Here is a 57,243-nt window from a genome sequence, read left to right as displayed (position 1 = left end):
GGCGTCGCGCACGTCCAGCGCGACCGGCAACGCCTCCGACCCCGCTTCGGCCACCGCCTGAGCAGCTCGTTCGGTCCCGCTGCCGGAGATGTCGACGGCCACGACCCGGTAGCCCTCGGCGGCGAGCGCGATGGAGGTGGCGTATCCGATGCCGGATCCGGCGCCGGTGACGATGGCCGTGCGAACGTCGTGCAACGGACTGCCTCCTGGTAATCCACAGTGGACTTGAAGGGGGTTCGAGCTGATCGTCCGACCAGAGCACTCTAGGCGTGTGCAGGACGTCGCTGTCAAGGGAGATGACTGGGCGGAAGCGCCTGGTTGACGGCCGCCGTGCGGGGCGGTAAGCGGCGCCGGCCCGGTGGGTGCCGGACTCGCCGACGTGTCGCTCGTCCGGGTGGCTCACCGCGGTGCTCGCGACCAGCGGACCTAGTGTTCGAAACCGGGACTGATCAGCGCTAGGAGGACGTGGTGGCGGACAACGCGGCGCGGCAGATCGCTTCGGGCTACGCGACCGAAGGAGCTGCTGTCGATCTCGGAGCAGTGGTCGTGGACGGTGCCGTCGACGCCGAGGCGGCGGTGCGCATCCCGCTGGCCACGATGAACCGGCACGGCCTGGTCGCCGGCGCGACCGGCACCGGCAAGACCAAGACGCTGCAGCTGCTGGCCGAGCAGCTCTCCGACGCCGGGGTGCCAGTGCTGCTCGCCGACGTCAAGGGCGACCTGTCCGGACTGGCGCGACCAGGCGAGGGCGGCGGCAAGGTGGCCGCTCGCGCGGCCGAGGTCGGCGACGACTGGGCGGCCACCGGCTACCCGGTGCAGTTCTGGTCGCTGGGCACCAGCGGCCGCGGCCTGCCGATCCGCGCGACCGTGACCAGCTTCGGCCCGCTGCTGCTGGCCAAGGTGCTGGGGCTCAACGCGACGCAGGAATCGACGCTGGGGCTGATCTTCCACTGGGCCGACCAGCACGGCCTCGCGCTGCTGGACCTCAAGGACCTGCGCGCGGTGATCCAATACCTGACCAGCGACGAGGGCAAGGCGGAGCTGAAGGGTATCGGCGGGGTCTCGGCGGCCACCGCCGGAGTCATCCTGCGCGCGCTGTCCAACTTGGAGGCCCGCGGCGGCGAGGAGTTCTTCGGCGAACCGGAACTCGCGGTCGGCGACCTGATCCAGCAGGTCGACGGCAAGGGCGTGGTGAACCTGCTGGAACTGGACGACGTGCAGGCCGATCCGGTGCTGTTCTCCACGTTCCTGATGTGGCTGCTGGCCGAGCTCTTTGAGGAGCTCCCGGAAGCGGGCGACCTCGACCGGCCGAAGCTGGTGTTCTTCTTCGACGAAGCGCACCTGCTGTTCTCCGAGGCGTCCAAGGCGTTCCTGGAGCGCATCGAGCAGACCGTGAAGCTGATCCGTTCCAAGGCCGTGGGCGTCTTCTTCTGCACGCAGCTGCCCACGGACCTGCCCAACCCGGTGCTGTCCCAGCTCGGCGCGCGCGTGCAGCACGCGATCCGCGCGTTCACCCCGGAAGACCAGAAGGCCTTGAGCCGCACGGTCAAGACGTACCCGACCACCGAGCACTACGAGCTCGACGAGGCGCTGACCTCGTTGGGCATCGGCGAAGCGATCGTCACGGTGCTCTCGGAGGTCGGTGCGCCGACGCCGGTGGCGTGGACCCGGTTGCGGCCGCCCCGGTCGTTGATGGGAGCGATCGGCGAGGACGCCGTGCGGGAAAGCGCTGCGGGTTCGCCGCTGCACGGCAAGTACCAGGAGACCATCGATCGCGAGTCGGCCTACGAACTCCTCGCGCGCAAGGTCGCCGCCGCACCGGAGGAGCCGGAACCGGACGTGGACAAGCCCGCCGAGGACAAACCCGGCGCCTTGCAGCAGGCGATGGAGAACCCGGCGGTCAAGTCGTTCTTCCGCTCAGCGGCGAGCGCCCTCGGCCGCGAGATCACCAGAGGCCTCTTCGGCAACCGCCGCCGCTGACCGGAGCGGGCTCGGCAGGCGAGGTGATCGTGCCTGGAACTGGCCGCTTCCTCGCGATCGGGTGGGGAGCCAGTTCCAGGCACATCGGCGGAGTCCTTCGCGCGGTCAGTGGTCTCGGTGGGTCATCAGGTGGGCCAGGGCGCCGAGCTGTTCTGCTGCTCGGGGTCCCAGGTCCGCTCGGTTGAGGTCGGCGAGGGCTGAGTTGAGGAGTTCGTCGGACTGGTTCTGGCTCCAGCTGCGCCCGCCGGCCAGGGCGATCAGCTCGGCGGATTGGGCCAGGTCGCTGCCGGACAGCGGTTGGTCGCGGAGGTAGATCGCGGCCAACCGCTGCCCAGCCGGCGTGCCGGAGGTCAGCGCGGAGACCACCGGCAGGGTCTTCTTGCGGGTGCGCAGGTCGGAGAACACCGGTTTGCCGGTGATGGCCGGATCTCCCCAGATCCCCAGCAGATCGTCGACGTGCTGGAACGCCAGGCCGACCCGTTCGCCGAAGCTGCGCAGCCGGGCGATCTGGTCGGGCTTGCCGCCGCCGAACATCGCCCCGAGAGCGCACGCGCAGCCCAGCAGCGCGCCGGTCTTGTCGCGGGCCATCCGCTGGCATTCGCCCAGGTCCACGCTGCGGCGGTCCTCGAACGACAGGTCGGCGACCTGCCCGTTGATCAGGTTCAGTACGGCCGTGCTCAACGCCCGCACCGCATCGGCGGCTGCGGAGTGGTGGCACGCCCCGAGCACGTCGGCTGCCAGGGTCAGCAGCGCGTCCCCGGCCAGGATCGCCGGGCCGCTGCCGAACACCGTCCACGCGGTGGGGCGGTGCCGGCGGGTCACGTCGCCGTCCATCACGTCGTCGTGCAGCAGCGAGAAGTTGTGCACCAGCTCGACGGCGACGGCGGCGGGGACGGCCACCGCGGGGTCACCGCCGACAGCGCTGGCGGTGAGCAGCACCATGGCCGGGCGCAGTGCTTTGCCGCGATCGGCGCGCACCGGGTTGCCGTGCTCGTCCCACCACCCGAAGTGGTAGCCGGCGACTTGCTGCATCGTGGTGGGCAACCGGTCGACCGCGGCCCGCAGCGCGGGCTCGACCATGGTGCGGCTCCGGGTCAAAGCCTCGTAAGCCGCCCCTGCCCGGTGGGCGTCCTGGTGGATGGTGGTCATCCGATTTCCCTTTCGAAAAAAGAGGTTTTCCATCCTCGTTCTGCGTGGCGGTGCGGGTGGCGGAACCTCAGCGCCCGCCCGCGCGGTGCCCGTCGTGCTTCGCTGTCGCGGGCCGGACAAGATGGAAAAGGTGGGATTCCTGCGGCGGATCGGGTTGACCGCTCCGCCTCGACCAGCCGGTGGTCGGGTCGTGAGCGCGAACCCACGACCCGACGAGCCGTCAGCGGTTGGTCTCGACGTGCTCGAGCACGCCGAGCGCGTCGGGCACCAGCACGGCTGCTGAGAAGTAGGTGCTGACCAGGTACGAGATGAGGGCCTGGTCGTTGATCCCCATGAACCGCGCGGAGAGCCCGGGCTGGTACTCGTCGGGGATGCCGGTCTGGTGCAGGCCGACCACGCCGCTGTCCTCCTCCCCGATGCGCATGCAGAGGATCGAGCTGGTCCCGTTGTCGCTGATCGGGATCTTGTCGCTGGGCAGCAGCGGCACCCCGCGCCAGGCCTGCACCCGGCGGCCCGCCACCTCGGTGGTCTCCGGGTAGATCCCGCGCCGGTTGCACTCCCGCCCGAACGCGGCGATGGTGCGCGGATGCGCCAGGAAGAACCGCGACTTGCGGCGGCGGGCGAGCAGTTCGTCCAGATCGGCGGGGGTGGGTGGTCCGGTGCGGGTGTGGATGCGTTGGCGCAGGTCGGCGTTGTGCAGCAGACCGAAGTCGCGGTTGTTGAGCAGTTCGTGCTCTTGGCGTTCGCGCAGCGCTTCGATGGTGAGCCGGAGCTGCTGCTCGGTCTGGTTCATCGGCTGGTTGTAGAGGTCGGCGACGCGGCTGTGCACCCGCAGCACGGTCTGCGCGACGGTGAGCTCGTACTCGCGGGGTTCGAGCTCGTAGTCCACGTAGGTCGAGGGCAGTGACGGCTCGCCGGAGTGCCCGGCGGCGAGCGAGATCTCGGCCTCGCCGTGCTTGTTCTGGCTCGGGGCGGGCTGTCCCTGGCTGCCCGCGATGTGCGCCCGGAGCTGGTCGAACCGCAGGCTGACCGCTTGCAGGGCCCTGCTGGTCAGGATCAGCGCGGTGCACGGGGTGGTGGCCTTGTAGGTGTGCTGCCAGGAGCTCTCGCCGGCGAGCACGTGCGCGCCGAAGAATTCGCCGTCGGCGAGCACGGCCAGCGAGGCGTCGTCGCCGTACTTGCCGGTGCCGATCTTGTCGATCTTGCCGTGGGCGATGAGCACGACCTGCTCGGCGGGCTGACCGGCCCGCGCGATCACCTGGCCGGGCTCGAACTCCTGCTGGATGAACCGGTCGGCCAGCGCGCCGAGCGCGGTGTCGTCGTCGAATCCGCGCAGGAGCGGGAGTTCGCGCAGCTCCTGCGGGATCACCCGCACGTCGGAGCCGGTGTTGGTGAAGGTGATCCGGCCGTCGCCGACGGCGTAGGTCAGGCGCCGGTTGACCCGGTAGGTGCCTGCGCCGACGTCGATCCACGGCAGCATCCGCACCAACCACCGGGAGGTGGTGCCCTGCATCTGCGGGACGGACTTGGTCGTCGTCGACAGCTGGCGCGCTGCCGCGGTGCTCAGGCTCAGCGGCGCCGATTCCTCGGTGTTGGGTGCGGTCACGATGTCCACTGCTCCTCGTGGTGAGTTCAGGCCCGGCCGAGCTCGACGTGCTCGAGCACGCCGAGGGCGTCGGGCACCAGCACGGCCGCCGAGTAGTAGGCGCTGACGAGGTAGGAGATGAGGGCCTGGTCGTTGATCCCCATGAACCGCACGGACAGCCCGGGCTGGTACTCGTCGGGGATGCCGGTCTGGTGCAGGCCGACCACGCCCTGGTTCTCCTCGCCGGTGCGCACGAGCAGCACGTTGCTGGTGCGGCTGTCGCTGACGTGCAGCTTGTTGCACGGCAGGATCGGAACGCCCCGCCACGACGGCACCTGGTGGCCGCCGAGGTCGATGCTGTGCGGGTAGATGCCGCGCTTGCTGCACTCTTGCCCGAACGCGGCGATGGTGCGCGGGTGCGCCAGGAAGAACCCGGGGTCCTTCCACACCAGCGCCAGCAGTTCGTCGAAGTCGTCCGGGGTGGGCGGGCCGGTGCGGGTGTGGATGCGCTGGCGCAGGTCGGCGTTGTGCAGCAGACCGAAGTCGCGGCTGTTGATCAGCTCCTCCTCCTGCCGCTCGCGCAACGCCTCGATGGTCAGCCGGAGCTGCTGCTCGGTCTGGTTCATCGGCTGGTTGTAGAGGTCGGCGACGCGGCTGTGCACCCGCAGCACGGTCTGCGCGACGCTGAGCTCGTACTCGCGCGGCGTGAGCTCGTAGTCCACATAGGTCCCCGACAGCTGCGGCTCGCCCGCGTGACCGGAGGCGATCTCGATCTCGGCCTCGCCGTGCGGGTTGTGCTGGCGCTTCGGCTGGGACAGGGTGATCCGCACGTGTTCGCGCAGGGCTTCCGAGTGGCCGTTCATGTCCTGAAAGGCCTGGTGCCGCAAGGAGAGCACGGTGCACCGGGTGACGGCCTGGTAGGTGGAGTTCCAGGTGACCGGTTCGCCGCCGAGCACGTGCGCGCCGAAGAACTCGCCGTCGGCCAGCACGCCGAGCACGGTCTGGTCGCCGTACTCGCCGGTGCCGATCTTGTTGATCTTGCCGTGGGCGATGAGCACGACCTGGTCGGCCGGTTGGCCGGCGGTGGCGATGACCTGGCCCGGCTCGAACTCCTGCTGGACGAACCGGTCGGCGAGCGCGCCGAGCACGGCGTCGTCGTCGAACCCGCGCAGCAGCGGGATCTCGCGCAGCTCCTGCGGGACGACGCGCACGTCCGCGCCGGTGTTGGAGAAGGTCACGCGCCCGTCGCCGAGGGTGTAGCTCAGACGCCGGTTGACCCGGTACACGCCGCCGGAGGCCTGCACCCAGGGCAGCATCTTCAGCAGCCAGCGCGAGGTGATGCCCTGCATCTGCGGTACGGATTTGGTCGTGGTCGCCAGATTTCGGGCCGCTGCCGTGCTCAGGCTCAACTGCGGCGCAGGGGTCTCGCGGGTGTTGACCGGTTCGGTCGAAGTCACGCCAATACCACCAATCATCTCGCCCGCCGAGTTCGGGCAGCCGAATTGCTCCGAGGAATGGTTTCGCTGGAATTGAGAATGGCCGAAAAGAAATGTCCGAGCGGTTGCCGAGTGGCTGCCTCGCTCGCTGCCGACGGCGACGTTATCACTGCTGATCTCGGCCGTACAGTCACCCGAAAGTGCAGCTCGAATCGGTAAAGCGGGAGGTAGAACGCCCGATTTGGATCACCTGGATCGCGGCTTGCGGGAGACTCTGCGTGATCGGGTTCGGCAATTCGGTCCCGCAATTCGGCGGTGCCACACCTGCTCGCGCTAGGCCATTCCGGTGATCAGGTCATATTCCTCGGCCGCATTGCTCCACCCGGGTGATTCGCTTCGAATGGCCAGATTCCACGAATCGGACCATCCGCGCTCCGTCCAATTCGGAGTACTGTTCGGGCCGCGGACGAACCGCGTTCTTCGCGGTGTTTCCTTCAGTAATTCTGAAATCGTGTCGAGCGGGCTGCGTTGCCCGTTCTCGTGCAGCAGGAGGCGGGCGAGCGTGTGCGCAAGCGGCATCAGGTCTGCGGAGATCGAGTGGGAGGCGATGTCGTCGTGAAGTGGAACCTGCGGTTGGTCGCGGCCCAGCGGGGCATTTGGAAGGCCGCCGAGCTGCAACGGCTGCTCGCCGACCACGGCCTGGTGGTCTCGGCCGGGAAGATGTCCGGTCTGTGGTCGAAGACCCCGGCCAGCCTCAAGCTGTCCGATTTGGACATCATCTGCACCGCCCTGGGCTGCCAGGTCGGCGATCTGCTGGTGCCCGAACCGGTCGTGCCGCGCAGCGAAGGCCTGCGCAGCGTCGAGTGAGCATCTACCTGCAGGGCCTGGTCTGGGTGCTGGGCGCATCGGTGGCCGCCGCGCTGGTCGGCTACCTGGTGCGCCGCCTGGGCCAGGACGAAGGGCGGCCGAGCAACAACGACGCGGCGGGGCAGGTGTTCACCATCGTCAGCGGCCTGCAGGCGGTGGTGCTCGCCTTCGTGCTGGTAACCCTGTTCGACGCGGTGACCGACGCCAGGGACGGGTCGTACCGGGAGGCGCAGGGCCTGGCCGCGGTCGCGTGGGCGGTGGACTCGCTGCCCGAGCCGGCCGGTGACCAGGTGCGCGAGCTCGGCGCGGCCTACCTGCACACGGTCATCGACCAGGAGTGGCCGGTCATGCAGAGCGGCGGCGAGGTGACCGGGCCGGGCTGGGCGCAGCTGGACCGGATCCGCGAGGTGGTGCTGAACGCCGGGGCCGACGGCGAGTTCGAGGAGGACCGCAAGACCGAGGCCTCCACCCAGCTCGGCCAGGTCTACGAGGAACGGCACGAACGCTTGACCAGGGCGTTCGACCGCGGCGTGGTGGCCGTGGTGTGGTTCGTGCTGATCGCGGGCAGCGTGGTCTGCGTGCTGCTGCCGAACCTGTTCGGCGGCACCAGGCTGTTCCCGCACATCGTGCTGGTGTCCACTTTGGCCGGTGCGCTGGCGCTGCTGCTGTTCGCGATCTTCCAGCTGCAGAACCCGTTCAGCGGCGGATCCCGGATCGGTCCGGAGGCCTTCCGCTGGGCGCTCGAGCGGCTCGGGCGAAGTTGATGTGGTGGCGTGCGGCCGCGGCCTCGGCCGCGCTGGTGCTGCTGGCGTCGGTGACCTGGGTGCTGAGCGCGGCGGCGGTGCCGGAGTGCTCGGTGCTGCAGGTCCGCAACCGAGGTGGGCCTTCGGCCGCGTACCGGGTCGACTTTCCCGCCGCGACCAGCACCAGGCTGGACCCTCCGGGCTACCGCCTCAACGCGCTCGGGTACGCGGCCTCGCAGCACCTGGTCTACGCCGTGGGCGACGGCGGGCGTGCGGTGGCGTTGACCGCCGACGGCCAGGCCCGGGAACTGGGGCCGATCCGCGCCGGGAGGGAGGGGACCTGGTGGTATCCGCTGAGCACTCCGGACGCAGGTGCGATATCCGGAAACCGCTGGTACCTGGCGGAAAGCGGATATCTGTACACAGTGGACGTGCGTCCTGGGAGCCGGACCTTCCTGGAAGTGCTGTCGATGGTCGCCATCGAGGACCGGTCGTGGCGGTCGTTCGACGACTTCGACGTGGACCCCGTCGACGGCGAGCTCTACGGCATCGGCACCACGCGCACCGGGGCGTCGGCCCTGGTCCGGCTGGACCGCGGCAGCGGGCGGGTGGCGGAGGTCGTCGACGTGCCGCAGCTGCCGCCGCTGAGCTACGGATCAGTGGTGATCGGGTCCGATCGCGCGCTCTACGTCACGGCCAACGAGTCGGGCGGGATGTACCGGGTGGAACGGGGTGGCGCAGTGACCCGGCTGGCCACCGTCCTGCCGATGCTGAGCTCCGACGCGGCGGGTTGCCTGTCCGGGGAAGCGCCGCCCCCGGTTCCGCCGCCGACGTCCTCGACCACGACATCGCCGACGAGCACGACCTCCCCGACGACCACGCCGTCGCCGGTGCCAACGCCGACGACGACAACCCGACCGCCGAGCTCGCCGGCATCGGAGCCCGAGCCGACCCCGGAGCCGTCCAGCGAGCCACCGCTGCGGACCTCCGCGAAGCCCGGCAACTTCGCCCCGCCGACGCAGGAGCGCGATGCGGAGTCGTCCGGGCACAGCACGGGGGAGAAGCGGCGGTGGGCGCTGGCCGCGCTGGTGTTGCTGATCGGAGGCAGTGCTGCGGTGCGCCGCTTGGCGAGGTGATCGGGCCGGTGTTGTCAGCACAAGTTACTCATGAGTAGCATCGCTGCCATGACGAACGAGACCGCCGGCCTCGGTGCCGCCCTGTCCGAAGCCGTGCCGATGGTGCGCACGCTCAACCTGGAGTACCTCGAGGTCGCTCCGGAGCGGGCAGTGCTCCGCATGCCCGACCAGGCGGACTTCCACAACCACGTGGGCGGCCCGCACGCCGGTGCGATGTTCACCCTCGCCGAGTCCGCCAGCGGTGCCATCGTGATCGCGGCGTTCGGCGAGCAGCTCAACCGCGCGGTGCCGCTGGCGGTCCGCTCCGAGATCGACTTCAAGAAGCTCGCCATGGGCGAGGTCACGGCCACCGCGGAACTCGGCCGCCCGATCGCCGACGTGGTGGCCGAGCTGGACGCGGGGGAGCGCCCCGAGTTCCCCGTCAAGGTGAGCATCCAGCGCGCGGACGGCGCGGTCACCGGCGAGATGTCGATCACCTGGACGCTGCGCCCCAACTCGTGACGCCGAGCCCCGCGGTGGATCCACTGTGGATGTTCTGCCGCGGGGCGTCCTCACCTGCGACTTCCTCGCAGTTGCAGCGTTGTCGCGCACCTGGTCGGCGGCCTATGGTTCGGAGGTCTCCGAATCCGAGGAGTCCGGATGTGGCTCAAGCGCGAGAAGTCGGGACATCGCCACCACCGCTGGTCGCGGCTCAGGCACGCGGTCACGCCGCACAGCCACGACGCGGCTGAGTCCGTCGACCGCCCGCTGGAAGCCAGCCGGAAGGGCATGCGGGCGCTGTGGATCTCGTTCGGAGTCCTGGCCGTCACAGCGGCCGGGCAGGCCGTCCTGGTCGCGTTCACCGGGTCCGTCGCCCTGCTCGGCGACACGCTGCACAACTTCGCGGACGCGTTGACCGCGGTCCCGCTGGCGATCGCCTTCCTGCTGGCCAGGCGTGCGGCGACGCGCCGCTTCACCTACGGGCTCGGTCGCGTCGAGGACTTGGCCGGTCTGATCATCCTCGCCGTGATCGCCGCTTCCGCCGCGATGGCGGCGTGGGAGTCGGTGGCGCGGCTGGTCTCCCCGCAGCGCGTCGACCACATCGGATGGGTGGCGGCGGCCGGGCTGCTCGGCTTCGCGGGCAACGAGCTGGTCGCGCGCTACCGCATCCGGGTCGGCCGGGAGATCGGATCGGCCGCGCTGGTCGCCGACGGGATGCACGCGCGCGCCGACGGGTTCACGAGCCTCGCCGTGCTCGGCTCGGCCGCCGGAGCGGCGCTGGGCTGGTGGTGGGCGGACCCGGTCGTGGGGCTGCTGATCACCGCTGCCATCGCCGCGGTGCTGTGGAGTTCGGCCAAGGAGGTCCTCGCCCGGGTGCTCGACGCCGTCGATCCCGAGCTCGTCGGGCGCGCCGAACGCGCGTTGGCCGCCGCTCCCGGTGTGCGCGCGGTCGGGGACCTACGGCTGCGCTGGGTCGGGCACTGCCTCCGCGTCGAAGCGGAGCTGGAGGTCGACGCGCAGCTCAGCCTCGCCGAGGCGCACCGCATCGCGCACGAGGCCGAGCACCGCCTCTGGCACGAGCTGCCGAGGCTCGGCGGCGCGCTCATCCACGCGCATCCATCCGGCGCACAGGAAGCCCACGAGCTGCTCGCGCACCACCTCTGATCAGGGATTTTCGTCCCGATGTGACATGCAAGCAAATACTTGCCTATAGTGGGTGCCGTGAGTGACGTGTTCAAAGCGCTGGCGGACCCCACTCGGCGGGCGATCCTCGACGAACTGGCCGATCATGACGGCCAGACCCTGTTCGAGATCTGCACCCGGCTGACCGGGAAGCACGGTTTGGGATCGTCCCGCCAGGCCATCTCCCAGCACCTCGAGCTGCTGGAGGGGGCGGGCCTGGTCGAGGTCCGGCGGGACGGTCGCTACAAGTTCCACCACCTCAACACCGGACCGCTGGAGCACCTGCTGGACCGGTGGCTCGAACCAGAAGCGGAGGAGAGCCCGTGAAGATCTACGTGACCAGCATCTTCGTCGACGACCAGAGCAAGGCGCTCGAGTTCTACACCGAGGTGCTCGGTTTCCAGAAGAAGCGCGACATCCCGCTCGGCGAAGCCAGCTGGCTGACGGTGGTCTCGCCGGAAGCGCCGGACGGCGTCGAGCTGCTCCTCGAGCCCGACGGCCACCCGGCCGCCAAGTCCTACAAGGAAGCCCTGGTCAACGACGGAATCCCGGCCACCTCGTTCCAGGTCGACGACATCCGCGCGGAGTACGACCGCCTCACCGGCCGGGGCGTGCGCTTCACCCAGGAACCGCTCGAGATGGGGGACGTGACGACCGCGGTCTTCGACGACACCTGCGGCAACCTCATCCAGATCGTGCAGATGTAACTGGCGGGGTTCCTGCGAACGGGCGAGGGCTGGTGGTGCGAGTTATCTTCGAGCGCACCGCCTCGGCCACAGGGAGGCTGCGATGAGCCGCGCCATCCGACACCGCACATCCGCGCTGGGAAGCATCGGGTTGGTCTGCGGTGCGCTGGCACTGGTCGCAGCGTGCGTCGCCCCTGGTCAAGAACCTGCCGGTGCCGGGGTCGGAACTCCGCCGCCGCCCTCGCCCGCGCCGCCCGTCACCGGCGGGACGATCTCGGTCCAGGCCCGCCAGGTGCCCGATCTGGGGGCGGTGCTCACCGGCCCGGACGGGCGGACGGTGTACCTGTTCGACAAGGACGGGAAGTCCGAGCCCACCTGCCGCGAGCAGTGCGCGAGCGACTGGCCGCCGCTGACCACGACCGATCCGCCGGTCGCCGGTGCGGGGGTGAAGCCGGAACTGCTCTCCACCGCCCTGCGCCCGGACGGCAAGCAGCAGGTCGTCTACAACGGACACCCGCTGTACTACTACGTCGGCGACGAGATCCCGGGCCAGACCAACGGTCATGGCGTGTTCTCCGACGGGGGCTACTGGTACGCGCTGTCGCCCGACGGCAACCAGCTCTAGGCAGCCGTCGTCGGTTTCGTTCCGGTAGGACCATCTGCTCTGCCGGGGCGGGGTGGGTGTGGTCCACGCTGAGCAGGCCCGGGTGGCTGGTGTTCCGGCCTCCGGCACGCGGACCGACGCCGATCTCCTAGGAGCGAGCTCATGGCCACGCTCACCGCATGGAAGTTCCCCACCAGCGCTGGTGCCGAGGATGCCCTGCACACGCTGGAACAGCTTCAGAAGGAAGCGCTGATCAAGGTCCACGACGCGGCTGTCGTTTCCTGGCCGGAAGACCGCAAGCGGCCGAAGACGCGGCACGACAAGCGTTTCGGCGGAGCTCTCGGCGGTGCGTTCTGGGGGCTGCTGTTCGGGATGATCTTCTTCATCCCGCTGCTCGGAGCTGCCGCCGGCGCCGCCCTCGGTGCGGTCAGCATGCGCCACGTCGGCATCGACGACGACTTCGTCGACGCCGTGCGGGCCAAGATCACGCCGGGGACCTCGGGGCTGTTCGCCCTGACCTCGGACGCGGTTCCGGACAAGGTCGCGGACGCCTTCCGCGGCACCGAGGCCGAACTCGTCCACACCAACCTCTCCGGCGATCAGGAAGCTCAGCTGCGCGAGATCTTCGGCGGCGCTGACGAGGGCTGAAGCCGGGAGGGTCGTTGTTCCCTGGAACGAGGAACTCGGCACCTGCACGGTGGATCCATCGGAACGAACCGGTTGTCGAGCAGGGGGAGCGCAGTCATGACAACGCATGGAGCAGGGCGCGCGCGCACTGGCTGGGTGGGGTGGGCGTACTTCGCGGCCGCCGTCCTGCTGGTGGTCGGCATCATCCAGATCGTCAACGGTGTGATCGCCTTCGCCCACTCGGGAACCGTGCTCACACCTACCGGGACCGTGGTCCACGTCAGCTACGGGACGATCGGGTGGAGCTACCTGATCATGGGGGCGGTCCTCGTCGCCACCGGGGCTGGGCTGTTCAGCGGGCGCACGTGGGCACGCGTCGTGGCGGTCGTGCTCGCGGCGATCAGCCTGCTGGCCAACATCGCCTTCTTCGCGATGTACCCGCTCTGGTCGGCGGTGGTCATCGTGCTCAACGCGGTGGTGATCTACGCCTTGGTCGCGCACGGCAAGGAGATCAGCCGGCGGTAGCGCGCGGGTTCCGGGCCAGCGGTGGAGGTGTGCTGTGAGCCTGCAGATCCTGCCGCTGGCCATCACCATGATGGCCGGACCGCAGATCATGTCGGCGATCGTGCTCGTGACCGCGGAACGTCCGGTCCGGGTGTCCGTCGCGTTCCTCGTCGGAGTGGTCGTCGCGACCGTGCTCGGCGTGAGCATCGCCGGCGGTCTGGCCGCCCTCCTCGGGGGTGCCGTTCCGGTCGACGGAGAGTCGCGGGAGGCCCGCGAACTGGGCAAGGTCATCCAGATCTTGCTCATCGGGCTGCTGGCGCTCGTGGTGGTGAGGTCCTACCTCGGGCGGAAGACGGCTGAGCCGCCGAAGTGGCTCGGAACGCTGCTCTCGGCGACACCGGCCACGGCGCTGAAGACCGGGCTGCTGGTCGTCCTGGCGATGCCGTCGGACGTCCTGGTGATGCTGACCGTCGGGATGAACCTGCAGCACAACAAGACCGGATTGGTCGGCGCGATCCCGTTCGTGGCGGCGACCGCGTTCATCGCGGCGCTGCCGCTGCTGCTCTACCTCGTGCTGCACAAGCGCGCGATCAAGGCGATGCCGAAGGTCAGGGACTGGATGAACTCCCACAGCTGGCTGGTGAACATCGCCGTCTGCCTGATCTTCATCGTGCTCGTCGCCACCGGCGGGTGATCGCCGGTGCGGAGCGCGTGGCCACCCCGCCGACGTCGGCGAGGTGGCCACTGCGGCGTCCGTGCTGGTCAGGCCACGATCTCGGCCTTCTCGATGACCACGTCGTCCTGGGGGACGTCCTGGTGCCCGGCCTTGGAACCGGTGCGCACGCCCTTGATCGAGTCGACGACGTCCTTGCCCTCGACCACCTCGCCGAACACCGCGTAACCCCAGCCCTGCGGGTTCTTCCCGCTGTGGTTGAGGAAGTCGTTGTCCCCGACGTTGATGAAGAACTGCGCCGAGGCCGAGTGCGGGTCCATCGTCCGGGCCATCGCCACGGTGTACACGTGGTTCTTCAGCCCGTTGTCGGCCTCGTTCTGGATCGGGCCGCGGGTGGGCTTCTGCTTCATGCCGGGCTCGAACCCGCCGCCCTGGATCATGAAGTTGTTGATCACGCGGTGGAAGATCGTGCCGTCGTAGTGTCCATCCCGGACGTACTGCACGAAGTTCTCCACCGTCTGCGGTGCCTTCTCGGCGTCCAGCTGCAACACGATGTCGCCGTGATTCGTGGTCAAGCGGACCTTGGACATGCGGGCACCTCACTACCTGTGCGAACGGGGACGATCAACGCTGTCGAAGAGCGTAACCAGCGCCCGGTCGTCGCGCTCAACGGGTGGACGGGCGCCTTCCGCCGTGCGTGGTGGAAGGCGCCCGTCGTCGCTTCGCGTCAGATGCGTTCGAAGACCGCGGCGAGGCCCTGGCCTCCGCCGATGCACATGGTTTCGAGGCCGTAGCGGGCTTCTCGGCGGTGCATTTCGCGGGACAGGGTGGCCAGGATCCGGGCACCGGTGGCGCCGATGGGGTGGCCCAGGGAGATGCCGGAGCCGTTCACGTTGAGGCGGTCGAAGTCGGCCGGCTTGAACTCCCACTCGCGGGTGCAGGCCAGCACCTGCGCCGCGAACGCCTCGTTGAGCTCGATCAGGTCGACGTCGGCGAGGCCGATTCCGGCGCGCTGCAACGCCTTCGCCGTCGCCGGGACCGGGCCGATGCCCATGGTGCGCGGCGGGACGCCCGCCCGCGCCCACGACACGAGGCGGACCAGCGGGCGCAAGCCCAGCTCGGCGGCGCGCTCCGGCGTGGTCACCACGCAGATCGCCGCCGCGTCGTTCTGACCGCTGGCGTTGCCCGCGGTGACCGTCGCTTCCGGATCCTTCTTGCCCAGCACGGGTTTCAGCGCCGACAGGGAGTCCATAGTGGTCTCCGGGCGGGGGTGCTCGTCGACCTCGACCACGGTGTCGCCCTTGCGGGAGCGGACCGTCACGGGGACGATCTCGTCGGCGAACAGCCCGGCGCTCTGCGCGGCCGCCGCGCGCTGCTGCGAGCGCACCGACAGCTCGTCCTGCTCGGTGCGGGAGATCCCGTACTCGCGGCGCAGGTTCTCGGCGGTCTCCAGCATGCCGCCCGGGACCGGGTAGTTCGCGCCACCGGCGGTGACCCGACCGCGGGCCAGCGAGTCGTGCAGCTCCAGGCCGCTGCCGCGGATGCCCCAGCGGGCCTCGGTGGTGTAGAACGGCGCGCTGCTCATGCTCTCCGCGCCACCGGCCAGCACGACGTCGCTGACACCGGTCTGCACCTGCATCGCGGCGTCGAGGACGGCCTGCAGCCCGGATCCGCAGCGGCGGTCGAGCTGGGTGCCGCCGACCTCGATCGGCAGTCCGGCGTCCAGCGCCGCCACGCGGCCGATCGCCGGGGCATCGGACGTCGGGTAGCCCTGGCCGAGGATCACCTCGTCGATGGCCGAGCCGTCGAGCCCGGTGCGCTCCACCAGCGCCTTGATCACCGTCGAGGCCAGGTCGACGGCCGGAACCGTCTTGAACACCCCGCCGAACCGGCCGATCGGGGTCCGCAGCGGTTCGCAGATCACCGCTTCGCGCATCGCTTGCTCCTTCGGGTTCCGGACGGCTCGTTCCGCCGCCGTTCCCGTTCGTAGCACAGCGCCGTTGCACATCGGAACACGTGGGGATTATGTTCGATCGAGTATTACTGGCAGGTCAATTCAGTATTGGACGCTCTTGGCGTGGGCGTGCGAAGGTGCGTCGAAGGGCAACCGTGGTGGGAGGTCGACCATGCAGTGGGCGCAGCAGGTCAACGCGGTGCGGGTGATCGGCACCGGGGTGATGGGGCGCGGCATCGCGCAGATCGCCGCGGCGGCGGGCCTGACCGTGGAGCTCGCCGACGCGCGCACCGAGGCCGTGGCCGGCGCGGTCGACCAGATCGGCCGGATGTTCGACAAGCTGGCCGGCAAGGGCAAGATGACCGCCGAGCAGGCAGCCGCCGCGCGGGACCGGTTGCGGCCGGTGGACAGCCCGCTGGCGCCCACCGAGTGCGACCTGGTGATCGAGGCGGTCCGCGAGGACCTGGACACCAAGCGCGAGCTGTTCGCCGAGCTGGAGAAGATCTGCCCGGCGCACGCCGTGTTCGCCACCAACACCAGCTCGCTGCAGGTCACCTCCATCGCCACCGCGCTGTCCGACCCGAGCCGGCTGGCCGGTCTGCACTTCTTCAACCCGGTGCCGCTGATGCGCCTGGTCGAGGTGATCCCCGGGGCCCGGACCGCGGCGTGGATCCCCGACGCGCTGGTGGAGCTGGTGCGCCGGTTCGGCCACACGCCGGTGCGCGCCACCGACACCCCCGGCTTCCTGGTCAACCACGCCGGTCGCGGACTGGTCACCGAATCGCTGCAGATCCTCGCCGAGGGCCTGGCCTCCACCTCGGACGTCGACCGGATCTGCCGCGACGTGCTGGGCCTGCGGATGGGCCCGTTCGAGCTGATGGACCTGACCGGGCTCGACGTCACCCACCCGGCGATGGAGAGCATCTGGTCCGGCTACTACGGCGACCCGCGGCTGCGCCCGTCGCCGATCACCCGCACCCGCCTGGAGGCCGGTCTGCTCGGCCGCAAGACGGGGGAGGGCTTCTACTCCTACGTCGACGGCGTCAAGCAGGAGGACCCCGAACCGCAGGCCCCGGACTCGGTGGCGCACCCGGTCTGGTCGGACAGCACCGACCTGCTCGACGCGCTGGAAGGCGCGGGTGTGCGGGTCGAGCGGGGTGCCGAACCCTCCGACGAGGCGGTCGTGCTGGTCATGCCGCACGGGCACAGCGCTGCGGGCGCCGCGCGGTCGGCTGATCTGCCCGTCGCGCGGGTGTGCGGTGTGGATCCGCTGAGCACCGAGACCCGATACGTCTTGTCCGTGCATCCGGCCTGCGACAAGGAGTTCGCGCGATCCGCCTGGGCCGCGCTGGCCGCGACCGGCCGTGCGGTGACGGTGGTGCGCGACAGCCCGGGCATGGTGGCGCAGCGGATCGTCGCCGCGATCGTCAACACGAGCTGCTTCATCGCCGAGCAGCGCTTGGCGAGCCCGGCCGACATCGACACCGCCGTGCGGCTCGCGCTCGGCTACCCGCGCGGACCCCTGGAGTGGGGCCAGCACATCGGTCCGCGCCGGGTGCTGTCGATCCTGCGCGCCCTGCACTCGGCGACCGGCGACCCGCGCTACCGGCCCAGCCGCTGGCTGGTCGAGCGCGCCGAGCTCGGCCTGGACCTCACCGAGACCGGCACCACCCCGCAAGACCTGCTCACCTGACGCATCGGGGCGAACGGACCGTTGGCCCCGCGCATTGCCAATCGAGCGAACGGACCGTTCGCGCCGTCTACTGGGGCGGGCAGTCCGTTCGCTCTCGTCGTGGTGCGCGCGCAACACCGACCAGCAAGAGGAAGATCGTGGACTTCGAACTGACCGACACCCAGACCGCGTTCAAGGAGATGGCGGCGCAGTTCGTCGACGCCGAGATCGTGCCGCACGTGCGCGAGTGGGACCGCCGCGAGGAGGTCGACCTGGCGATCGTGCGCAAGCTCGGCGAACTCGGGTTCCTCGGGCTCACGCTTCCCGAGGAGTACGGCGGGGTCGAGGCCGACATGGTCAGCTACGCGCTGGTCATCGAGGAGCTCGGTCGCGGTGATTCCTCGGTGCGCGGCATCGTGTCGGTGTCGTTGGGTCTGGTCAGCAAGTCCATCGCCAGCTACGGCACCGAGGAGCAGAAGCAGCGTTGGCTGCCGATGCTGAGCAGCGGCGAAGGGCTCGGATGCTTCGCGCTGACCGAACCCGATGCCGGTTCCGACCCGGGGTCGCTGACCACCCGCGCTCGCCGCGACGGCGGGGACTGGGTGATCACCGGCCAGAAGATGTTCATCACCAACGGGACCTGGGCGAAGGTCGCGCTGCTGTTCGCGCGCACCAGCGACGACGGCGGTCGGGGCATCACGGCCTTCCTGGTGCCCACCGATTCGCCCGGCTTCACCGCCAACACCGTGCACGGCAAGCTCGGCCTGCGCGGCCAGGCCACCGCCGAGCTGGTGCTCGACGAGGTGCGGGTGCCGGATTCGGCGCGGCTCGGCGAGGTCGGCAAGGGGCTGGGCATCGCGCTGGGCGCGCTGACCAAGGGCCGGATCTCGGTTGCCGCGGGCGCGGTCGGCGTCGCGCAGGCGGCGTTGAGCGCTGCGACCCGGTACGCGGGGGAGCGGGTGCAGTTCGGCAAGCCGATCGCGTCCCGGCAGCTGGTGCAGGAACTGCTCGCGGATTCCGCGGTGGAGGTGGAGGCGGCGCGGCTGCTGACCTTGCGCGCTGCCTCGATGGCCGAGCGCGGGGTGTCCCGGGAAGCGCTGACCAAGGCGTCGTCGATGGCGAAGCTGCACGCGAGCGAGACCGCCGTCAAGGTGGCCAACAACGCGCTGCAGGTCTTCGGCGGTTACGGGTTCATCGACGAGTACCCGGTGGGCAAGTACCTCCGCGACGCCCGGGTGCTGACCCTTTACGAGGGCACCAGCCAGGTGCAGAAGCTGATCATCGGCCGGTCCCTCACCGGCGTCGACGCGCTGACCTGATCGCCGGCGAGTCCCGGGAAAGCGGGCAGGCATTCGCGCTGACCAGGACGAATGCCTGCGACTACCAGTCGTGCTCGGCGTTGACAAGTCCCTTTTGCAGGGTATGGACGGTGTTTCTCCCCGGTAGCTAGCGTGGCCCGCAATCGGAAACTAAGTTTCCGATTTCTCCGCCGCCAGGATCGCCTTCGACCGAGGAGATGCCGATGAGGTGGCAGAACGCTGTCCGCGCGGTGGCCATCGCCGCGACTCTACTCGTGACCGGCACCGCGGCCCAGGCCGCTGCGCCCGGTGCGACCGCTCCCGCTGGGCTGACCCCCGTCGCGCAGAACGGGGTCCTGTCCGTGTGCGGGATGAAGTTGTGCAACAGCAGCGGTGCTCCGGTGCAGCTGCGGGGGATGAGCACGCACGGCCTGCAGTGGTACAGCCAGTGCGTCAACGACGAATCGCTGGACGTGCTGGCCCAGGACTGGCAGGCCGACGTGCTGCGGATCTCCATGTACATCCAGGAAGGCGGCTACGAGGACGACCCGGCGAAGTTCACCGAGATGGTGAACAACTACGTCGACGACGCCACCGAGCGCGGCATGTACGCGATCATCGACTGGCACATGCTCGACCCGGGCGACCCGAACTTCAACCTGGACCGGGCCAAGACGTTCTTCACCGAAGTGGCGCAGCGCCACAAGGACAAGCCGAACGTGCTCTACGAGATCGCCAACGAGCCCAGCGGCGTCAGCTGGGACGAGATCAAGGGCTACGCCGAAGAGCTGATCCCGGTGATCCGCGAGCAGGACCCGGACTCGGTGGTCCTGGTCGGCACCCGCGCCTGGTCGTCGCTGGGCGTGTCCGAGGACGCCGACGAGAAGGAAGTCGTGGACAACCCGGTCAACGCCGACAACATCATGTACACCTTCCACTTCTACGCGGCCTCGCACGGCGACGAGTACCTGAACACGCTCTCGCGCGCGGCTGACCAGCTGCCGATGTTCGTCACCGAGTTCGGCACGCAGGAGGCCACCGGCGACGGCGGCAACGACTTCGACATGGCCCAGCGCTACCTCGACCTGATGGCCGAGAAGAACATCAGCTGGACCAACTGGAACTACTCCGACGACTCGCGATCCGGCGCGGTGTTCAAGGAAGGCACCTGCGACGCCGGACCGTACGACCAGCTCAAGCCCGCCGGCGAGTGGGTGCGCGAGCGGGTCCGGTGATCGGGGTGCGACGACTGCTCAGCGCGGGCGTCGCGGTCGGTGCGGCAGTGCTCCTGTCGGGCTCGGCCCTGCTCGCCCCGTCGACGTCCTGGGAAGCCGACACCTCCCGCGGCACTTCGGTTTTCGAGGGCGTCGAGGAGAAACCCGGCAGCGTCGACGTGGTCGACGACCCGAAGGGCGAGCACGGCTCGGTGTACCGGATGCACACCTCCGGCGAGCAGCAGGGCTCGGAGCGGGTCCGCGTGGAGACCCGCGGGCACCGCACCGCCGACGGCGATCGGCTGCGGTTCACCGAGGGCGACACCTACTACATCGGCTGGGAGTCGATGTGGGATCCGCTGCCGACGGCGGACGGGGAGTGGGTGGCGCTGTGGCAGCTCAAGGACTACGGATCCGGCGCTGCCACGCCGCCGCTGTCGCTGCGCGCCCGGGGTGACGTGCTCGACCTGGAGTACAACGACCCGGACCTGAAGACCACACGGCTGTGGGAGATCCCGATGCCGCGGCAGAGCTGGAACAGCTTCGTCGTCGGCGTGCACATCTCCAGCGACCCGGGTCAGGGCTGGGTCCGGTTCTGGTACAACGGCGAGGAACAGCTCCTCGACGGACAGGAGCAGTTCTCCGGCGCCACCCTCCGGGCGGACTTCGTGACCGACAAGTGGGGTGTGTACCGCTCCGACGGGGTGAAGGGCGAGGCCACCGCTTACCTCGCCAACGCGAAGGTCGGCACCAGCTACGCCGATGTTGCGCCGCAATCGGATTCATCCGCGGGGGAGGCGGTGGACGAAGAACCCGAACAATAGGACCGGGAGAGTTTCTGCCGTGTCCGATGTGGATTTTGAATAAATCCACATCGGACAGGGCGAACTCGTGCTTCTTCGGTTTCCTCGTGCCGCGAAGGGTTTGTCGCGGTGAAATGAAAAATCGCCCGGGTGGGGGTCCGCCCCCGCCGCCAGACCTGAGCGGACCCCCGATTGTTGGACGCGAATTCCGCGTCACATCCCGGACTTCGAGTCTGAAACTAGGGCAGTCCGGAAACACTGTCAAGGCGTATCTGACTGTTTGAAGAATGTGAATTACCGGGAAAACATTGGCAAATCGCAGAGGATGAATATCCATATTGGACGCTCCTCGGATCGCCGCCGCGGACCGGTCGAGATGGAATGTCCAATGAGGACTAGATCTGCGGTGTGGTCGAAGCCCGGGACGATCCGTTCCGGATGGTTCGTGATCGTCCGGTGCCGGCCGTGACGCGCCTTGTGAGCGGTGGTGGCGCTGCGTATCCTCCGGGTGTGGTTGCGGAGCTGGGCTTGCGCGAAACCCACGGCATCCTCGGGCAGCCCTGGGTCGACCCGACGCGGACCAGCGCCGGTCTCGGTTGGCCGCACCTCTACCTCTCCACCCAGCGCGAGCAGCCCTACCGGGCGGCGTTCGACGCCGCCGCCAGCCACCTGGTGATCCTGCACCTCGACGGTCCGGTGACGGTCCGCCGCGGGCAGCGCTTCGCCGAGTCCCGCCGGATCCCGGCGGGCGGGCTGTTCCTGCACCCCGCGGACCGCGACCTGTCCGTCGAGCTCGGCGGGGAGCTGCAGACCGTGCACGTCTACCTCAGCGATGCTGCGCTGCAGGAGGCCGCCGGTGGCCCGGTGGAACTGGCCGAGGAGTTCGGCGGGACGGACCCGCTGCTGGAACAGCTGGTCCTGTCGCTGGACGAGGTGGTGCGCAACTGGGAGCCGTCCGCCCGCACCTACGTCGACCAGCTCAGCTGCCTGCTGGGAGCCCACCTCGCCCGCCGCCACAGCGTCCGCCGGCCGGTGCTCCCGGACGTCGCTGGACTCGCCGACCGGGAGTTCGGCGCGGTGCAGGAGCTGATGCGGGCCCGCCTCGGTGAAGCCCTGCCGCTGGCCGACCTCGCCGCGGTCGCCGGGCTCAGCGTCAGCCAGTTCTCACGGCGGTTCAAAGCGCGCACCGGCGTGGCCCCGCACCGCTACCTGGTGCGGCTGCGCCTGGACCAGGCGTGCCGGCTGCTGCGGACCGGCGAGCAGCCCATCGCCGAGATCGCCGTGGCCTGCGGTTTCTCCCACCAGGAGCACCTGACCCGGGTGATGCGCGACCGGCTCGGCACCACTCCCGCGGAGGTCCGCCGCGCCGGTTGATGCGCGTTTCGTGCCGAGAACACGATCAGAACGTGCAGGCGTCGAGGTGCGCCGTTGCCCAATACTCCGTGCATCGTGATCCGAGTTACACGACGAGCGGAAGGAGGAGGGCATGCGGACCTTCGTCTACGCGATGAATCCCGCGCGCGTGGTGTTCGGCGCCGGGACTCGCGGGCAGGTTCGGGACGAGGTGCAGCGGTTGGGGTGCTCCCGGGTGCTGCTGCTGGGCAGCCCACCGCTGGCCGAGGCGGTGGACGAGATCGCCGGGCAGCTGGGGGAGCTCGCCGTCGCGCGGTTCGACGGGGCTGCCATGCACACGCCGGTGGAGGTCACCGAGCAGGCGCTGGCGGTGGTCCGCGAGCACGCGGTGGACTGCGTGGTGGCGGTCGGCGGCGGCTCCACGACCGGCCTGTCGAAGGCGATCGCCGTTCGCACCGACATCCCGCAGGTGGTGCTGCCGTCCACCTACGCGGGCTCCGAGGTCACCCCGGTGCTGGGCGAGACCGCTGACGGCCGCAAGACCACCCGGTCCTCGCCCGCGGTCCTGCCGGAGACCGTCGTCTACGACGTGGAGCTCACCCTCGGGCTCCCCGTGGCGATGTCGGTGACCAGCGGCATCAACGCGATGGCGCACGCCGTGGAGGCGCTCTACTCGGAGCAGGCCAACCCGGTCGTCGACGGCATGGCGCTCGACGCGATCGGCCGCATGGCCCGCGCCCTGCCGCGCATCGCCGCCGACCCCCGGGACCTCGACGGCCGGGCGGACGCGCTGCACGCGGCGTGGCTGGCGGGCACCTGCTTGGGCGCGGTCGGCATGGGCCTGCACCACAAGCTGTGCCACACCCTCGGCGGCACCTTCGACCTGCCGCACGCGGAAACGCACACCGTGGTGCTCCCGCACGCCATGGCCTACAACGCCCCGGCCGCACCAGAGGCGATGCAGCGCATCGCCGAGGCGCTGGGCGTTGCCGACGCCCCGGCGGGCGTGCACGACCTGATCGCCTCGCTGGGCGGCCCGACGTCGCTGCGGGAGCTCGGCATGCCCGAGTCCGGGATCGCGGAGGCCGCCGACCTGGCCGTGGCCAAGCCCTACCCGAACCCGCGCGAACTCGTCCGCGACGACATCGAGGTGCTGCTGACCGGGGCCTGGCGCGGTGACCGGCCGAGCTCCGGTGGGGGCTCACCCCTCGCGCGGCTGACCGAGCAGGTCGTGGCCAGCTTCGACGCGACGCCCGACCCGCGGGCCAAGCAGCTGCTCACCGACCTGGTCCGGCACCTGCACGAGTACGTGGTCAGCAACGACGTGACCGACGCGGAGTGGGGCCGGGCGATCGACTTCCTGACCCGCACCGGCCAGCTGTGCAGCGACACCCGCCAGGAGTTCGTGCTGCTGTCCGACACCCTCGGCGTCTCCAGCGCGGTGGACCTGCTGACCAACTCCCGAACCCCGGACACCACGCCCTCGGCGGTGCTGGGCCCGTTCTACGTGGAAGGCCCGCCGCCCGCCGAGCACGGCGCGGACATCGCCCAGGGCCTGCCCGGTGAGCCGCTGTGGTGCGACATCGCGGTCACCGATCCGGACGGCGCTCCCGTCGCCGACGCCGTGGTGGACGTGTGGCAGTCCAATGAGGACGGTTTCTACGACGTGCAGCTGCCGGAGCAGGAGGGGCCGGTCCTGCGGGCCCGGTTCCGCACCGGTGCCGACGGCCGGTTGACCTTCTGGTCGATCCTGCCCGCGGACTACCCGATCCCGGACGACGGACCGGTCGGGCAGCTGCTGCAAGCGGTGGGGCGGCACCCGTACCGCGCCGCGCACGTGCACTTCCTGATCGACGCGCCGGGCCACCGCCAGCTGATCACCCAGCTGTTCGTGTCCGGCGGGCAGTACCTCGGCTCCGACACCGTGTTCGGCGTCAAGGACGAGCTGGTCGTCGACATGCCGGCGCAGGACGGTCCCGCCCCCGACGGCCGCCAGGTCGACAGCTGGCGGCGACTCGACTTCACCTTCCACCTCGCACCCGCGGAGAACTGATGCACGACTGCGAAACCGACGTCCTCGTCGTCGGAGCGGGGCCGGCCGGTGGCTCGGCGGCACTGCTGCTGGCGACCTACGGGGTCCGGACTCTGCTGGTGAACAAGTACGGCTGGCTGGCCAACACCCCGCGCGCCCACATCACGAACCAGCGCACCATGGAAGTGCTCCGGGACCTCGGGGTGGAGGACGAAGCGCTGGCCGTCGGCAGCCCGCCTGAGCTGATGGGCGACACCGTGTTCTGCACCGCGCTGGCCGGTGCGGAGATCGGCCGGATCCGGAGCTGGGGAACCGGTGAGCGCACCGCGACCGAGTACGGCTCGGCCAGCCCGTGCACGATGATCGACTTACCGCAGACCTACCTCGAACCGATCCTGGTCACCCGCGCGGCGGCCCGCGGGGCGAAGGTGCGGATGGACACCGAGTTCCTCGACCTGGAGCAGGACGCAGACGGGGTGACCGCGCGGTTGCGGGACCGCATCCGCGGCGACGAGTTCACCGTGCGCGCCCGCTACGTCATCGGCGCCGACGGTGCGCGCAGCCGCGTCGCCGAGCAGATCGGCCTGCCGATCGACGGCCAGGCGGGCAAGGCGGGCAGCATGAACATCGTCTTCAACGCCGACCTGAGCCGCTTCGTCGCCCACCGGCCGAGCGTCCTGTACTGGGTGCTGCGGCCCGGCGCGCACCTCGGCGGCATCGGCATGGGCCTGGTGCGGATGGTGCGGCCCTGGAACGAGTGGTTGCTGACCTGGGGTTACGACATCGAGGAAGCGCCGCCGGAGCTGACCGGCGAGCAGGCCGAGCAGATCGTGCACGACCTGATCGGAGACCCGTCGGTACCGGTGGAGATCACCTCGACCTCGCTGTGGACGGTCAACCACAACTACGCCGCGGAGTACTCGTCCGGCCGGGTGTTCTGCGCAGGCGACGCGGTGCACCGGCATCCGCCGTCGAACGGGCTGGGCTCGAACACCTCCGTGCAGGACTCCTACAACCTCGCCTGGAAGCTCGCCATGGTGGTCAAGGGGCACGCCGACCCGGCGCTGCTGGACACCTACAGCGCGGAACGGGCCCCGGTGGGCAAGCAGATCGTGGACCGGGCGAACCTCAGCCGCGACCAGTTCGGCCCGATCTTCGAGGCGCTGGGCGTCGCGGGCGGTGCCAACGACGAGGGCATCGAGCGCGGTTTGGCGGCTTGCTGGGCCGACGACGCCGAGGGCGGCAAGCGCCGGCGGGCGCTGCACGAGGCGATCGAGCTGAAGAACTTCGAGTTCAACGCGCACGGTGTCGAGCTGAACCAGCGCTACCGGTCCTCGGCGGTGCTGGACGACGGAAGTCCCGAGGAGGTCTGGGCGGAGGACGCCGACCTGCACCACCGGCCGACGACGCGCCCCGGGGCCAAGCTGCCGCACGCCTGGCTGGTGGACGCCGACGGCAACCGCACCTCGACCCTCGACCTGGTCGGCGGGGGAGAGTTCAGCGTGGTCACCGGCTTGTCCGGCCAGGCCTGGCAGGAGGCGGTGGCGGACTGCCGCGAGCACTTCGGAGTACCTGTGCGCAGCGTGGTGATCGGTGCTGAAGGCTCTCGCGACGCGTACGGCGACTGGCACCGCCTGTCCGAAGTGGACGAGGACGGTTGCCTGCTGGTCCGCCCGGACGGCTACGTCGCGTGGCGCAGTGCGACGTCGCCGGAAACACCGGAGACCGCGGCCGAAGAGCTGCGCGCGGCACTCGGCGCGGTCCTGCACCGCTGAGCCCCGGCGCGGGCGCGGCTCGGTCGCGCCCGCGCTCCGGTGGCGAATTCCCTTGATCCCGAGGCAGTTCGAGGTTCCCGCTCGCATCGGCACAGCGCTGTGCCGTTCCCGGAAGGTTCCCGCATGTCACAGTCCCTGCCCAGGAGATCCGTCCTCCGCGGTTCGCTGACCGCCGCTGCGTTCGGCGGTGCCGCGCTGCTCCCGGTCGGGAGCGCCGCTGCCGCCCCGGTCGGTCCGCGCGCCGATGTCGAGCTGGTGCTGCTCGGCACGGCAGCCGGGCCGCCGGTGGAACCCGGCCGCACCGGGATCTCGACGGTCCTGCGCGTGCACGGCAAGAACTACGTGATCGACTGCGGCCGCAGCTCGGTCACCCAGTACCTGGCCGCGGGCCTGCAGTTCCGCGACCTGGACTCGATCTTCATCACGCACCTGCACGCCGACCACGTCTGCGACCTCTACAACTTCTTCCTGCTGGCCGGATTCGGCCGCAACGACGCCGACAGCGCCGACGGCATCTTCGAGCCGGTGCGGGTGTTCGGCCCGCGTTCGGCCGGGCAGTTGCCGCCGGGTTCGCCGGACGCGCCGACGATCGCCCCCGATGCGCCGGTCCCCGGGATCCGCGAGCTGGTCGAGAACTGCCACCGCGCCTACGCCTACAGCAGCAACGTCTTCGTGCGCGACACCGGGATCAAGGACGTCCGCACGTTGGTCGACGCGCGCGAGATCGAGCTGCCCGACGTCGGGGCGCACCCGCACGGCCGGACCGCGCCGCGGATGGCGCCGTTCAAGGTCGCCGAGGACGACCGGGTCTCGGTGTCGGCGGTGCTGGTGCCGCACGGCCCGGTGTTCCCGTCGTTGGCGTTCCGCTTCGACACCGACCGCGGTTCGGTGGTGTTCTCGGGGGACACCGCGGAGTCCGAGAACGTCGTGGAACTGGCCAGGGGAGCGGACGTCCTGGTGCACGAAGCGCTCGACCTGGAGTGGTACCGGCAGAGCGGAACGCCGGAGCACAAGATCAGCCACCTGCGCGAATCGCACACCCCGGCGGACGTGGTGGGCTCGATCGCCGAGCGGGCCGGGGTGCGGACGCTGCTGCTGAGCCACCTGGCGCCGGCCCCGCCGAGTTCGGTCTCCGACGCGCGCTGGCGGCGGCAGGCCCGGCAGGGCTTCTCCGGCCGGGTGCTGGTCGGCCGGGACCTCGACCGGTTGCCGCTGCGCTGAGGTGGAGCGGCCTGGCGGGTGGTGCTTGCCTCCCGCCAGGGCTGGTCAGCTGTTGGCTTCGCGGAGCGTGCGCATGGCCTCGGCCAGCGCGGCCGAGTCGGTTTCGCCCAGGGGCGCCAGGACGCGCTGGCGCAGGACCTCGGCGGCGGACTTGCGGGAGCGCTGCGCGATGTCCAGGCCGTGGTCGGTGAGGGCCGCGTAGGTGACGCGGCGGTCGTCCTCGCACGGTTCGCGGCGGATCAGCCCGGCCTTGACCATGCGGTCGGCGACCTTGGTGAAGCCGCCGCTGCTGAGCGCGGCCTCGTGCGCGAGCTTGGTCATCGGCATCCGGTGCTCGGGGGAGCGCACCAGCCGCAGCAGGATGTCGAAGGAAGCGGGGGCGAGGTCGAACTCCTCGGCGATCGCAGCCATCAGCTTGCCCTGGGTGACGTGGTAGCCCTCGATGACGAGACCCCACCAGGTGATGATCTCGTCGTCGTCGGTGCGCGGGTCAGGGCGGGTGCTGCTCACGGTGTTGCTCCTCGGAAAGCGGATGTAGCTCCGCCCATTCTACCCCGAAAAGCTTCGAGTGAAAGTGTCTTACTCGGAAGAGGCAGCCGGAGCTGCGGATCGCGGTAGGGGCTCGTGACCCCGATGCTCCGGCCTTCGGCGTGCGTGACGTCGTGCGGACGGACGTTGCCCGGTCAAGATTCTCCCTGTTCCCGCCGCGGCTCGCACTGCATTCAAGCGCATCAGGTCCCTCGGTCAGCGGGCGGGGAGGGCGATGGCGGTGACGATCAGGCCGTCGTCGACGAGCCAGCGGCCGGCGAACTCCGCCAGCGCGTTGCCGGCGGTATCCGTTCCGGACTTGAGCAGGTGGGCGGTGAAGGTGCCGTCGAGGCGCAGGTCGAGGCGGGCGTCCTCGAAGCCGAGCCACTCGCGGGTGATCGGGTACCAGGTCTTGTAGACGGTTTCCTTGCAGCTGAACAGGATCCGGTCCCAGCGGAGCTCCGGGCGCGCCGCGGACAGCTCGGCGACCTGGGCGCGCTCGGCGGGGAGGGACACGACGTCGAGCACGCCCTTGGGGAGGGCTTCGTGCGGTTCGGCGTCGATGCCGAGCGACTGCACCTTCGCCTGGTGCGCGACGACCGCCGCTCGGTAGCCCGAGCAGTGCGTGATGCTGCCGATGGTTCCCGCGGGCCACTGCGGCGCTCTGCGCTCGTCGGACACCAGCGGTTCCGGCGCGACGCCGATGCGGCTCAGCGCCTCGCGCGCGCACCAGCGGCCGGTGGTGAACTCCCGGCGGCGCTTGCCCACCGCGCGCGCGATGATCGCCTCCTCCGCCGGGAAGAGCTCCACGTCGGGTGGGTCGGTGAAGGTCTCGACGCAGCTGACCTCGGACGGCAGCAGTCGCTCGATCACGCGCGGTCACCTGCCGCGAACGCCCGACCACCGAGGCCGGCGGCCTCGGAGCGCACGTGCCCCATCGCTAATCCCAATCTGTGGAGTTGGTTTACCGCTCGCTGCGTTCCGGCTACGGTCAACGGCATGATCCGGACGGTGTCCCTGACGACACGAGGTTACGTCGACCTCGTGCGCGTGTCCTCGGCCCTCTGTCGTCCGTAGCGGTTCCCCCTCTTCTTCGCGCGCATTCGCCGCGCGTTCCCCCTTCACCAGTACCCCGCGCGCGTGACCGAACGCGCGCGGCCGGTCGTTGCCCGCGTGGCCCGCCGTTGGCCGCGCCACGCCCTCATGCCCTGCGGAGAGTGCAGATGACCACATCCACCGAACTCGCACCCAGCCGAGATCCGATCGCCGTCACGACCGTGCAGACCCGCACGGCCAAGCGCGAAACCCGGGTCCCGCGTTGGCTTTTCAAACTCATCAGCCCGGTCGCGCTGGTGCTGATCTGGCAGGCGCTGAGCAGTTCCGGCGTGCTCAGCGACGACACCCTGGCCTCGCCCGCGACGGTCGCGGGAACCGCCTTCGAGATGTGGGAGGAGGGCAGGTTGCAGGAGGCGATCGCCGCCTCGATGCAGCGGGTCGGGGCCGGACTGGCGATCGGCGTGCTGGTCGCAGTGGTGCTGGCCACCCTGTCCGGGTTGTTCCGGCGCGGTGAGGACATCATCGACGCGCCGATGCAGATGCTGCGCACGGTGCCGGTGATCGGCCTGATCCCGCTGCTGATCATCTGGTTCGGCATCAGCGAGCAGCCCAAGATCGTGCTGATCGCGCTGGCCGTGACCTTCCCGCTCTACATGAACATCTACGGCGGCATCCGCAACGTCGACGCCGCGCTGGTGGAGGCCGCCAAGACGCTCGGCCTGGGCTGGTTCGCGCAGATCCGGCACGTCATCCTGCCCGCGGCGATGCCCAACGCCCTGGTAGGGCTGCGCTTCTCGCTCGGATCGGCGTGGCTGGCGCTGGTGTTCGGCGAGACGATCAACGCCACTGCGGGCATCGGCTACGAGATGAACACGGCCCGCGAGTTCTTCCAGACCGACGTGATCGTCGTCTGCCTGGTGCTCTACGCACTGCTCGGCCTCGTTGCCGATTTCATCGTCCGACTGTTGGAGAGGACTGTGCTGGCATGGCGACCGGCGTTTCGGGGAGCGTAGTGAAACCGGCCGCGGTGCGCGGCCTGACCAGGCGGTTCGGTGACCGGACGGTGCTCGACGAGCTGGACCTGGAGATCGAGCCGGGCCAGTTCGTCGCGCTGCTCGGGCCCAGCGGGTGCGGGAAGAGCACCTTGCTGCGCATCCTGGCCGACCTCGACCGCGAGGTCGGCGGGGACGTCGAGGTGGCGGTGCGGCGCGCGGTGGCCTTCCAGACCCCGCGGCTGATGCCGTGGAAGCGGGTGTGGCGCAACGTCGTGCTCGGCCTCCCGGGCCGCCCGGACAAGGAGCGGGCGGTCGCGGCGCTGGAGGAGGTCGGCCTGGGGCACCGGGTCGACGTGTGGCCGAAGGTGCTCTCCGGCGGGGAGGCGCAGCGCGCCTCCTTGGCGCGTGCGCTGGTGCGCGAACCGGACCTGCTGCTGCTCGACGAGCCGTTCTCGGCGCTCGACGCGCTCACCCGGATCAAGGCCCAGCGGCTGGTCGGTGAGCTGTGGCAGCGGCACGGCTGCGCGATCTTGCTGGTCACCCACGACGTCGAGGAGGCGTTGCTGCTGGCCGACCGGGTGCTGGTGATGCGCGACGGGCGCATCGGCTTCGACCAGGTCCTGGACCTGGACCGCCCGCGTGACGTCAGCGATCCGGCTTTCGTGGCCCTGCGCGCGGAACTGCTGTCCTGGCTGGGCGTCGATGAGGGGAGTGCGAAATGACGGTGGAGTTCATCGGGATGATCGGGGCGCAGCACGTCTCGGAGATCCACGCGGCGGACGGGCCGCCGGTCGATCCGGCGTTCCTGCGCGAGTTCGCCCGCGCCCACGAGGAAGCCGGGTTCGACCGGGTGCTGATCGGGTACGGGTCGAGCAGCCCGGAGAACACCCAGCTGGCCGCCCACGCCGCGGCGCACACCGAGCGGTTGGGCTTCCTCGTCGCGCACCGGCCGGGTTTCGTGGCACCGACCCTGGCCGCCCGCACCTTCGCCACCGCCGACCAGCTCACCGGTGGCCGCATCGCGGTGCACATCATCACCGGCGGCAACGACGCCGACCAGCGGCGCGACGGCGACTACCTGTCCAAGGAGGAGCGCTACGCGCGCACCGACGAGTACCTGGAGGTCCTGCACCGGGTGTGGACCGCGGAGGGGCCGGTCGACCACGCGGGGGAGCACTACCGCTTCGAGGACTACAACGCCACCGTGAAACCGCTGCAGCGGCCCAGGATTCCGCTGTACTTCGGCGGATCGTCGGAGGCGGCGTACCGGGTCGGCGGCAAGCACGCTGACGTGTTCGCGCTGTGGGGCGAGCCCTTGGCACAGACCGCGGAGCAGATCGCCAGACCGCCGTCAAATCGATCGCGCCGCGCTGCGACGTCGTCCTGGTGGTCGGCTCCCCCACCTCCTCCAACTCCAAGCGCCTGGTGGAGGTCGCCACCGCATCCGGCGCGGGCGCGGCACACCTCGTGGACGGCGCCGCCGAACTCGACCCGGCATGGCTGGACGGGGCGGAAGCCATCGGCGTGACCGCGGGTGCGTCCGTGCCGGAGGTCCTGGTCTCCCACCTCCTCGACCGCCTCGCCGAACTCGGCTACGACCAGGTCGAGGCCCAGAGCGGTGTTGCCGAACCACAACGCTTCAGCCCCCCGCTCGCCCTGCGCACCGGCTGACAGGAGGAGGCGAGCCAGGAGCTACCCGTGGAACCTCGTCGTCTCGCCGAGATCCGCGCGGCCCACCTCGATCTGGTTGACGGGCGCCGAATCCTGCGCATAACCGAAGGAGACGCCGAAGAGCACCTTGCGGTCCCGGATCCCCAAGCAGTCGCGGACCACGTCCCCGTAGAAGCCGAGCAGGCCCTGCGGGCAGCTGGCGACTCCGTGCGCCGCCATCGCCAGCAGCAGCGTCTGGCCGTACATGCCGACGTCCGCGACCATCCGGGCGTCCGCATTGGACGGTGTGAGCAGCAGGGCCACGTGCGGCGCCCCGTAGAACCGCAGGCTCTCCGCTTGAAAGGCGTCGCGCGCCTCGTGGTCGTCCCGCGCGATGTCCAGCGCTCCGTACAGGGCGGAGCCGAAGGCCGACCGGCGTTCCCGGTGCACCGCGCTGTAGAGCTCGTCCTGGTACGGGAAGTCCACGGAGAAGCGCTGCTCCGCGTGCGCCGCCAGCAACGACTCGCTCAGCCGGTCCCGGGTCGCCCCGCTGACCACCTCGACGCTCCACGGCTGCGTGTTGGAGTTCGACGGGGCCGCACCGGCCAGGGAGAAGATCGCTTGCAGCGTCTCGCCCGGCACTGCGTCCGGCCGGAACGAGCGCACCGCTCGCCGGCCCCGGATCAGCTCCTCCGCGTGTTCAGGAAGGACCGTCACTTCGCTCTACCTCGCAACTCGCCCAACAGTGCACCTAAGTACACGACTTCGTTTACTTAGCGGGACGCTATCACGCATCGGCCCGTTAAGTACACGGGGCTGTACACTTTGCTGGTGGCTGAGCAGCAGGCGGTCCAGCGCCGCAGGGGACGAGGCGGGCGCGAGCGCGTCCTCGCCGCAGCGACCGCGCTCTTCGAGGTGCAGGGCATCAACACGACCAGCATGGAACAGGTCGCCGCCGCAGCCCCGGTGTCGAAGCGCACCCTGTACGCGCACTTCCCCACCAAGGACGACCTGGTGGTGAGCTACCTGCGGGACCTGGTCGAATCCGGGCGCACCCTGGAAGGGGTGCTCGAGCGCGCAGACCTCCCGCCCGAGGAACGCGTCCTCGCGCTGTTCGAGGCACCCGACGACGTCGACCCGATCCGCGGATGCCCCTTCATCGACGCGGCCGCCGAGTTCCCCGACCCGACCAGCCCGGTCCACGAGTTCGCCGCCGAGCAGAAGCGCCGCTTGCTCGCGCACCTGACCGACCTGACGAGCGCGCTGGGGGCCGCGAACCCCCGATCGCTGGCAGAACAACTAGCCGTCCTCGTCGACGGCGCGGCCAGCCGATCGATGGTCCTCAACGACGCGAACTGCGCTCAGCACGCGAAGGCGGCGGCACGGGCGTTGCTCGCCGCGGCAACACCGGATCACCGCGAGCCGGGCTGAAATCCCCTGATTCGCCTGCCCGGACGGGGACGATGAGTTCTCGCTGCCGGCGAAGTCGGTACTCAGGACACATCGAGTGCACGTGGAGGACCGAATGACCCAGGACCTCTTCGCCGGAATCGCCGTGACCGACTACGCCGCTGCACTGCCGTGGTACGAGCGGCTCTTCGGCCGCCCGCCGTCGTTCCTGCCGAACGAGGTCGAGGCGGTGTGGAAAGTGGCCGAACATCGCTACGTCTACATCGTCGAGGACCCGGAACGGGCGGGGAACGCGCTGGTCCTGGCGTTCGTCGACGACCTCGAGGACCGAGTCGCCGCGGTCGCCCGGCGGGGCGTCGAGCCCGCGAAGCGCGAGACGTACGAAGGCGGCGTGACCAAGGTGGTCTACCGCGACGCGGATGGCAACGAGATCAGCTTCGGCGGCGGCCCGGGCTGAGCGGTTCGCCCGGCTCTGCGATGTCCGTCAGGTCGCGGTTCCCGACGCCGGCTCAGGCAGGGAACGAATTCGCACCTGCCGGAAGTCCTCGTCCAAGCGGCACCAGCGGTTGCCCCGACGGGCAGCCACCTCGCACCCGCGGCACATCCATCCACATCGGACGACCAGCCGAGCTGCCCAGGCGCGACACGAGCGGCTGGTCATCAGGGCCGGATCGCTCCGGAATCGATCACGAGGTCGCGGATCCGTTCGAGCGCCCCCTGGGTGACCGCCCGGTCCCCCAGCTCCGCGAACCGGACGTCCGGGCAGACCGGCACCCGCTGGCCCAGCTCGGAGCGGATGCGCACCAGCCCGGACTCGCCCAGTTCGGTCGCCGCCCCGCCGACCAGCACCAACGCGGGGTCCACTGCCAGCGACAACGCCACGACCAGGTGCCCCCACGCCGAGACCACCTCGTCCAGCCGGCCGCGCTCGGCCAGCTCCCGCACCGGCTCGGCGGCACCGATCTCGTCGGCCAGGCCGCTCAGGCCGTAGCGCTGCTCCACCGTGGAACCGGGATCCGAATCGCGCAGGGGCAGCAGGCCGATCTCGCCGCTGGCGCCGTGCGCCCCCGGCAACACCCGCCCACCCAGCATGATGCTCGCGCCGATGAACCGTCCTATGTAGAGCAGGACGACGTCGTCAGCGCCTCGCGCCGCACCGTGCACCCGTTCTCCGGTCAGCATCAGATTCACGTCGTTGTCCACCAGCACGCAGTCGCCGAACCGGTTCGCGAGGACTTCACCCAGCGGTTCCGGGGCGGTCCAACCGAGGTCGGGCGCGGTGCCGACCACGCCCGTGCGGGGCGTCACGACACCCGGCACCGCGACCGCCACGCCGCACACGTCCGCGGTGTCCAGCCCGTTGATCCGGCACAGCTCGGCCAGCTCCGCGACGAGCCAGTCCAGCTCCATCCGGTCGCCCTGGTAGTCCGCGCGGCGGTGGGTCACGACGGTGCCGGTGAGGTCGGCCAGCGCGAGCTCGGCCCGGCCGCGGGCCAACCGCGCCAGCAGCACCCACCTGCTGCGCGACCGGATCGCGAGCAGCACCGGGCGACGGCCGCCGGACGAACCGGCCGCCCCGATCTCCGCCACCACCTCGTCGGCCAGCAGATCGCGCACGAGCCGGGTGATCACGGGTTGGCTGATACCGGTCAGCTCGGCCAGATCGGTTCGCGACATCGGGCGTTCGCGGAGCTGCCGGAGCACCGCCGCGCGACCGTCCCGCCGCCCCCGCGGAGCCTTGCCCGCCTCGCTCCGCCTGTCCGCGGTGGTCGTTCTGGTCACGGATGCCTCGACTTTCTTTCTACCGGAATGAAAGTCTAGATCACGATCGATCCCGCCACCAGGGCCAGAGCGCAGTCGAGCGGCCCGACCGCCGAAGCCGCCAGGCCGCTCGACGTTCCCGTCAGCCGTCGACCTGCGCGGTCCGCGCGAGCGTCGCACCACCCGACTCGTAGGACAGCAGCACGCGATCAGCGGCACCGATCGGCAGTCGCACGACCGACTCACCAGCGGTGAGCTCGCTGGTCCCGCGGCCGGTCACCTGCTCGCCGTCCCAACCGAACAACCGGACCGAACCGGGCACCTCCGCAGCCAACCGAACCTCGGCGGTCTCCGCGTCGACCCGCTTCACCGAGCGGATCTGCACCGCGTCAGCGGCGAGCCCGCGCCCGCCCGACAGCGGCACCCCGTCGGCGCTGGACTGCAGGATGCTCAGCGGTGAATCCACGCTCTCGGCCGCGAGATCCGGCAGCACCGGCTCCTTCGGCCCGGTGGTTCCCGGGAGCAGGCCCGGCAGCTCGGCCAGGCCCCAGCGGTAGGGGTCGCCGCGCACGCCGTTCCAGGTCGACCAGCCGACCCGGGTCTGGCTGGTCCTGTCCTGGGTGTCGGAGTCGTAGATCAGCACGTTGAGCCCCATGCGCGCCGGGTCGACCGCGTCCGGCAGCACGTCGAACGGGATCTTCGCCTCGAGCGTGTAGCCGCGGTACGGCTCGGAGACCTTCGACGCGACCTCCATGCCCGGCGCCGTCTCCGCGCCCGGCCCCTGGTGGTTGTCGGCGTCGCGCTCGAAGCACGGCGGGTTGCCCGCCGCCGGGTCGTCGGTGATCGGGAAGATCCCGGTCTTGAACGCGGTGGCCGTGTTCTCCGACGTGCCCTTCGGGTCGATGGTGATCTCCACCGAGTCCGTGCGGCGGTGCCGCTTGCAGTCCTCCGGGGCGAGGACGGTCCCGAGCACGTCGTCGGTCACGTGCACCACCACGTGCAGCGCGTCGTCGGTGAAGTTCACCTTCGCGGTGCCGGAGATGTCGTCCCGCCCGGTCGGCTCGCCCTCCCACAACGAGGAGAGGTCCAGTTCGGGGCCGGTGTACTCGCCTTCTTCCTCGACGCCGTCCACCACCGGGGCCGTCTGCGCCTTCTCCACCACCGTCACCGGCACCAGTTCCAGCGCCGCGGACTCGGTCCCGGTCCCCTTGGACGAGGTGGTCTCGATGCCGACCGGGTAATCACCCTCGTCGGGCGCCCGGTTGGACGTCGGCAGGGTCGGGTCGGTGTTGGTGACCTCGAAGGTCACCGCACCGGTCGCACCGGGTGCGAGATCCGCGTAGGGCTTCTCGGGTGCGTCGGCGCTGAAGCCTGCGGGCAGGTTCAGCCGAACCACACCGCTTTCCGGTGCCGTCCCGCGGTTGACCAGATCCACCCGCACCGGGCGGGTCCTGCCGCTGCCCAGCGTGAGCACCGGTTTGATCAGGCTGTCCAGCTGGGGCGCGCCGACCTCGGCGGCCCAGTCGCGGAACTGGCCGACCTGCGGCAGCGGTTCGATCGTGCCCCGCACTTCGGGGACGACCCGCACCACGCGCGAGGAGATGCCACTCGCACCGTCGGCGGTGTCGAGTCGTGCTTCCAGCCGGAACCGCGTGTTCGGCGCGGCATCGGCAGAGGGCGTCACGGTGAACTGCGCGGTCTTGTTCCCGCCCGGGGTGACCGTGCCGAGGTCGCCGGAACCCGCGACCTGCCAACCCGTCGGCGCGGTCAGCTGCACCTTGCTCTGCTGCAGCGCCCGATCTGCCGCCCCCACCTGAACGGACACCTCGAACCCGGCGCCCGGAACGACGTCGAAGCGCTCGGTGTCGATCGCGAGCTCGGTGCCCACCGGCAGACCGCCGGAGCCGGGCAGCGCAGCACCGTCCAGCGGCGCGGTAGCCCCGGTCGCGTCCGGGCCGTAGGGGGCTCGGCTGTCGATCTCGGTGAACCAATCGCAGGCGATCTTCGCAGGATCTGCCGGCGCGGGCGGGTTGCTGGCCCAACCCTGCGTCCGGTACTCCCATTCCGCTTCGCGCTCCACGGTCGCCCAGGTCTTGCCGTCGTTGGCCGGGGACGTGCGCCCGGCCCACACGCCGAGGACGCGGTCGGTGGGTTCGGCCGGGCGATAGCCGGCAGCTTCGCAATCCGGACCGGTGTCGGCAGCGCCCTGCCCGCCCGACCGGAACAGCCGTCCGGGGTTCCAGGGTTCGAGGCCTTCCTGCGAGACCTGCTCCGGGAACACCGACGGGTCACCGGCCTTCAGGTAGGCCTCGACGGCGAGCCGGGCCGCCTGCTGGTGGTTGCCGTGGTTGCCGGGCGTCGGCGACGGGTTCATCGTCACGATCACCTTGGGCTTGGTCGCCCGGACGATGCGCACCACCCGCGACAGGGTTTCTTCCCGGTCCCAGACCTGCGCGGTCAGCGGGGCGCTGACCGTGTAGAAGAAGTCGAGCTTGTCCAGGTTGTAGACGTGCTCGACACCGGCCTTGCCGACCGCACGCCGTTCCTCGCCCTCGCGGATCAGCCCCAGCGGCGGGCCTTCTTCCAGTCCGACCGCGTTGCCGCCGCCTTCGCCCCTGGTGGTCGTGATGACGCCGGCCTTGAGGTGGTGCTGTTCGCTCCACTGCCCCAGCGTCGACAGGGTGCTGGCCTCGTCATCGGGGTGGGCCCCGATGAACAGCACGTCGAGCCCGACGGGATCGGGTGGTGGCGGTGCCGCAGCCGCAACCGGACCCACCCCCAGCGAGAACGTCGCGACCGCTGCTGCGATCGCCGTGGACTTCCGCATTCTTCCTCCAGAAAAGGGATCCGACGAAAAAGAAGCAAGGCGTCGGAAAATATCTGCGAGAACAGAAACAAAGTTCTCCGAGAACGCCCCGGAACTGCGGTTTTTCGGCACCCGAAGGCCACGTCACCACTTCCTCGCGAACCGGGATCGAGGAATCCTAGGAAGATGAAAACGGGAAAGTCAACGGCTTCTCGAAACGCGGACCGCGAATTCCGCGCCGAACAGGAGAACCCGGCCGGCATTGCAGGTCCACTTAGGACTCGGGGCGCCTCTCGTGGTGCGAGAGGCGCCCCTGGTCGGTCGTCGATCAGTCGGCGATCGCGGCCCGGACCTCTTCGGCTTCGGTCGTGCGGCCGAGCTTCTCCAGGATCTCGCCGAGTTCCAGCGAGACACCGGTGTGGGCCGGGATGCCCAGCGGAAGTCGTTGCAGCGACGCCCGGTAGAGGCCGACCGCCTCGTCGGAGCGACCGGCGCCGTCGAGCACGCGGGCGGCCAGCAGCTCCGACATCGCAGCGGAACCGTCGTCACCGGACTCGGCGTACGCGTCAGCTGCGGTCAAGGCGTTCGAGACCGCTTCTTCGACGCGCTCCATCGAGGCCAGCGCGTGCGCCTTCGTGTCGATCACGTCGGCGACGAACCAATCCTGCCCCGCATCCCGGCCGATCTCGACGGCGGCGTCGAGATCCGCCAGACCCGACTCGTCACCGAACTTGATCTTGCCCTGGCCCAGCTGGTGCAGCGCCCGGGCGAGCAGCTCGGGCTGCTCCTGGCCGCGAGCGAGCCGGAGGGCGGATTCGAGGCTCTGCACCGCGTCGGCGTCCTCCACGGACACCAGGAGCTCGCCCAGCCCCAAGTGGGCGCGGAACGCCAGCTCGACCAGCGCTTCGTCACCCGACTCCTCCGCGACGCGCGCCACCTCGGACAGCACGCGGTACGCGGTGCCCAGCTCCTGGGCCCGACGAGCAGCCGCACCGAGCCAGTACCGAGCCTCCAGCGCCGACGCTCCGCCGCCTTCGACACCGGCGAAGCCAGCGGCCGCCGCGTCCAAGGCCTCCATCGCCAGGTCGGGCTCGCCCGCCTGGAGGTGGAACCGGCCCAGCCAGTACCGGTTGGTGTTGAGGTCGCCGGTGTCGCCGAGTTCCGCGTGCCGCACCGCGACCTGCGCGCGGTGCACCGCCTCCTCCGACTGCCCGAGGTCGTCGAGCAGGTGCGCGGCCAGCATCGCCGCGTCGGAAGCACCGGCGCGGTGGCCGATCGCGGTGTGCAGGTCCAGCAGCTCGTCGGCGGCGCGGATCCCGACCTCGAAATCGCCCATGCCGCCAGCCAACCGGGCGCGCACGTCGAGCGCCTTGATCCGCCAGCACCGCTCCGCGTCGGAGGCCAGCACGGCGTCCAGGGCTTCCGCGGCGTCTTCCTGGTCGCCCATCCGCAGCATGGTCAGGGCCAGCAGCAAGCGCGTGTTGCCCAGCTGCTCCAGCCCGGCGGATTCGGCGACGCCGACGGCTTCCCGTGCCAGCTCGATCGCGCCGTCCGGCTCGTCACCGGAGCTCGGCAGCGCGGCCAGCGCGGTCAGGACCTTCACCTTGGTGTCCGGATCGAGGTCCCGCTGCAGCGCAGCGCGCAGCTCGTCCTCGTCGCCGGTGTTGAACGGCGCGTACAGCGCCAGGCCGAGTTCCTCCTCGGCGTCGGCCTGCTGGTCCTCGCCCAAGGCGCGCAACGCGTCGATCCGGGCCTCGATGGCCGCCAGCGCGCCGTCCCGGTCCTCCCGGGCCCTGCAGACCGCCAGGACGCTGCTGTGGAACCGGGGCTTCAGCTCGGGCTGCGACGGCTCACCCATCTTGTCGAGCAGCGCCATCGCCGCGTCGTGGTCGTCCTTGACCACGACCGCTTCCTGCGCCAGGTCGAGGTAGTCCGCCGGGGTCGTCGGCGCGGCGGGTTCGGCCAGCTCGGTGGGCACGAACGCCTGGGTCTCGATCGGCAGGTCGTAATGCTCGTCCTCCAGCGCGCGAGCGCGCTCGACTTCGGAGGCGAAGTACCCGTTGCCGTTGCGCGCGTCGAACGCCGCTGCGATCTCCTCCGCGACCCGCCAGGAATCCGCCGCCAGCTCGGCCGCGGTTCGCGGCTCGGGCTCGACACCGAAAACGGCTGCCACGTCGGGCATTTCGCTGCCCCGAACCTCGACGTCACCGTGACCGCTGCGGACCACCGCGTCGAGCAGCACGCCGTAGGACACCAAGGCGCAGAAGCGCTTGTACACGTCCAGCGGGTCCTTCGGCAGTTCGCCGATGTGCCGTTCCAGCAAGGACAGCCCGCGTTCGGTGTTGCCGGTGACGGCGAGGAAGATCAGGTGGTCGGCCACGATGCCGAACCCGTCGGCGTTCGAGGTCGCCGCGCGGTAGCTGCGGAAGTGGTGCCACTTCGCCTCGTCGGCACGGCCCGCGCGCAGCAGCGGCAACAGCGCTTTGCCCTGGGCGCGTTCCGGTTCCGAGCCGCACCGCACCCGGTTCTCGATGATCTCGTCGAAGAGCTCCAGCGCCTTCGCCTCGTCGCCGGACCGGCGGAAGAAGTCGGCGTCGTCGCTGCGGACGCAGGCCTCGCAGTGGCTGTAGTCATCGCGCGGCAGCTCCTCGCGCGCAGCCCGGAACTCGGCTGCCTCCTCGAAGCGGCCTGCAGCGGTGGCATTGGCGGTCTTCGCCTGCCACACACCGGAAAGCCCGACACCGGCGGCGCGGTAGCGGTGCTCCATGTCGTCGAGGACCTGGTCGACCTGGCTCTGCGGGAAGGCCGGGTTCAACGCGACCGCCTCGGCCATCCACTTGTAGTACCAGAGCAGGTCGAGGTCGTCGATCCGGCTCGGGAACCGCGCCGGATCCGAGTCGTGCTTGCCCAAGCACCAGGAGAACGCGGTGAACATCGTGTCGCTGTCGCCGGTCAGCGCCGCGCTGGAGACCTGGCGCATCCGCGCCCGGTAGAGCAGCTCTTCGGCACCGGCCTCCTGCGCGAGCCGGACGGCGTCGGCGACCATCGCCGATTCCTCCGGCCCGTAGGCCATCATCTCGCTCTCGTCGAGCAGCCGCTCGACCTCGGACGTCCCTTCGGACACCTTCATCCCCCCGTTTTTCCCGAAAACCCGTGGTGCTGCGCGCGAACGGCCGGTTCAGCCCGTGACGCCGACGCTGAGCTGGATGAGGTCGCTCATCGCGGTGGTCAGCACGGTCCGGTCGGTCTTCGACAGCGGCCGGTGCCCGGCCAGCAGGGCCTGGACGTAGACCAGCCGGACGCTGCGGTCGAAGACGACCTGATCGTCCACGTTGGACAACTGACGGATCATCGTGTTCTGCCAGTTCAAGCACAGCCGCGCGGTGGTGCCGCGGGAGGCGAGCCCGGGCTTGCCCGCGGTGATCGCGTCCACCCCGCCCAGCACGTCCGCCCACACGCCGGGTGCCGAATCGCGCACCTCGGTGCGCTCGATCCGGCGGATGGCCGCGGCGTCAGCGACGTGGAGAGCGCTCACATCACCGGGCCGGAACGATCGGACCACCGCTTCGCAGCCGAGCTCGGCGAGCACCGCGGACGCCCGGCGCTCCAGCGCGCTGGTGCTGCTCCGGTCGTCCATCGGCGGCGGGGCGAGCTCGTCCAGGATCGAGCCGACCTGCACCTGCTCCACCGTGACGTCCTCGACCAGCAGCGGCAGGCGCCGCAGCAGGTCCGACTCGTAGGTGTAGCCGCCGTTGATCACCGGGTGCTCGGTCGGGACCACCGCCGCGATCTGCCGGAACTCGTCGACGGTCTCGACGTAGCGGACGTGCCGGGACTGCTCCAAGTAGTCGTGCACGGTCATCCGGCCGACCGAGGTCTCCACGGTCAGCCACGGCAGCACCGCCGCCGCCAGGTCGTCGTCGTGCACGGCCATCGACTTCAGGCCCAGGTCGTGGACGGCGACGAACCGTTCGAACCGGGCCGGCCGGGTGGTGGCCTGCTGCACGATCCAGCGCCGCAGCGCCTTGCCGATCTCCTCCCGGGTGTACTCCAGCGCCTCGTCGGCGACCAGCTGCTCCCGGGACGCCGTCGGGTGCAGGCCCTCGGTGTTGATGACGCAGCGCACGAAGTGGGCCCACTCCGGCAGCAGCTCGGAGAGGTCCTCGCCCAGCAGCATCCGGCCGAGGTAGAGCTCACCGCTGCGCCGCGCACCGGGCGGCGGTGCGTACGGCAGCACGTAGGCGACGCCTTGCGTGCCGGTGGCCGGGACGGACAGCTCGATCGTCTCAAGTGGACGGTGCTGGATCAGCTCTTCGCCGAACTCCTCCAGCGCCGCAGCCGCCGAGCGCTCGTCCGCCGGCCGCTCCTGCGGCAGGAACAGCGCCAGTTCGTTGGCGGTGTCCCAGGCGTCGTCGGTGCGCCGGACCCGCACCTCCACCGGCAGGTAGCGGCCGAACCGTCGGGCCAGCCGCAGCACCTTCTCCGGTGCGAGCAGGGCCGCGTCGTCCGGCCGCGGGGACAGCCGCACCTCGGTGCCGATCGCCAGTCCGGCGGCCTCGTCCTCCGGCAGCTCCCGGATCGAGAAGGTTCCATCGGCCGCGCCGGCCCACTCCACCGGCGGGTGCCCGTGCACCGATCGGCTGCGGACCACGATCCGGTCGGACACCATGAAGCAGCTCAGCAGACCGATGCCGAACTGGCCCAGGTAGTCCTCGTCGCGGAGGTTCAGCACGTCGTCGCGCTTGGAGCTGCGGCCCACCGTCGCGAGCAGCTCACCGGCTTCGGCCGCGCTCAAACCCTGCCCGGAGTCCCGGAAGACGAACTCCTCCGGTGAATCCGGGATCGTGCCCACCGGGAAGATCTCGATGCTTCCCCGCGCCTGCTGCCCGGAGACCTTCGCGCGAGCGGCGATCGCATCGCGCCCGTTCTGCAGCAACTCGCGCAAGTAGACGTGCGCACCGGAGTAAATGTGCCGGCCCAGCAGATCGACGACTCCACCGAGGTCCACCTGGAACGGGCGCGCATTCGAGCCCTCGGTGTCTTGCATCCAGAATTCCCCTTCCGCACCGCGCACGCTCTTGATCATACGCGGGCACCCCCACCGTCCCGACCATCCCCGATGCGCGCAACCAGCGGTATCGGAGTCGAATCGTGCCTGGTAGAACGGTTTTCGCGAGCGCACCACCAACCAACGTAGGTAGCCGTACCCGACATCGACGACGATTCCCCGCAGCGTAACGAGTTCATCACGCGGCACTCGGCAAAAGCGCGGAGGAAAATCACCCGAGCGGAAATGCAGGCGGAATGGGAACTGAATGCACGCAGCGTCCATTCCGCGAACACACTCCGTACACATTGGAGGGTGATGCGCGCGACGATCACGCCCGCGTACATCGAAGGGTCAACACCGGTTCGCCCGGCGGCCATCTGGTGGATCTACCGTGCACCGGCCTCCACCGATTCCGCGCGGTACCTCCGCGCACGGCTCACAAGGGGAAGCATGACAGCGAATTCCGGTTCGACCCCGTCCCGCCGCCAGGTCCTGTTAGCCGGCACGGCAGCACTCGGCGCCGCAGCGCTGACCAGCACCGGTCTCGGCTCCACCGCGAGCGCCCTGCCCGGCGCGGGGCGGGTGATCCGCTCGCCGTTCACGCTGGGCGTGGCGTCCGGGGATCCACTGCCGACCGGCGTCGTGCTGTGGACCCGGCTGGCCACGGATCCGCTCGCCGAGGACGGGCTCGGCGGGATGCCCGACCAGATCGTGCCGGTGCAGTGGCAGATCGCCGAGGACGAGGGCTTCCGCAAGGTCGTGGCCGAGGGCGCCACGCAGGCCCGGCCGGAATCCGCGCACTCCGTGCACGTCGAGCCGTCCAACCTCCAGCCGGCCACCGAGTACTACTACCGCTTCCGGGTCGGCAACGAGCTCAGCCCGGTCGGCCGCACCAGGACCGCGCCGCGCTCCGGCGCGCAGCTCGACCGGTTCTCCTTCGCCTTCGCCAGCTGCCAGAACTTCCCGGTCGGCCACTTCAGCGCCTACTCGCACATGGCCCAGGAGGACCTCGACCTGGTGGCCTTCCTCGGCGACTACATCTACGAAGGCGGTGCGGCGGGCACCATCGGCCGCCCGCACGCGCCCGCGCGCGAGACCTTCGACCTCGCCGACTACCGCATCCGGCACGCCCAGTACAAGACCGACCCGGACCTGCAGGCCGCGCACGCCGCGTTCCCGTGGGTCGTGGTCTTCGACGACCACGAGGTGGAGAACAACTGGGCGGGCGACCGGTCCCAGCCCGACAGCGAACCCGACCAGGACCCGGCGGTCTTCCGCAAGCGCCGCACCGACGCGTTCCAGGCCTACTACGAGAACATGCCGCTGCGCGAGACCCAGCACGTCCAGGGCGCGAACATGCGCCTGTACCGGCGGCTCACCTTCGGCGACCTGGTGGACTTCCACCTGCTCGACACCCGCCAGTACCGCGACTTCCAGGACCAGGACAAGCGGCTGGACCCCGAGCGCACCATCCTGGGCGCCGAGCAGCGGGACTGGCTGCTGCGCAACCTCGGCGGCCGGACGGCGCGCTGGAACGTCCTGGCGCAGCAGGTGTTCTTCTCGCAGCGCGACTTCACCTCGGGCGACGACGACTCCTTCAGCGATGACGCCTGGGACAACTACGTCGCCGAGCGCAACCTGGTGCGCGACCGCATGGCGCAGGCCTCCAACCCGGTGGTGATCACCGGTGACGTGCACGCCAACTACGTCTGCGACGTCAAGGCCGACTTCGACGACCCCGCCTCGGCGACGGTGGCCACCGAACTGGTCGGCACCTCCATCACCTCCAACGGCAACGGCGTCGAGCAGAACCCCGGCGACGCGGTCCAGCTGCAGGAGAACCCGCACATCAAGTTCATCAACCGGCACCGCGGCTACGTCCGCAACACGATCACGCCCTCGTCGTGGACGGCCGACTACCGGGTCCTCGACTACGTGGAGACGCCCGGCTCGCCCATCCGCGACCGGGCCCGCTTCGTGATCGACGACGGCAAGCCCGGCGCGAACCTCGCCTGACCCCCGGGGTGGCGGTTCGTCCGGAGCCGCCACCCCGCGTCACGCCGAGCCGGCCCGCAGGTCGCCGGGCAGCGGGATGACTTCGCCGGTGCACCGGCCGTCCGGGTGCATCAGCCAGCCCACCCGCTTGCGGGTGCGCAGGATGACCGAGCTGTTCAGGACCTGCCCCGTCGGCATCAGGCGTTCGAGGTGCGCCTGCATGGCCAGCAGGTCCGTCATGTCCGCGGTCCAAGCGTTGATCACGAGGTTCGCCGACCCGGTCACCGACATGCACAACCGCACCCGGGAGTCCTCCCGCAGCCGCGAGATGGTCTCCGCCAGCGCGCTGCTGGGCAGCCGGCACCACCAGATCACCGCCATCGGCCACCTGGTGTGCAGCTGCGCGACCTCGCACCGCATCCGCAGCGTCCGCGAGTGCAGCAGCGCCGCCAACTGGCGGCGGACCGTTGAGGTGGGGCGGCCGACCTTCTCGGCCAGCTCCGCGGCGGTGGCCCGGCCGTCGTGGGCGAGTTCGGCCACCAGCGGCCCGTAGATGTCGGGCCGGAGGTAGATCCGCTCGCTGGACCGGTCCTGCTCGGTGCGCCCGGTGCGCAGGACCTCCTCGCGCTGCGCCCGGTCCAGGGCGTCCAGCTGCCACTGGCTGCCTTCGATGTGCATCTTGGCGCCGATGTGCGAGTGCAGCGAGGCCACGCCGGGCAGCGCCGGGAGTTCGTCGAGCAGCAGCGCGGACAGCTTCTCGAACGACGCGGCCGACACCGTCACCAGCAGGTCCCGGCCCTGCGCGGCGTACTCGATGTTGTGCACCCGCGGCATCCGCTCCAGCTTGCGCGCCACCGCCTCCACCGAGCCCGGGGCGCAGTTCATCTCGACCAGGGCGACCATGGCCCCGCCCGCGAGCTCGCCGTGCAGGGGGTACGCGGTGATCCAGGCCAGCCCGGCAGCCCGCAGCCGTGCCCAGCGCTGCGCCAGCACCGTCGGCGAGGATCCCAGCGCCGGCGCTAGCGCGGCCCACGGAGCTCGAGGCCGCAGCTGCAGGGCGTGGATGAGCGCCAGATCGTCCTCCGAGAAGTCCTCGTGCACGCTTCTCCCCCGTGCTCGACATCGGGTGAGCGAATCCAGCGGAATCTCCGCCTCCCCGGCTTGCGTGCGCAGACTCTACCCAGCTCAAGGACGAGATGAGGAAGGTGCACGACGTTGGACCTGTTGGACGACGCCCGGTCGCTGCAGCCGGATCTGGTGCGGCTGCGCGAGGACCTGCACCGGGTTCCCGAGGTCGGGCTGCAGCTGCCGCGCACCCAGGAGCGCGTGCTCGAAGAGCTGCGCGGGCTGCCGCTGGAGATCAGCACCGGCAGCAGCACGACGTCGGTGACCGCGGTGCTGCGCGGGACCGGATCGGATGCCGCAGCGAGCGCGCGGCCCACCGTACTGCTGCGCGGGGACATGGACGCGCTGCCGATCGAGGAGCGGTCCGGGGAGGACTTCGCCGCCACCAACGGCGCGATGCACGCCTGCGGGCACGATCTGCACACGGCCGGCCTGGTCGGCGCGGCGCAGCTGCTCAGCGCGCACCGCGACCGGCTGGCCGGCGATGTCGTGTTCATGTTCCAGCCCGGCGAGGAGGGCTACGACGGCGCGCGGGTCATGCTCGACGAGGGCGTTCTCGATGCCTCCGGGCGTCGCCCCGACCACGCCTACGCGCTGCACGTCGTGCCCCACCGGCTCCCCGCTGGACTGGTGTCCGGCCGCGCCGGAGTCACGTTGTTCGCCTCCTACACGTTGGAGGTCGTGGTGCGCGGCACCGGTGGGCACGGCGCGACACCGCACGAGGCTGCGGACCCGGTCGTCGCGGCCGCGGAGATGGTCGGCGCCCTGCAGACCGCGGTGACCCGCTCGTTCAACGCGTCCTCTCCGGTGATCGTCACGGTCGGGATGCTGCGCGCGGGCACCGCCGCCAACATCATCCCGGACACCGCGCGCTTCGAAGCGACCGTCCGCACCGTCGACCCCGGTGCCGAACCGCGGCTGCGGGCGGTGTTCACCCGGTGCTTGGAGGGAATCGCGGCGGCGCACGGCGTCCGCGTGGACGTCGACCTGGTCGCGGGCTATCCGGCCACCGTCAACGACGCCGCGGAGGCCGAGTTCGCCGGTGGTGTCGTCCGCGAGCTGTTCGGCGCGGAGCACTACCGCGCCGAGGAGCACCCGACGCAGGGCTCGGAGGACTTCTCCCGGGTGCTGCAGGACGTCCCCGGCGCACTGCTGTTCCTGGGCGCGCACGCCCCGGGAGCGGTCCCCGAAAACGCCGCGGCGAACCACTCGCCGATGGCTCGTTTCGACGGTTCGATGGTCGGCCGGGCGTCCGCGCTCCTGGCCGGTCTCGCAGCGGAAAGGCTGGGCGCATGAGCACGTTCCCGCTCTCGCGGCGCAAGGTCCTGGTCGGACTCGGCCTGGGCAACGCCATCGAGTGGTACGACTGGGGCGTTTACGCGACGTACTCGGTGTTCTTCGCCTCCCAGTTCTTCACCGGTGGCAGTGCGGCGTCGAACCTGCTGAGCACGCTCGCGGTCTTCGCCATCGGCTTCGTGGCACGGCCGATCGGCGGGATGTTCTTCGGCTGGATGGCCGACCGGGTGGGCCGCAAACCCGTCCTGACGCTGAGCATCGGGATGTCGGCCGGGTCGTGCTTCCTCATCGCGCTGTGCCCGACGGCGCACCAGGTGGGGCTGCTCGCACCGACGCTGCTGGTGCTGGCGCGGCTGGCGCAGGGCCTGGCGCACGGCGGTGAACTGCCGTCGGTGCAGACCTACCTCGCGGAGGTCGCACCCCCGCAGCGGCGCGGGCTGTGGTCCAGCGTGATCTACGTGTCCGGCGGGATCGGGACGTTGTTCGCGCTGGGACTCGCCGGCGTGCTCTCCGCGGTGCTGACGCCGGAGCAGATGGGCGAGTTCGGTTGGCGCATCCCGTTCGCGCTCGGCGGTTTCCTCGGGTTGTACGCGCTGGTGCTGCGCCGGAAGTTCACCGAGACCGAGATCTTCACCGCCAACACCCCGAGCGAGGAGCAGGCCGCCCCGAAGCGTTCGACGCTGCAGCAGCTGCGGGCCAACATCAAGCCGATGCTGCAGGTGGTGGGCATCAACCTCGGCGGCACGATCGTCTACTACGTGTGGGCCATCAACGCCCCCACCTTCGCGATCTCCCAGCGCGGCACCGACCCGACGGGCGCGATGCTGGCCGGTGCCGGCGCCACGGCGCTCTACGTCGCGGCGATGCCGTTCTGGGGTTGGCTCTCGGACAAGATCGGGCGCCGCCGGCTGCTGCTGATCGTCTGGCCGGTGTTCCTCGTCCTGTTCTACCCGTTGAACCTGATGATCCAGGGCGAGGTCTGGCAGCTGTTCGTCGCGATGTCCATCGGCGTGGTGCTCAACGGCGTGCTCAACGCGATCGGACCGGCGATCACCGCGGAGCTGTTCCCCACCGGGATCCGGGCGCTCGGCCTGGCCGTGCCCTACGCGCTGACGGTCGGGCTGTTCGGCGGAACCGCGCCGTACATCCAGACCTACCTGTCGGAGCAGGGGTTGTCAGGCCTGTTCAACGCCTACGCGATCTTCCTCGGTGTGCTGACGCTGATCACGTTCTGGCTCCTGCCGGAGACCAAGGGCGCCAAGCTGGCCGGTGACGAACGGCCCACCGCGCAGGTCGCCGAACGATCCTGACCGCCGTCGACCGCCGGCCGGGCACAGCCCCGCCCGGCGGTCGACGGCGTTGTCGATCGTGCACAACTGGTCCTCCGAGCTTCGTCAGCGCCGGACGTGGAGACCCGGGCCAGCGGTGCACTACCGTTGGACAACTGCTGCCGCGGGATCGGGCGAAGAGGTGACGGCGTTGTCCAGGGCACCAGTCGCATCCGGATCGGACGGGGACATCCTGGCGCTCGTCTCCGAGACCGCACGGCGGTTGAACGCGCGGCAACCGCGGATCGCCAGGGACATGAGCGACCGGCTCGCTCGCGAGATCGACCGGTTGGACGTCGACCAGCACCTGGTGGAGCTGCTGCACGCCAGCGTGGACGCCAACACCAAGACGATCGTCCACGTCCTGACCAACCACATCCCGATCGACCACCTGCAGCCGACGACCGCAGCCGTCGAGTACGCGCTGCGGCTGGCGCAGCGCGACATCCCGGGCAACTCGCTGGTGCGGGCCTACCACATGGGGCAGGACTACTTCATCCAGCGCGTCTTCGAGGAGGTCCAGGGCCTCGACTGCGCCGCCGAGGTGAAGTTCGAGGTGCTGCGCCACATCTCGCAGGTGGTCTACCAGTACATCGACTGGATCTCGCTCTACGTCATCGACGCGTACTCCGAGGAGCGGGAGCGCTGGAACAACGCCCGCGGCAACGTGCAGTCCTCGCTCGTCCACAAGATCCTCGCGCAGCAGCCGGTCGAAGCGTCGACCTTCGAGGCCGAAACCGGCTACCGGCTGGGCCAGTTCCACCTGGCCGCGGTCGTCTGGAGCACCCGCCCCGAGGAGGGTGCGGGCGACCTCCGCGCGCTGGAGGAGTTCCTGCGCTCGCTCGCGGCGCGGTGGGGCGCGGGCAGCCCGCCGATCATCACCGCGGTGGACCGGAGCACCGCCTGGGGCTGGATCCCGATGGGACGCCGGCAGCGCGCCGTCGACGTGGACGAGGTGCGGCGAGCTGCCGAGGACGAACCCGGCTGCCGGATCGCGTTGGGCTTGCCCGCTTCGGGAACGGCCGGCTTCAAGCGCTCGCACGAACAGGCCCAAGCGGCCAGAGCTGTGGCCCTCGCTTCGGCCGGCCGGACATCCGCTGCGGTCAGCTTCGGCGACCCGGGGGTGGCGATCGTTTCCCTGCTCGCCAAGGACATCGAGTCCACTCGGCTCTGGGGCTCGGAGGTGCTGGGCCGATTGGCCTGCGACGACGAGAACGCCGCCGTGCTGCGCGAGACGCTGCGCGTGTTCCTGCTCAACGGCGAGAACTACGGCCGGACGGCGGAGGAACTGCTGCTGCACCGCAACACCGTCAAATACAGGCTCGGCAAGGTCTTCGCCGACGGAGCAAGCCCGTCCACCCACGACCGGCTCGACGTGGCCCTCGCCCTGCAGGTCTGCCACTTCCTCGGCCCGCGAGTCCTGCGCCCCACGACCGCCGTCTGACGACCACCTCAACCTCCCGTGCCGCAATTTCCATTGAAATCGCGGGTCCGATTTCAATGGAAATTGCGGCGCGTCGTCAGGTGCGGTGGCCGCCACGCAGGTACTTCAGGGCGCGGGCCGCGGCGTGCGCGCCGCACATGCCGTGCGCTCCGGGACCGGGTGGGGTGGCCGCGGAGCAGATGAAGTGCCCGGGCAATCCGACGTCGTACGGGTTGAACGTCGGGCGGGGGCCGAACACGAGCTGCCGGAAGTCCTTCGCCCCGGTGAGGATGTTGCCGCCCACGTAGTTCGGGTTGTGCTCGGCGAATCCGGTGGTGGTGCGCACCGCGGTGCCGATGATCCGCTCCCGGAACCCGGGGGCGAAGCGCTCGATCTGCGCGATGATCGCTTCGGTCGCGTCGCCGGTGTAGCCGTTCGGCACGTGCGCGTAGGTCCACACCGGGTGCACGTCGCCGACCGAGCGCTGCGGGTCGGCCAGGTACTGCTGCCCGACGAGCGCGAACGGCCGCTCCGGCATCCGGCCCGCGTGGATCTCCCGCTCGGTGGCGGCGATCTCGGCGAACGTGCCGCCGAGGTGGACGGTGCCCGCCCGTCGCGCCGGCTCGGAGGTCCACGGCACCCCGCCTTCGACGGCGAAGTCCACTTTGAACGCACCCGGCCCGTAGCGGAACCGGCGGTAGGCCCGGGCGATCCGGTTCGGCAACCGGTCGCCCAGGATCTCGGCCACCGCGGTCGGGGCGAGGTCGAACATCGTCACGTCGCTGTTCGGCAGGTCGGAACCGGAGCGCACCCGGACCCCGGTTTCGATCTTGCCGCCCAGGTCGAGCAGCAACGCGGCCAGCGCGTCGGTGATCGACCTGGAACCGCCGGCCGCCACCGCCCAGCCGTGCCGGTGCCCCGCGGTCAGGATGCCCAGCCCGATGCTGGTGCTCAGCGGGCGGTCCAGGGGCTGGAAGGCATGCGCGGCCACTCCGCCGAACAGCGCCTTCGCCTGCTCCCCGCGGAAGATCTCCGTCAGCACCGACGCCGGCAGGAGCGCGGGGATGCCGAAGCGGGCGAGCCGGAGCGGATGGCGCGGAATCCGCAGCAGCGGCCCGAGGATGTCCTCGGACAGCACGTCGTAGTCAGCGGCCGGCCCGGCGAACAGCCTCGACCAGCGGCTGTCGTCCGCACCGAGACCGGCGGCCGTCCTGGCGACGGAGCGGTGCAGCACCCCGGCCGTGCCGTCGTCGAGCGGGTGCACGCAGTCGATCTCGGGAAACCGCCACTCCAGGCCGTACCGGCCCAGGTCGAGGCGTTGCAGGAAGCTCGACCCGACGGCCATCGGATGGGTCGCCGAGCACTGGTCGTGCAGCAGACCCGGGAGGATCGCCTCGGCGGTCCGGGTGCCGCCGCCGATCTCGTCGGCCGCCTCCAGCACGGTGACCTGCACACCCGCCTCGGCGAGGGCGACTGCGGCGGCGAGTCCGTTCGGGCCGCTGCCCACCACGACCGCCGCACTCATGCCGAGCTCCCCATCGCCGGATCCGCTGCACCGCTCTCGCGCACCGACAGTAGTCCGCCCGCGCGCCTCCAGCTGACGTCGCGCGGGATCGGGCCGTTGGGCAGCCACGGCTGCTCGGCGACCGCGTCGGCGACCTTCCAGCTGCCGCGTTCGACCACGCCGAGCGCGGCGTCGATCACCTGGTAGCGCTGGATCCCGGAGTGGATGGGCTGGGATTCGACCCACACCACGACCAGCTCCCCCGGCGCGAACCCGACCCGGCTCTGCACCGCCCGGATCAGGCTCTCGTCGTGCAGGTGCCCGTCGCCGAAGTTGAACCCGATCAGCGAGTTGCAGACGAACTCGGCCCCCCGCACGGTCCGCTGGTCGAGGTCGGGCAAGCTGTCCAGCAGCACCGAGAACAACCCGCGCCCCTGGCTGTGCATCGAGCGCCAGGCGATCGTCTGCTGCATCGTGATCTCCGCAGCGGGCGCCGGGTACCCCATGGCCAGCAACTGGTCGAGCTGGTTCGCGGTGGGGCGGTGCGCGATCGAGTTGAGCTTCTCCTCCGCACCGGGCGCGAAGGCCCACAGCGCCGAAGCCCAGTTCCCCGCGTACTGGCGCATCGACGGCAGGAACGACACCAGGTCCGGCCGCAGGTTGCCCAGGACGGGGAAGAGCACCAGCCCGGCGACGATGCCCGCGGTCAGCCACGGCGAGGACATGTCACCGAGCCCGTAACCGGCCCCGGCCGGGAAGCCGAGGAACAGGAAGACGGCGGCGTAGGCGAACAGGACGTTCCACTCCAGCGGTACCGCCAGCGGGAAACGTCGAGGTGATGAACAGGTGGAACAGCACCATCAGCACCACACCGGCCGAAGTCAGCCAGCGGTTGGTGGACAGCAGCAGCACCAGCGGTGTCGCGATCTCGACCAGCGTGCCGCCGACGTGCGCCATGAAGGTCGCCAGCTTCGACGGACGCAGGTCGTGCGGGAAGTTCCGTGCCTTCGGTGAGCCCGTACCGTTCGGAAAGCGTGTGAAAACGTTCACCGAGCCAGCGCGTTGCCGTGCTGACGTTGGCCCGCACCAGAAGGTCCGGGTCTTCCCGTGGCAATACCCGCAGCGTCCCATGGGGCCGTCTTGGGTGGGTTTCCATCGGGTTCGTTTAGCCTCGCCCCGCAACTCGGGGAGGAGGCCTCGCGCTCAACAAGGGCAGCGAGGTTGCGTGCGGCGTTGAGATCTCGATCCAGGACCAGGCCGCACGCGTGGCAGTGGTAGGTGCGTTCGGACAGGCGCAGTTTGGCTTTCACCACACCACAACCCGAACACGTCTTAGAACTCGGAAACCAACGGTCCGCGATGTGCACCTTCACGCCGGACCAGGCGGCTTTGTACTCGACCTGACGACGCAACTCGGCCATGCCGACCCCCGCCACATCGCGCGCCAGCCGCCGGTTTCGCATCATCCCGGCGACGTTGAGGTCCTCGATCACGATCGCACCATGCTCCCTCACCAGGCGGGTAGAGAGCTTGTGCAACCCGTCGCGGCGCGCGTTGGCGATCTGGGTGTGCAGACGCGTGATCCGAGCCTGGGTCTTGCACCACCGCGATGACGGCTTCTGCTTGGTTCGTTTGTCCGGACCGATTCGACGCGCGGCTTGGCGTTGCAGCCGGCAGAGCTCACGCTGCGCAGCTTCCAGGTGTTTGGGGTTCGCGATCACCTCACCGGTGGACAACACCGCAAGAGATTTCACTCCAAGGTCCACGCCGACACTCGAGTCCGGGCGCGCGGATGGAGGGTCCGCGCGCTGGATCTCCACCGAAAACGACACGAACCACCGACCGGATCGGAAAGAGACGGTCGCTGACCGGATCCGGGCAGTGCCACGATCCACATGCCGCGCCAGCTTCCGGGTGGATTCGAGAGTGCGCACCGTGCCGATGCGGGGCAGTTTCACATGCCGACGGTCACGGTCGACCAGGCCGAAGCTCCCGGTGGTGAACCGGCACGACAACACACTGCGCTTGCCCTTGCAACGTGGGAACCCCAGCGGGCGGCCTTTTCTCTTGTTGTTCCTCGAGGCATCCCAGTTGGCCAGTGCGGTCGCCAGATTCGCCAACCCTGAGGCGTAGGCTTCCTTGGAGTTTTCCGGCCACCACGGCGCAATCTCGGCCTTCACGGTGTTCCAGTCTTTCCGCAGCGAATAAGCAGACCAATTCACCAACGGAGTCAGCTTCTCGGACGGGATACCGTAGGACTTCTCCGCCCGACGCTGTTCCAGATTGGCCCTGATCCGGTTCAGGCCCCAGTTGTAGGCGAAACGCTGCGCACCGCAATGCGATCGCAACGCTGCTTCCTGGGAAGGGTTGGGGTCCAGCGCGAACCGATACGCCTGAATCGTGACTGTCACCGCAACACCCCGGGCTCGGCCGCGCGCACCATGCCGTCCTCGACCTCTCCGGGGTTGAACATCACACACAAAACCTAACAGAAACACACTGATTCACACAAAATCGCGAACAGTCGACAACCCCTCGACGAGCGGGAATCCGAACCGCGCCTCGCAGCGTTCGAGCAGTTCCCGCGACACCGGAGCCGCACCGCACACGGCGAACCGGACCGACGAGGTGTCCGCGGAGAGCTCGTCGGGGAGTTCGGCCAGGCGCGCGTAGATCGTCGGCACGGCGGAGAAGTAGGTCGGCCGGTGCTGCTCGACGGCGGCGAGGAAGGACCTCGGGTCGAACCGCTCCAGCACGGTGAGCTGCCCGCCGCGCAGCATCATCGTCAGGAAGCTGACGCAGATCGCGTTGACGTGGAACAGCGGCAGGACCAGCAGGCAGTGGTCGGCATCGGTGGCCCCGAAGTGCCCGGCCATCGTCGACGCCATCGCATCGAGGTTGGCGTGGTCGAGCATCACCCCCTTGGGGCGACCGGTGGACCCGCTGGTGTACACCAGCAATGCCAGTTCGTCCGGTTGAACCTCCCGCTGCGGCGGGATTCCCCTTGGCTCGCAACGCATCTCGTCGACGTGGACCACGGAGAGCCCGGCGCTCGGCGCGGCCGGCCCGCTGTTGAGCACGAGACGAGCGCCGGAGTCGCGCAGCTGGTACCCGGCTTCGCTCTCGGTGAAGGACGGGTTGATGGGCGTCGCGGCGGCGCCGAGGCGCCAGGCCGCGAGCAGCCCGATGAGCAGCTCGACCCGGTTCGGCAGCATGACGGCGAGGACGTCGCCCGGGCCGACACCGCGCTCGGCGAGCTCCTCGGCGAACGCCGCAGCCCGCTGCACGACCTCCGCGTAGGTGAGGTCGTTGCGGCCATCCCTCAAGCACGGTCGGCCCATGGCTGATTCGGGCAGATTCCACGGCAGGTATCCGACGCTCACGTGTCACCTCTGAGACGCGAAGACTTCATGTGACGCCGAACACTAGGGGCGCCGGTGGCGCATTCCTATATCCAGCATCGACGAACTCCCCGATCCGCCTTGTCGACCGTTCACAACCGCGCCCACCACGACGACTCCCGAGCAGTCCACACTGGACTTCGCTGATACCGGCGGCCCGTGCGACGCCGCGAGCAGGAGACCGCCCCGATGCCCGGCCTAAGATCGGCTGGATGCGGATCGACCTCGTCACGATCATCGTGGCCGACTACGACGAAGCCATCGACTTCTTCGTCCACTCCCTGGGCTTCGAACTCGCCGAAGACTCCCCGTCGCTCACCAACGACGGACGCCCGAAGCGCTGGGTCGTGGTCCGCCCACCCGGCGCCGGCACGGGGCTCCTGCTCGCCCGGGCCGACGGCGACCACCAGTCCGCCGCCGTCGGGAACCAGGTCGCCGGCCGGGTGGGCTTCTTCCTGCAGGTCGAGGACTTCGACGAAGCCTTCGCCAGGATGTCGGCGGCCGGCGTCGAGTTCGTCACCGAACCCCGCACCGAGCCCTACGGCCGAGTAGCGGTGTTCCTGGACGTCGCCGGCAACCGCTGGGACCTCCTCGGCCCGCGCTGAGCACCGCCCGTCCGGGCTGCAACCCCCTGCAACCCTTGCCGCGAGAGGCCCCGGAGCGTCTGCTGGAGAGGTCCGCGATGTGACCCCGGTTACACATCGCGGCTACCGGCGGGTAGCGGGGAGGCGGCGTGGCGCAGAGCGGCTCGAACAACGGTCACCACCCCTGGCGACCGGTCACGGCGAGCAGCCGGGACGCGGCGATCGGGGTGATCGTCAACCCCCTCTCGGGTCGAGACATCCGGCGCGTGGTGGCGCAGGCGTCGGTGTTCCCGAACGCCGAGAAGGCCAACATGGTGCTCCGCATGGTCGCCGCCGCCGGCGCGCTGGGGCTCGGCCGGGTGCTGGTCTCCACCGACGATTTCGGGGTGGCGGCAAGCGTGCTGCGAGGTTCCCAGCAGCACTCCGCCCAGACCGACCACTGGCCCGAGCTGACCTTCTGCGAGCTCGACCCCCTGACCGGCACCGCCGAGGACACCAAGCAGCTGGTTCGCCGCATGCGCGCCGACGGTGCCGGGGTGATCGTCGTGCTGGGCGGCGACGGCACGGTCCGGGCCGCCGCGAGCGAGGTGGGTGGCACACCGCTGCTGCCGCTGAGCACCGGGACCAACAACGCCTTCCCCCAGATGTGGGAAGCGACGGTGGCCGGTGTGGCGGCCGCGCTGGTCGCGCGCGGCGACGTCGACGTGCGCAGCGCGACGCAGCAGGCGAAAGTGCTGGAAGTGCAGTGCGGCACGGCCACCGAGCTCGCGCTGGTCGACGTGTGCGTGTCGGCGACCGCGCAGGTGGGTGCGCGGGCGCTGTGGAAGCCCGAGACCTTGCGCGAGCTGTACTGCGCCTTCGCCGAGCCGCACGCGATCGGCCTGTCCAGCATCGCCGGGCAGCTGCTCCCCACGACCCGCGACCAGCCGCACGGGGTGGCCGTGCACTTCGCCACCGGATCCGCACCGCAGTACCGCGTGCTGGCGCCGATCACCCCGGGCAAGCTCACCGCCCTCGACGTCTCCGCCGTGCAGCACCTCCCGCTGGGCGAGCCGGTCGCCAGCCACGTCCCCGCGGGCACGGTCGCCCTCGACGGCGAGCGCGAGTGCGAGTTCGGGCCGGGCGATGAGGTGACCGTGCGGCTGACGAACCGAGGACCGCGCGTGCTCGACGTCCAGGCCGTGCTCGACACGGCTGCGCGGCGCGGGCTGCTCCGCAGCGGCTCCCCCACTGTCCCCGAGGGCGCCACCGGGGTTGATTCGTGGCGCGTTCCACCGAGCGACGGAGGAAGCCACCGATGACCGAGACCGTGTCAGCGAAGCCGGCCGGGGCCCTGGACGAGGCCGGTCTGCTCGCCGCGTACCGCACGATGCGGACCATCCGCGCGTTCGAGGACCGGGTCCACCAGGAGTTCGCCAAGGGCGACATCCCCGGCTTCGTGCACCTCTACGCCGGGGAGGAGGCCTCGGCGACCGGCGTGTGCCAGCACCTGGACGGCCGCGATTCGATCGCCAGCACCCACCGCGGCCACGGGCACTGCATCGCCAAGGGCGTGGACGTCCGCGGGATGATGGCCGAGATCTACGGCCGCAAGACCGGGTCCTGCCAGGGCAAGGGCGGCTCGATGCACATCGCCGACCTCAGCAAGGGCATGCTCGGCGCCAACGGCATCGTCGGCGGCGGCCCGCCGCTGATCTGCGGCACCGCGCTGGCCGCCAAGCAGCAGGGCACCGGCGGCGTCGGGGTGGCGTTCTTCGGCGACGGCGCCAGCAACCAGGGCACCACGCTGGAGGCGCTCAACCTCGCCTCGGTGTGGAACCTGCCGGCGATCTTCGTCGCGGAGAACAACGGCTACGCCGAAGCCACCTCGGCCACCTGGTCGGTCGCGGCGGACAACATCGCCGACCGCGCCGCCGGGTTCGGCATGCCCGGGGTCATCGTCGACGGCTTCGACTTCTTCGCCGTGCACGAGGTCGCCGGTGAGGCCATCGAACGGGCCCGCAACGGCGGCGGACCGACCCTGATCGAGGTCAAGTTCACCCGCTACTACGGGCACTTCGAGGGCGACCAGCAGGCCTACCGGGGCGACGAGGTGGCCCGCGCCCAGGAACAGCAGGACTGCCTCAAGGCCTTCCGCAACCGCGTCACCAGCTCGGGCGCGCTCGCCGGTGAGCAGCTCGACGAGGTCGACCGGGAGGTGGCGCAGCTGATCGAGGAGTCCGTCGAAGCGGCGCTGGCGGCTCCGAAGCCCACCCGCGAGGACCTGGAAACCGACGTCTACATCTCCTACTGACACGGGAAGGTTCACATGGCACGCAGCATCAGCTACCGGGAAGCGCTCAACGAAGCGCTCGTGC

51 protein-coding genes and 2 pseudogenes (1 of these 53 only partly in view) are annotated in these 57,243 nt (G+C 70.2%); 34 read left to right on the top strand and 19 right to left on the bottom strand.

Translation table 11 applies throughout. The annotated features are described in order from the left end of the window. Window positions 1-195 carry the 5' portion of an SDR family NAD(P)-dependent oxidoreductase gene (locus tag ABTZ89_RS01335; protein WP_351038784.1) on the bottom strand. 561 nt of this gene lie to the left of the window's left edge, so only the first 195 of its 756 coding nucleotides appear in the window; the start codon lies at window positions 193-195; its stop codon lies beyond the left edge, outside the window. 270 nt (window positions 196-465) lie between these two features. Here ABTZ89_RS01335 and ABTZ89_RS01330 point away from each other — a divergent pair, with 270 nt between their 5' ends. Then, complete coding sequence (locus tag ABTZ89_RS01330; protein WP_351038782.1) at window positions 466-1,980, top strand: helicase HerA-like domain-containing protein; 1,515 nt, start codon at window positions 466-468, stop codon at window positions 1,978-1,980. 105 nt (window positions 1,981-2,085) lie between these two features. Here ABTZ89_RS01330 and ABTZ89_RS01325 read toward each other — a convergent pair whose 3' ends face one another. The 3 genes from ABTZ89_RS01325 to ABTZ89_RS01315 all read right to left on the bottom strand — a co-directional run bounded on the left by ABTZ89_RS01325 (window position 2,086) and on the right by ABTZ89_RS01315 (window position 6,189). Next, entirely contained in the window at window positions 2,086-3,129 is a 1,044-nt protein-coding gene (locus ABTZ89_RS01325) for a family 2 encapsulin nanocompartment cargo protein polyprenyl transferase (protein WP_270951810.1), read from the bottom strand. Window positions 3,130-3,349: 220 nt separating this feature from the next. Then, the gene (locus ABTZ89_RS01320; RefSeq protein WP_270951809.1) at window positions 3,350-4,735 is read right to left on the bottom strand and encodes a family 2B encapsulin nanocompartment shell protein; all 1,386 of its coding nucleotides are present in this window, start codon (window positions 4,733-4,735) and stop codon (window positions 3,350-3,352) included. 26 nt (window positions 4,736-4,761) lie between these two features. Next, window positions 4,762-6,189 carry a family 2B encapsulin nanocompartment shell protein gene (locus tag ABTZ89_RS01315; RefSeq protein WP_502949497.1) on the bottom strand — a complete coding sequence of 476 codons (1,428 nt, stop codon included), beginning with the start codon at window positions 6,187-6,189 and terminating at the stop codon, window positions 4,762-4,764. A 558-nt stretch (window positions 6,190-6,747) separates the two neighbouring features. On the opposite strand from ABTZ89_RS01315, the gene ABTZ89_RS01310 reads away from it, so the two are divergent. From ABTZ89_RS01310 to ABTZ89_RS01260, 11 genes are all read left to right on the top strand, one after another. After that, window positions 6,748-7,017 carry a helix-turn-helix domain-containing protein gene (locus ABTZ89_RS01310; RefSeq protein ID WP_270951805.1) on the top strand — a complete coding sequence of 90 codons (270 nt, stop codon included), beginning with the start codon at window positions 6,748-6,750 and terminating at the stop codon, window positions 7,015-7,017. After that, the gene (locus ABTZ89_RS01305; protein ID WP_351038777.1) at window positions 7,014-7,781 is read left to right on the top strand and encodes a bestrophin-like domain; all 768 of its coding nucleotides are present in this window, start codon (window positions 7,014-7,016) and stop codon (window positions 7,779-7,781) included. The genes ABTZ89_RS01310 and ABTZ89_RS01305 overlap by 4 nt, the downstream gene beginning before the upstream one ends. Further along, window positions 7,781-8,896: a DUF6923 family protein gene (locus tag ABTZ89_RS01300; protein WP_351038775.1), complete on the top strand. Its 1,116-nt coding sequence runs from the start codon at window positions 7,781-7,783 to the stop codon at window positions 8,894-8,896. The genes ABTZ89_RS01305 and ABTZ89_RS01300 overlap by 1 nt, the downstream gene beginning before the upstream one ends. Before the next feature lie 48 nt (window positions 8,897-8,944). Beyond that, window positions 8,945-9,397 (top strand): DUF4442 domain-containing protein, encoded by a 453-nt coding sequence (locus ABTZ89_RS01295; RefSeq protein ID WP_270951799.1) that lies wholly within the window; start codon window positions 8,945-8,947, stop codon window positions 9,395-9,397. Between the two features lie 138 nt (window positions 9,398-9,535). Further along, window positions 9,536-10,540, top strand: a complete 1,005-nt coding sequence (locus ABTZ89_RS01290; protein ID WP_351038773.1) for a cation diffusion facilitator family transporter — start codon at window positions 9,536-9,538, stop codon at window positions 10,538-10,540. A 57-nt stretch (window positions 10,541-10,597) separates the two neighbouring features. Beyond that, window positions 10,598-10,885, top strand: a complete 288-nt coding sequence (locus tag ABTZ89_RS01285) for an ArsR/SmtB family transcription factor (RefSeq protein WP_270951797.1) — start codon at window positions 10,598-10,600, stop codon at window positions 10,883-10,885. Continuing rightward, a complete protein-coding gene (locus ABTZ89_RS01280) occupies window positions 10,882-11,265 on the top strand; it encodes a VOC family protein (RefSeq protein ID WP_270951796.1) in 384 nt (127 codons plus the stop codon). Before ABTZ89_RS01285 ends, ABTZ89_RS01280 begins: the two co-directional genes overlap by 4 nt. 82 nt (window positions 11,266-11,347) lie before the next feature. After that, entirely contained in the window at window positions 11,348-11,869 is a 522-nt protein-coding gene (locus ABTZ89_RS01275; RefSeq protein ID WP_351038770.1) for a COG4315 family predicted lipoprotein, read from the top strand. Window positions 11,870-12,010: 141 nt separating this feature from the next. Beyond that, window positions 12,011-12,496, top strand: a complete 486-nt coding sequence (locus tag ABTZ89_RS01270) for a DUF1269 domain-containing protein (RefSeq protein ID WP_270951794.1) — start codon at window positions 12,011-12,013, stop codon at window positions 12,494-12,496. A 96-nt stretch (window positions 12,497-12,592) separates the two neighbouring features. After that, the gene (locus tag ABTZ89_RS01265) at window positions 12,593-13,000 is read left to right on the top strand and encodes a DUF7144 family membrane protein (protein ID WP_351038767.1); all 408 of its coding nucleotides are present in this window, start codon (window positions 12,593-12,595) and stop codon (window positions 12,998-13,000) included. Window positions 13,001-13,034: 34 nt separating this feature from the next. Beyond that, entirely contained in the window at window positions 13,035-13,673 is a 639-nt protein-coding gene (locus tag ABTZ89_RS01260) for a GAP family protein (RefSeq protein ID WP_270951791.1), read from the top strand. A gap of 68 nt (window positions 13,674-13,741) precedes the next feature. Here the strand turns inward: ABTZ89_RS01260 and ABTZ89_RS01255 are convergent, their stop codons facing one another. Together ABTZ89_RS01255 and ABTZ89_RS01250 are read right to left on the bottom strand one after the other, a co-directional pair. Then, complete coding sequence (locus ABTZ89_RS01255) at window positions 13,742-14,242, bottom strand: peptidylprolyl isomerase (protein ID WP_270951789.1); 501 nt, start codon at window positions 14,240-14,242, stop codon at window positions 13,742-13,744. A 137-nt stretch (window positions 14,243-14,379) separates the two neighbouring features. Then, on the bottom strand, window positions 14,380-15,588 hold the full coding sequence (locus tag ABTZ89_RS01250) for an acetyl-CoA C-acetyltransferase (RefSeq protein ID WP_270951788.1): 1,209 nt from the start codon (window positions 15,586-15,588) through the stop codon (window positions 14,380-14,382). Window positions 15,589-15,778: 190 nt separating this feature from the next. Here ABTZ89_RS01250 and ABTZ89_RS01245 point away from each other — a divergent pair, with 190 nt between their 5' ends. From ABTZ89_RS01245 to ABTZ89_RS01210, 8 genes are all read left to right on the top strand, one after another. Then, window positions 15,779-17,299, top strand: a complete 1,521-nt coding sequence (locus ABTZ89_RS01245; RefSeq protein WP_351038764.1) for a 3-hydroxyacyl-CoA dehydrogenase — start codon at window positions 15,779-15,781, stop codon at window positions 17,297-17,299. A 137-nt stretch (window positions 17,300-17,436) separates the two neighbouring features. Beyond that, window positions 17,437-18,597: an acyl-CoA dehydrogenase family protein gene (locus ABTZ89_RS01240; RefSeq protein ID WP_270951786.1), complete on the top strand. Its 1,161-nt coding sequence runs from the start codon at window positions 17,437-17,439 to the stop codon at window positions 18,595-18,597. Window positions 18,598-18,800: 203 nt separating this feature from the next. Beyond that, window positions 18,801-19,811: a glycoside hydrolase family 5 protein gene (locus ABTZ89_RS01235; RefSeq protein ID WP_270951785.1), complete on the top strand. Its 1,011-nt coding sequence runs from the start codon at window positions 18,801-18,803 to the stop codon at window positions 19,809-19,811. Window positions 19,812-19,816: 5 nt separating this feature from the next. Then, window positions 19,817-20,614, top strand: coding sequence for a heparin lyase I family protein (locus ABTZ89_RS01230; RefSeq protein WP_351038761.1), 798 nt, complete (start codon window positions 19,817-19,819; stop codon window positions 20,612-20,614). A 489-nt stretch (window positions 20,615-21,103) separates the two neighbouring features. Then, on the top strand, window positions 21,104-21,967 hold the full coding sequence (locus ABTZ89_RS01225) for a helix-turn-helix domain-containing protein (RefSeq protein ID WP_270951782.1): 864 nt from the start codon (window positions 21,104-21,106) through the stop codon (window positions 21,965-21,967). 112 nt (window positions 21,968-22,079) lie between these two features. Further along, the gene (locus tag ABTZ89_RS01220) at window positions 22,080-23,999 is read left to right on the top strand and encodes a maleylacetate reductase and hydroxyquinol 1,2-dioxygenase domain-containing protein (protein WP_351038759.1); all 1,920 of its coding nucleotides are present in this window, start codon (window positions 22,080-22,082) and stop codon (window positions 23,997-23,999) included. After that, complete coding sequence (locus ABTZ89_RS01215; RefSeq protein ID WP_351038757.1) at window positions 23,999-25,753, top strand: FAD-dependent oxidoreductase; 1,755 nt, start codon at window positions 23,999-24,001, stop codon at window positions 25,751-25,753. Before ABTZ89_RS01220 ends, ABTZ89_RS01215 begins: the two co-directional genes overlap by 1 nt. A 123-nt stretch (window positions 25,754-25,876) precedes the next feature. Beyond that, window positions 25,877-26,974 carry an MBL fold metallo-hydrolase gene (locus ABTZ89_RS01210; protein ID WP_351038755.1) on the top strand — a complete coding sequence of 366 codons (1,098 nt, stop codon included), beginning with the start codon at window positions 25,877-25,879 and terminating at the stop codon, window positions 26,972-26,974. A 45-nt stretch (window positions 26,975-27,019) separates the two neighbouring features. Here ABTZ89_RS01210 and ABTZ89_RS01205 read toward each other — a convergent pair whose 3' ends face one another. Then, entirely contained in the window at window positions 27,020-27,484 is a 465-nt protein-coding gene (locus tag ABTZ89_RS01205) for a MarR family winged helix-turn-helix transcriptional regulator (RefSeq protein WP_270951778.1), read from the bottom strand. A 234-nt stretch (window positions 27,485-27,718) separates the two neighbouring features. After that, a complete protein-coding gene (locus ABTZ89_RS01200; protein ID WP_351038753.1) occupies window positions 27,719-28,375 on the bottom strand; it encodes a 4'-phosphopantetheinyl transferase family protein in 657 nt (218 codons plus the stop codon). A 350-nt stretch (window positions 28,376-28,725) separates the two neighbouring features. Here ABTZ89_RS01200 and ABTZ89_RS01195 point away from each other — a divergent pair, with 350 nt between their 5' ends. The 5 genes and pseudogenes from ABTZ89_RS01195 (at window position 28,726) to ABTZ89_RS38890 (ending at window position 31,224) form a co-directional block, all read left to right on the top strand. After that, window positions 28,726-29,571, top strand: coding sequence for an ABC transporter permease (locus ABTZ89_RS01195; protein WP_351038751.1), 846 nt, complete (start codon window positions 28,726-28,728; stop codon window positions 29,569-29,571). Continuing rightward, window positions 29,544-30,275 (top strand): ABC transporter ATP-binding protein, encoded by a 732-nt coding sequence (locus ABTZ89_RS01190; RefSeq protein ID WP_270951774.1) that lies wholly within the window; start codon window positions 29,544-29,546, stop codon window positions 30,273-30,275. Before ABTZ89_RS01195 ends, ABTZ89_RS01190 begins: the two co-directional genes overlap by 28 nt. Then, window positions 30,272-30,886: pseudogene (locus ABTZ89_RS01185) on the top strand (LLM class flavin-dependent oxidoreductase); the annotation flags it as partial. The gene ABTZ89_RS01190 and the pseudogene ABTZ89_RS01185, both read left to right, overlap by 4 nt. Then, window positions 30,856-31,074: pseudogene (locus tag ABTZ89_RS38895) on the top strand (hypothetical protein); the annotation flags it as partial. The pseudogenes ABTZ89_RS01185 and ABTZ89_RS38895, both read left to right, overlap by 31 nt. A gap of 3 nt (window positions 31,075-31,077) precedes the next feature. After that, complete coding sequence (locus tag ABTZ89_RS38890; protein WP_502949498.1) at window positions 31,078-31,224, top strand: hypothetical protein; 147 nt, start codon at window positions 31,078-31,080, stop codon at window positions 31,222-31,224. A gap of 21 nt (window positions 31,225-31,245) precedes the next feature. Here the strand turns inward: ABTZ89_RS38890 and ABTZ89_RS01175 are convergent, their stop codons facing one another. Beyond that, window positions 31,246-31,920, bottom strand: a complete 675-nt coding sequence (locus ABTZ89_RS01175) for a nitroreductase (RefSeq protein ID WP_270949220.1) — start codon at window positions 31,918-31,920, stop codon at window positions 31,246-31,248. Between the two features lie 114 nt (window positions 31,921-32,034). On the opposite strand from ABTZ89_RS01175, the gene ABTZ89_RS01170 reads away from it, so the two are divergent. Both ABTZ89_RS01170 and ABTZ89_RS01165 read left to right on the top strand, forming a co-directional pair. Continuing rightward, window positions 32,035-32,634, top strand: a complete 600-nt coding sequence (locus tag ABTZ89_RS01170) for a TetR/AcrR family transcriptional regulator (RefSeq protein ID WP_351038748.1) — start codon at window positions 32,035-32,037, stop codon at window positions 32,632-32,634. 94 nt (window positions 32,635-32,728) lie between these two features. Then, entirely contained in the window at window positions 32,729-33,070 is a 342-nt protein-coding gene (locus tag ABTZ89_RS01165) for a VOC family protein (RefSeq protein WP_351038746.1), read from the top strand. Between the two features lie 203 nt (window positions 33,071-33,273). On the opposite strand, the gene ABTZ89_RS01160 is transcribed toward ABTZ89_RS01165, so the two are convergent. The 4 genes from ABTZ89_RS01160 to ABTZ89_RS01145 all read right to left on the bottom strand — a co-directional run bounded on the left by ABTZ89_RS01160 (window position 33,274) and on the right by ABTZ89_RS01145 (window position 42,227). Then, entirely contained in the window at window positions 33,274-34,395 is a 1,122-nt protein-coding gene (locus tag ABTZ89_RS01160; protein ID WP_351038744.1) for an ROK family transcriptional regulator, read from the bottom strand. Window positions 34,396-34,516: 121 nt separating this feature from the next. Beyond that, the gene (locus tag ABTZ89_RS01155) at window positions 34,517-37,201 is read right to left on the bottom strand and encodes a sugar-binding protein (RefSeq protein ID WP_351038742.1); all 2,685 of its coding nucleotides are present in this window, start codon (window positions 37,199-37,201) and stop codon (window positions 34,517-34,519) included. 307 nt (window positions 37,202-37,508) lie between these two features. Continuing rightward, window positions 37,509-40,304: a hypothetical protein gene (locus ABTZ89_RS01150; protein WP_351038740.1), complete on the bottom strand. Its 2,796-nt coding sequence runs from the start codon at window positions 40,302-40,304 to the stop codon at window positions 37,509-37,511. 54 nt (window positions 40,305-40,358) lie between these two features. Next, window positions 40,359-42,227 carry an HSP90 family protein gene (locus ABTZ89_RS01145; protein ID WP_351038738.1) on the bottom strand — a complete coding sequence of 623 codons (1,869 nt, stop codon included), beginning with the start codon at window positions 42,225-42,227 and terminating at the stop codon, window positions 40,359-40,361. 453 nt (window positions 42,228-42,680) lie between these two features. Between ABTZ89_RS01145 and ABTZ89_RS01140 the strand changes: the two genes are divergently transcribed. Next, window positions 42,681-44,246 carry an alkaline phosphatase D family protein gene (locus tag ABTZ89_RS01140; protein ID WP_351038736.1) on the top strand — a complete coding sequence of 522 codons (1,566 nt, stop codon included), beginning with the start codon at window positions 42,681-42,683 and terminating at the stop codon, window positions 44,244-44,246. 39 nt (window positions 44,247-44,285) lie between these two features. On the opposite strand, the gene ABTZ89_RS01135 is transcribed toward ABTZ89_RS01140, so the two are convergent. Further along, window positions 44,286-45,326 (bottom strand): Lrp/AsnC family transcriptional regulator, encoded by a 1,041-nt coding sequence (locus ABTZ89_RS01135; protein ID WP_351038734.1) that lies wholly within the window; start codon window positions 45,324-45,326, stop codon window positions 44,286-44,288. Window positions 45,327-45,440: 114 nt separating this feature from the next. On the opposite strand from ABTZ89_RS01135, the gene ABTZ89_RS01130 reads away from it, so the two are divergent. From ABTZ89_RS01130 to ABTZ89_RS01120, 3 genes are all read left to right on the top strand, one after another. Further along, a complete protein-coding gene (locus tag ABTZ89_RS01130) occupies window positions 45,441-46,646 on the top strand; it encodes a M20 metallopeptidase family protein (RefSeq protein ID WP_351038732.1) in 1,206 nt (401 codons plus the stop codon). Continuing rightward, window positions 46,643-47,956, top strand: a complete 1,314-nt coding sequence (locus tag ABTZ89_RS01125; protein WP_270949210.1) for an MFS transporter — start codon at window positions 46,643-46,645, stop codon at window positions 47,954-47,956. Before ABTZ89_RS01130 ends, ABTZ89_RS01125 begins: the two co-directional genes overlap by 4 nt. Window positions 47,957-48,125: 169 nt before the next feature. After that, on the top strand, window positions 48,126-49,418 hold the full coding sequence (locus ABTZ89_RS01120; RefSeq protein ID WP_351038729.1) for a PucR family transcriptional regulator: 1,293 nt from the start codon (window positions 48,126-48,128) through the stop codon (window positions 49,416-49,418). A 76-nt stretch (window positions 49,419-49,494) separates the two neighbouring features. Here the strand turns inward: ABTZ89_RS01120 and ABTZ89_RS01115 are convergent, their stop codons facing one another. From ABTZ89_RS01115 to ABTZ89_RS01095, 5 genes are all read right to left on the bottom strand, one after another. Then, the gene (locus tag ABTZ89_RS01115; protein ID WP_351038727.1) at window positions 49,495-50,922 is read right to left on the bottom strand and encodes a phytoene desaturase family protein; all 1,428 of its coding nucleotides are present in this window, start codon (window positions 50,920-50,922) and stop codon (window positions 49,495-49,497) included. Further along, window positions 50,919-51,671, bottom strand: a complete 753-nt coding sequence (locus tag ABTZ89_RS01110) for a DUF3556 domain-containing protein (RefSeq protein ID WP_351038794.1) — start codon at window positions 51,669-51,671, stop codon at window positions 50,919-50,921. Before ABTZ89_RS01110 ends, ABTZ89_RS01115 begins: the two co-directional genes overlap by 4 nt. Continuing rightward, a complete protein-coding gene (locus tag ABTZ89_RS01105; protein WP_351038725.1) occupies window positions 51,628-51,858 on the bottom strand; it encodes a DUF3556 domain-containing protein in 231 nt (76 codons plus the stop codon). The genes ABTZ89_RS01110 and ABTZ89_RS01105 overlap by 44 nt, the downstream gene beginning before the upstream one ends. Window positions 51,859-51,947: 89 nt before the next feature. Then, complete coding sequence (gene tnpB / locus ABTZ89_RS01100; protein WP_351038723.1) at window positions 51,948-53,312, bottom strand: IS607 family element RNA-guided endonuclease TnpB; 1,365 nt, start codon at window positions 53,310-53,312, stop codon at window positions 51,948-51,950. Window positions 53,313-53,405: 93 nt separating this feature from the next. Then, on the bottom strand, window positions 53,406-54,284 hold the full coding sequence (locus tag ABTZ89_RS01095; protein ID WP_351038721.1) for a class I adenylate-forming enzyme family protein: 879 nt from the start codon (window positions 54,282-54,284) through the stop codon (window positions 53,406-53,408). Window positions 54,285-54,514: 230 nt separating this feature from the next. Between ABTZ89_RS01095 and ABTZ89_RS01090 the strand changes: the two genes are divergently transcribed. The 3 genes from ABTZ89_RS01090 (at window position 54,515) to ABTZ89_RS01080 (ending at window position 57,179) form a co-directional block, all read left to right on the top strand. Then, on the top strand, window positions 54,515-54,907 hold the full coding sequence (locus ABTZ89_RS01090) for a VOC family protein (RefSeq protein ID WP_270949205.1): 393 nt from the start codon (window positions 54,515-54,517) through the stop codon (window positions 54,905-54,907). Window positions 54,908-55,035: 128 nt separating this feature from the next. Beyond that, window positions 55,036-56,187: an ATP-NAD kinase family protein gene (locus ABTZ89_RS01085; RefSeq protein ID WP_351038718.1), complete on the top strand. Its 1,152-nt coding sequence runs from the start codon at window positions 55,036-55,038 to the stop codon at window positions 56,185-56,187. Further along, window positions 56,184-57,179 (top strand): thiamine pyrophosphate-dependent dehydrogenase E1 component subunit alpha, encoded by a 996-nt coding sequence (locus ABTZ89_RS01080; protein ID WP_270949203.1) that lies wholly within the window; start codon window positions 56,184-56,186, stop codon window positions 57,177-57,179. Before ABTZ89_RS01085 ends, ABTZ89_RS01080 begins: the two co-directional genes overlap by 4 nt. The last annotated feature ends 64 nt before the right edge of the window (window positions 57,180-57,243 follow it).

It is taken from the genome of Saccharopolyspora sp. NPDC002686 (genome assembly GCF_040295745.1).
GTDB classification, from domain to species: domain Bacteria; phylum Actinomycetota; class Actinomycetes; order Mycobacteriales; family Pseudonocardiaceae; genus Saccharopolyspora; species Saccharopolyspora oryzae.
The sequence above is the reverse complement of the archived record's forward strand: the minus strand, read 5'-3'. Positions and strand labels throughout refer to the sequence as shown.

Coding starts and splice junctions, on each gene's coding strand:
- ABTZ89_RS01325 (WP_270951810.1), bottom strand. CDS start 3,129: ATGACCACCATCCACCAGGACGCCCACCGGGCAGGGGCGGCTTACGAG.
- ABTZ89_RS01315 (WP_502949497.1), bottom strand. CDS start 6,189: ATGATTGGTGGTATTGGCGTGACTTCGACCGAACCGGTCAACACCCGC.
- ABTZ89_RS01300 (WP_351038775.1), top strand. CDS start 7,781: ATGTGGTGGCGTGCGGCCGCGGCCTCGGCCGCGCTGGTGCTGCTGGCG.
- ABTZ89_RS01295 (WP_270951799.1), top strand. CDS start 8,945: ATGACGAACGAGACCGCCGGCCTCGGTGCCGCCCTGTCCGAAGCCGTG.
- ABTZ89_RS01290 (WP_351038773.1), top strand. CDS start 9,536: ATGTGGCTCAAGCGCGAGAAGTCGGGACATCGCCACCACCGCTGGTCG.
- ABTZ89_RS01275 (WP_351038770.1), top strand. CDS start 11,348: ATGAGCCGCGCCATCCGACACCGCACATCCGCGCTGGGAAGCATCGGG.
- ABTZ89_RS01270 (WP_270951794.1), top strand. CDS start 12,011: ATGGCCACGCTCACCGCATGGAAGTTCCCCACCAGCGCTGGTGCCGAG.
- ABTZ89_RS01265 (WP_351038767.1), top strand. CDS start 12,593: ATGACAACGCATGGAGCAGGGCGCGCGCGCACTGGCTGGGTGGGGTGG.
- ABTZ89_RS01255 (WP_270951789.1), bottom strand. CDS start 14,242: ATGTCCAAGGTCCGCTTGACCACGAATCACGGCGACATCGTGTTGCAG.
- ABTZ89_RS01250 (WP_270951788.1), bottom strand. CDS start 15,588: ATGCGCGAAGCGGTGATCTGCGAACCGCTGCGGACCCCGATCGGCCGG.
- ABTZ89_RS01245 (WP_351038764.1), top strand. CDS start 15,779: ATGCAGTGGGCGCAGCAGGTCAACGCGGTGCGGGTGATCGGCACCGGG.
- ABTZ89_RS01235 (WP_270951785.1), top strand. CDS start 18,801: ATGAGGTGGCAGAACGCTGTCCGCGCGGTGGCCATCGCCGCGACTCTA.
- ABTZ89_RS01220 (WP_351038759.1), top strand. CDS start 22,080: ATGCGGACCTTCGTCTACGCGATGAATCCCGCGCGCGTGGTGTTCGGC.
- ABTZ89_RS01215 (WP_351038757.1), top strand. CDS start 23,999: ATGCACGACTGCGAAACCGACGTCCTCGTCGTCGGAGCGGGGCCGGCC.
- ABTZ89_RS01210 (WP_351038755.1), top strand. CDS start 25,877: ATGTCACAGTCCCTGCCCAGGAGATCCGTCCTCCGCGGTTCGCTGACC.
- ABTZ89_RS01195 (WP_351038751.1), top strand. CDS start 28,726: ATGACCACATCCACCGAACTCGCACCCAGCCGAGATCCGATCGCCGTC.
- ABTZ89_RS01190 (WP_270951774.1), top strand. CDS start 29,544: ATGGCGACCGGCGTTTCGGGGAGCGTAGTGAAACCGGCCGCGGTGCGC.
- ABTZ89_RS01165 (WP_351038746.1), top strand. CDS start 32,729: ATGACCCAGGACCTCTTCGCCGGAATCGCCGTGACCGACTACGCCGCT.
- ABTZ89_RS01155 (WP_351038742.1), bottom strand. CDS start 37,201: ATGCGGAAGTCCACGGCGATCGCAGCAGCGGTCGCGACGTTCTCGCTG.
- ABTZ89_RS01145 (WP_351038738.1), bottom strand. CDS start 42,227: ATGCAAGACACCGAGGGCTCGAATGCGCGCCCGTTCCAGGTGGACCTC.
- ABTZ89_RS01140 (WP_351038736.1), top strand. CDS start 42,681: ATGACAGCGAATTCCGGTTCGACCCCGTCCCGCCGCCAGGTCCTGTTA.
- ABTZ89_RS01125 (WP_270949210.1), top strand. CDS start 46,643: ATGAGCACGTTCCCGCTCTCGCGGCGCAAGGTCCTGGTCGGACTCGGC.
- ABTZ89_RS01115 (WP_351038727.1), bottom strand. CDS start 50,922: ATGAGTGCGGCGGTCGTGGTGGGCAGCGGCCCGAACGGACTCGCCGCC.
- ABTZ89_RS01105 (WP_351038725.1), bottom strand. CDS start 51,858: ATGGCGCACGTCGGCGGCACGCTGGTCGAGATCGCGACACCGCTGGTG.
- ABTZ89_RS01090 (WP_270949205.1), top strand. CDS start 54,515: ATGCGGATCGACCTCGTCACGATCATCGTGGCCGACTACGACGAAGCC.
- ABTZ89_RS01080 (WP_270949203.1), top strand. CDS start 56,184: ATGACCGAGACCGTGTCAGCGAAGCCGGCCGGGGCCCTGGACGAGGCC.